The following is a 57,671-nucleotide window of genomic DNA, read 5'->3' as shown; positions in this document are numbered from 1 at the left end:
CTCGCGGTGCCATAAGTAAATTAACGAAGAAGCTCATAAAAAAAGGTCTTATCGAAAACTACCAGAAATCGGATAACAAGAAGGAAATCTATTTTAGGCTTACGGAACAAGGGAAAGTCATTTATAAAATCCACGAGGACCTGCACAAAGAGTTTCAAGAGCGGGATAAAGCCGTATTTGAGCAAGTAACCGAGGGGCAATTTGACAGTATGCTTAGCTTCGTGGATCAGTATAATAGGCATTTGGATGCAGAAATAAAGAAACAGGGTATACATATGAAGTCGGAATAAATTTGAATAGTGAAGATGAAACCACAAGCAGCCGGGCTCTATTGAGAACAGGCTGCATTTTTATTGTTGTTATTTTGTTGACAAGGAAACAAAGTTGCGATACGATAAATTTGTTTCCATGGAATCGAAATCACAACTTTTGAGGAGAGAATTTCAATGTCCATATTTAAATCTAGATCACATAATGAACAGGACACAGAACAAACCGTAAATAAACACGCTTTGCTATTCGGTCTTATCTCTGTGTTTCTTTGCGGAATAGGCTTCAGTATCATAACCCCTGTCGTCCCATACTTAGTGCAGCCTTATACAAGCAGTCCTGGAGAACAAGCTATAGTTGTTACGCTGCTGACCTCTGTTTATGCATTCTGCGTGTTTTTTGCGGCTCCGGTACTTGGAGCTTTGAGCGACAAATATGGCCGTCGTCCACTGCTTTTAGTATGTCTTTTGGGTTCGGCCATCGGATACTTTGTTTTTGGCATAGGAGGAGCTCTATGGGTACTATTCGCGGGGCGCATAATAGAGGGGATAACCGGCGGGAGCATAGGCACTATTTTCGCCTATTTTGCAGACATCATTCCTCCGCAGCAGAGAACCAAATACTTTGGATGGGTGAGCGCGGTTGTAGGTGTAGGCACCGTCATTGGCCCAACGCTAGGCGGATTACTTGCTAAGTTTGGCTATTCTGTACCTATGTATTTCGGAGCAGTGATCACTTTATTGAATGTTGTTTATGGATACTTTTTTATGCCTGAGAGCCTTGCCAAGAGTAATAGGCTGAAAGATATTACCTTTGTAAGACTGAATCCATTTACACAGCTTGCAAACCTGCTTTCCATGAAAAACTTAAATAGGCTGCTTGTCTCAGCGTTTTTGCTTTGGATACCCAATGGATCTTTACAGGCCGTTTTTTCACAATTTACAATGGATACTTTCAGTTGGAAGCCTGCACTAATCGGACTTATGTTTTCAATAATGGGCGTCCAAGACATCCTTTCACAAGGTTTCATCATGCCAAAGCTTTTGAAAAAACGAAGTGATAAACAGATAGCCATACTTGGAATGGTTTCGGAGATTATAGGCTACAGTCTTATTGCGTTATCTTCATTGTTCTCCTTCTATCCACTTTTAATAGCTGGAATGTTTATATTTGGTTTTGGTGATTCGATCTTTGGGCCTTCATTCAATGGCATGCTCTCCAAGTCAGTAGATTCCAGTGAACAAGGAAGGATTCAAGGAGGAAGCCAATCGATTCAGGCTTTAGCAAGAATGATCGGGCCTATTATTGGAGGTCAAATCTATGTATCACTTGGTCATGCCGCACCTGCTTTTCTGGGTATGATCCTTATAGCAGCGGCAATACCAGTTCTATATAAGAGAACGCAGGTAGTAAATATGTAGATCCTGACTGTACATTGAATGACAATGCCAGGCTTGTTTGTCCGCTGATCGCGGGATTTCTTTCGTGCCGCATATTTAGGCAAGCCATTCCTCATACTAGTAGGGTAATCATTTCACTTACAGGAGGATTCAGCAGCCATGAGCAAGAAAAAAAATATGACAGAGAAAAATCAAAGTGCGATCGACAACTCCAAGCAAGCTGCTCAAGTTCAGTCCAATTTAACCTCAACCGAACCTGGGAATCATCAACCCAATCGGCCTTCCGTTTAAGGCATACGCTTGCACAATTAAATACATGAAGCTCGCCTCAGCCTCCTGGTTGGGGCTTTTTTCCTTGTATGAATGTGGACATTGGGTTAAGATGGTTGTTGAGCTCGGACGAGCTCCGACAAATTCATAACGGGAATAGGTGCTTACTTCTTGCATGTGCAAGTGCAGGGATAAGCTTAAAAGGGAAGATCGGTTCAAAGCCGACGCGGTCCCGCCACTGTAACAGAGGAGTCAATGTCTGAATGCCACTGATCGAATTCGATTGGGAAGGTTGACGTTTGATGAGGATACTGAAGCCAGGAGACCTGCCTATTTCTACAGCACAGTTAGGTACCTACGGGAGATAGGGAGGTGTTAGATGAGCTATTCGCATACCATCGATAGGCGTCTTTCCCTTTTTTTACAAAGAGGGGAGGCGCCTTTTTTAATTGACAAAAGCAGCAAAGTTAGGAATAATGTTTAATTGTAATAATTACGATTAAAACAAAACTAGATAATTCTCGGGAGGTTCATTTGGCTATGCTTAAAAGTAATAAACGTAAATATCGGAAGATTGCCTCATTCCTTATATTAATTGTGATTTTCGTTCTATCTGCCTGTTCCAAACCAACTGGAACGTCGAATGTATCGACAAATCCACCAACCTCATCGACGGCTGCAGTGCCTGCCAAAGAGCAAGTGCTCAAATATGTAACGCTCAATATGCCGCGATCCCTTGATCCTGTACATATTGATGCTCAGCGGATTACGTCGGATGGAATTGCCGAACCGCTTGTCTATCAGAATGATGACGGCTCTATTCGTCCTTGGTTAGCCAAATCATGGAAAAACATAGAACCAACATTGTGGGAAGTAGAACTGCAGCCGAACGTTAAATTCTGGAGCGGGGCGGTGATGGATGCGGCCGCTGTGAAAGCTGCTCTGGAACGTCATCAGAAGCTGAACAAGCGTGGTCCTTCCCAACTCGGCGGCGTGCAGTTCCTTGTGAAGGATGCCACACATTTGCAGATCCAAACGCCAAAGCCAGATCCTTCCTTCATTTTTAAATTAGCGGCTTTTGCTATTCATAACGCGGCTCAAGCGGATTTAATCGGTGATAAATTCAATAAAGAGCCTGATTTAACCGGATTTATGAAGCCTATTCAGTTCACGCCAGGTGAATTGCTGATTGCAGAAGCTTTCCCGGGGTACTGGGGCGATAAGCCAAAGCTTCAGCGTTTGGAGTCCAGATTAGGTACAGATGGTCAAGCCCGCTTGCTTGCGCTTAAGAATGGCGATGCGGACGGCGATATGAATGTGGAAGTAGATCAACGGGTTTCCTATGAGAAGGACAGCAAGTTCCAAACGTACTTCCCTGTCGGCAGCACCTCAAATCTATGGTTGAATATTAAAAAAGTACCTTCCCTGCAAGATCCAAAGGTGCGTCAAGCGATCAATCTGGCTGTGAATCGCAAGGAGCTTATTGACGGTGTGAACCGCGGGTTCGCATCCAAAGCGACCGGGCACTTCCCGGCGGGTCTTCCTTATGCCATTGAAACAAGTTCAGATATGGATAAAGCCAAATCCGTCCAATTGCTGGATGAAGCAGGCTGGAAAGCCGGTTCTGACGGTATTCGGGCAAAAGAGGGCCAAAAGCTGCAATACAAGCTTCTGACGTACTCCGTCTTCCAGCCTTTAGCCGTAGCTCTGCAATCGCAGCTCAAAGAAGTGGGGATTTCCATTGAACTAAATGTTGTAGAAACGACAGCTTCTAATCAAATGATGCTGGACGGCAATTTTGAGCTTGCCACCTATTGTTCCTGCGGCAGTGCGACAGGTGATATCGGAGGGCAGCTCAACTCCTATTACCATACGGGAATTGCGTCCAACTACGGCGGTTACACAAACCCTGAGGTTGATAAACTGCTGGATGTATTAGTTTCCGAGTTTGATGGCAAGAAACAAGCGGAGCTGGCCAAACAAATTCAAACCAAAGTGCAGCAGGACGTTCCGATTGTCTATTTGTACAATAGTACGCGTTGGGGCGCTGCCTACAACAAAAAGGTGCAGGGCGTAGATGACAACCTCAAGACAAGAATTACACCGGCCATGTATATCGCTCAATGAAATTAGCTCGTTATCTTTGTATCCGATTGGCGTTGACGGTTCCGGTACTTCTTGGCGTAACCCTGCTAGTATTTGCGCTTGTGCGATTTATTCCCGGGGACCCAGCCCGGACAATGCTGCTCAGCATGTTTGATCCAGGTGCGAATCTTTCTGATTTAGAAAAAGATGCGAGTGTACTGAACAAAAGCCTAGGGCTGGATCAGCCCTTCTGGATTCAGTACGGACATTGGCTGGTACAGATTGCTGGAGGCAATCTGGGTGTCTCCTTTCGAAGCAAAACGCCAATTTGGGATGAGTTCATGAACCGGTTTCCGGCAACGCTCGAACTATCCGTGGCTGCGCTTGTGGTTATGGTCCTAATTTCAGTGCCCTCCGGCATGGCAGGAGCCGTGTTTCACCGCAAGGGACTGGATCATCTAAGCCGTTTTATTGCTTTGATCGGTATTTCTGTGCCGTCCTTCTTCTTGGGTCTTGTCTTTATGTATACCTTCTCCGTGAAATTCGGCTGGCTGCCGACAATGGGGCGAGGGGACTTCAAGCATCTCATTCTTCCGGCGTTGACACTGGGTATTGGACTTTCGTCCATTACGGCTCGCTTATTGCGAACTAGCATGCTGCAAGCTTTCTCTCAGCGCTATATGCTGCTGGCTGAAGCCAAAGGTCTTTCGCGATTCCAAATGATAGGCAAGCATGCGCTTCCGAATGCGCTTTTGCCTGTTTTGACTTCATTTGGCGTCGTACTTGGAGGATTAATTGGCGGTTCTGTCATCGTCGAAACGATTTATGCTTGGCCTGGGATAGGCCGATATGCCGTTGATGCGATAACTGGCCGCGATTATCCGGTTATTCAAGCTTTCGTGCTCTTCATGGCAGTTGTATATATTTCATTAAATCTACTTGTCGATTTGGCTTATCGTTGGTTGGATCCCCGGGTCAGAGTCGAGCAGGAGGGACAGCGTGGATAATCGTTTTCGCCAAAGATTAGTGGCTGCGCTGAGAAAAGACCCGCTAGCGCTCGCACTGCTTGCGCTCCTTGCGGGGATCGTGGTCTTCTCTCTGGGCGCTCCTTGGTTTGCTGTCCATGATCCACTCAAAGTGAATTATGCGACATCGCTCCTCCCTCCATCCGGTGAACACTGGCTTGGAACAGACAATTATGGGAGAGATGTATGGACAAGATTGATGTACGGAGGGCTGCATTCTATTGGTGCCTCTGTTCTCGCGGTAGGTATCGTCATATCCTTGAGCCTGTTGATTGGACTTGCTGCCGGGTATTTCGGCGGGTGGGTGGACACTGTCATGACCCGTATCATGGATGTGCTTTTTTCCTTTCCGCAAATGGTGCTGGCCATAACGCTTGCTACTTTGCTTGGAGCAGGGTTGCCAAGCCTGCTTATTGCTGTGGCTGCTGTATCTTGGCCTTCTTATGCTCGTATGATTCGCAGCTACGTGCTAGCGATAAGGGGCGATGGTTATGTCCTGGCAGCAAGAGCTATGGGGATTCCAGCGTGGAAAATTATCGGGACACACATTCTCGGAGCCTTGGCAGGTCCTATACTTGTCCTCGTGACGCTGGATATGGGCAGCATCATGCTCAGTATTGCTTCTATGTCGTTCTTAGGCTTAGGTATCAGGCCACCGCAGCCTGAATGGGGGGCAATGCTGAATGAAGGCAGAGCCTATTTGGAAGAAGCGCCTTGGTTGTTCCTTGCGCCAGGGATGGCGATCCTTCTTACCGTTCTGGCAGCTAACTATTTGGGAGATACGCTGAAGGATGCGCTTGAACCTCGAAAACCAAGCGTTCCGCTGCTGTTTGGTCGATCACGGCTTCCGAAGACATTCGCTCATGAGCAGAAGTCCGCTGTCCCGGAAGTCGGGGAGTCTGATGGAGCTATCCTTGAAGTGCGAGAGCTTAGCATTTCGGTTCGAGAGAAGGGAGATCGTTCCAGTAGACCTATTCTCCAAAATGTGAACCTCCGTCTTTACCCAGGCGAATGTCTGGGACTTGTTGGAGAGAGCGGGTCGGGGAAAAGTACGCTGGCTCTTGCCGCGCTTGGCCTGCTGCGACATCCGTTTCATCAGCAAGACGGGGCCCTTCATCTGTTTGGCGAAGATACGACCGCTTATGCATGGAAAGATTGGCGCCGCGTACGCGGTCGACGAATCGCTTATATTACACAGGATCCGATGGATTCTTTGAATCCTGTCTTGCGCATCGGGGAGCAGCTGCGCGAATGTTTGCTTACAAGCGGAAGCCCATGGACGAGGGCGGCAGCCAAAGAGCGAGCCTTGCAGCTTCTGGAGCAAATGGGCTTATCCGCTGAAACATATGCCTGCTACCCGCACGAGTTAAGTGGAGGGATGCGTCAGCGTGTAGTCATTGCCATGGCCATGATGCATCAGCCGGATATCATCGTGGCTGATGAGCCCACAACCGCGCTTGATGTGAGTACACAAGCGAGAATCATGGAGCTGCTTCAGGAGCAGCGAAAGAAGCATAAGGCTGCACTGATCTTTATTTCTCATGACTTGCGCCTTGTAGCTCAAGTAGCAGACCGGCTATGTGTCATGCGCGGCGGCCAAGTTGTGGAGAGCGGGGGCGTTCAGCAGATTTTCACGAACCCTGCCCATGCGTATACCCAGCAATTGCTGGCTGCTATTCCGAAGCTGCCGTCCTCCTCTGCTTGGTCTGAGGAGACGGACAAACGCATCGCAGAAAGCCGAGGTGCTGTTCATGCTGGTCATTGATCGCATCTCAAAAACGTATGCGAAGAAAAAAGTGCTGCAGCAGATTTCTTTTACCATTTTACCTGGTGAAAGTGTTGGTTTAATCGGGATGTCAGGATCGGGGAAAAGCACATTAGCTCGATGTGTGATGGATTTAGAACGGCCGGATGCGGGGGAAATGCTGTGGCAAGGCGCTTCTCTAGCGAATAAGAACGTTCGGCGAGCTTCCAGAAAATCGATTCAAATCGTATTTCAAGATCCGCGGAACAGTTTGAATCCCGCTTGGACGATGAAGAAGAGCCTAAAGGAAGCCTACTTGCAGTTTCATAGGCTGCCTATCCAGCAAGAGGACGTGGATCGGCAGCTTGGAGAGCTGCTTCAGGCCGTTGGGTTAAGTGGAGAGTATCTTAGCCGTTATCCGCATGAACTCAGCACTGGACAATGTCAGCGGGTTTGCATAGCTAGAGCGCTTGTCGCAAGCCCCGAGCTTATCATTCTGGATGAATGCCTATCTGCGCTTGATGTCTCGGTTCAAGCTCAAGTGATCGAGCTGCTCCGAGATTTGCGCAAGCAGCGTCAAGTTGGCTATTTATTTATATCTCATGATATTGCTGTTGTGACTGCACTGTGCGATCGTCTGCTTGTGCTGCATGAAGGCATTGTGGTGGAACAAGGCAGAACGGAAGATGTTATTGCCAATCCACAGCACGCCTATACCCGATCACTGTTGGCTGATGTGCCCCAATATCCGTATTTTACTGAATGAAAGGAGATTGTTATGAGTACTTGGGATTTATCTACCGTGAGACATCACGTTTTAATTTGTAATGGCGGTTCCTGCATGAAGAAATTAGGCGATGAGACGACTTTGGCTATCCGTGATGAAATTGCCCAGCACAAAGCGGAGGGTCTCATTCACACGACACGAACAAGATGCAACGGCCGCTGTGAGGACGCCTGTGTGGTCACCGTGTATCCGCAAGGGATTTGGTACAAAGAGATGACACCGGAGCTGGGAAGAAGACTTGTGCGCGAGCATTTGCTCGAGGGCAAGCCTTTGGAAGATCAGATGATTTACAGCTATGAGACGAGCTTTGTTCCGACTGGAAAAGGCCGCGCAGGCGTAAGTCGGATCAAGCAGTAAGGCGGAGAGAGAGCTGATTTGTTCTGCCCTGCGTCTTTTGGGAGCGTTGGTTTCCACCGGGCGAGGGAAGGGAAGGCGAGACGCGGCAAGGCGAGGCACGGAACGGCACGACAAAGCGAGGCGAGGCAAGACAAGATAAGACAAGACAAGACAAGATAAGACAAGGCAAGGCAAGGCAAGACAAGACAAGACAAGACAAGACAAGACAAGACAAGACAAGATAAGGAAAGGCAAGGCAAGGCAAGGCAAGGCACGGCACGGCACGAGGCGAGGCGATGCAAAGCAAAGGCAAGGCGAGGCGGCGGACGGAGTGGCTCACGGAGTCAAAAACCTGCGAAAATGCAGGCTTTTTCAGCCGAATTGTCCGAAAAAAGGGAATTCCTGCGATTATGCAGGAATTTCCGACTTTTTCATCCAGAAAGCCGAAATAGGCCGCAAAAGCATGTATAATTGCAGGAATTTATCAATTTCCGGCTAAACCAAGCCCCAAAAGATGCATAATTGCAGGTTTATAATACAACAACCGCACCTTCACGGATGTCCGCATCTTTGCCAGCGGTTTAGTGATCCAAGCCTTCTGAAATACAAAGGAGCTTTCCACAAGTTTTTGCTACTTGTAGGAAAGCTCCTTTGCTGCATTCATCCCATTTCAAGGAGTGAATTATTTCCCCTTTGCCCCTTGTTTTCATTTCTGCAATTTGGTTGATCCGGAACTGCTTCGGCTCAAGCACCCTCCGTACGCATTCGAACCATTTTTATGCCAAGCATTCTTGCAACAGAATTTTAAAATCCTCTACATTCCTCGGCGCAGTTCTACCTTGGCGGCTTGTCTCAGGCAAAGCTTCCCACAGATCCAGCAGCATGGGCTTATCCAAGCCAAGAGACTGGATCGCTTGCGTGTTGCTGAAAATCTCGGCAGGCGTACCTGCCATCACACATTGTCCTTGGTCGAGGACAAGAATCCAATCTGCCCAAGCATAGGCCAGATTCATGTCATGCGTTGCCATCACGAGCGTGATCCCTCGGCGATGGATGCGATCAAGCTCTTCGATAAGCTGCTGCTCGGAAATACGATCCAAATAAGCTGTAGGCTCATCCAGGAGCAGAAGCTTAGGCTCAAGTACGAGCACACCTGCCAGAGCGACGCGTTTCTTCTGGCCAAGGCTCAGATGATGAATCGGAGTATGCGCCAAGTGTTCAATCCGCATTGTGCGCAAGATCGCTTCTGCACGGAGCTTGATCTCAGGCTCTGGAATCCCTGCATTCCGCAGCCCATAGGTAACATCTTCATACGGGGTATTTAAGATAAGCTGCTGCTCGGGATCTTGAAAAACAAGTCCAATATCCTGACGCAATTGCTTGAGTTCTTTGCGATTGTACGTCAGCGGCGTGTTGTTCCATAGAACCTGGCCGGAGGCAGGCGAATGAATGCCGATCGCGTGCAGGAATAAAGTTGATTTGCCGGAGCCGTTGTGACCGCATAGGGCCGTTCTTTTTCCTTCCGGGATCGCGAGCTTTAGTTTGTTTAAGGCGTTGGCCTTTGTTCCGGGATAGCTGAAGCTGATATCTAAGGTTTCCAAAATCGAATTCATAGGGCGATCCTCCAATGCAGCCAAATTTCCAAGAGCAGCAGCAGTATGAAGCCTGCGATGCTTTCCGCTTTATACCGAACAGGTACGGGTTTAGCTTGGTAGGGGGCCATGTGAATGTCCTCGGTGAAGCCTCTGGAGACAAGTCCATTGGACATGGATCTATATTGCTGCATCGTTTTGACAAACATTTGAACAATAAGGGTAGCTGTATCCTTTAATCGGTTCTGGAAACCGCTTTGGCCGCCCCTTGCTTGCTGAGCAACATACATATCTTGGGCCGTTTCAAAAAGAATAAATAATATCCGGTACATAATCAGCATAATTTCGAGGACGAGCATCGGGACCCGTATTTTCTTCAAGACTTGAAGCAGTTCCGCAAAAGGGGTGCTGCAAATGATAAAGGCCATACAAGAAAGACAGGCGACAATGCGCACAAAAAGCTTCCCGACGAGCAAGAGACCTGATGAAGTAACGAAAAAATGCCAGTTCATAAAGGTGAAGCCTGCCGCTTCATGAAGTGCGGGAGAGGTTGCTTGCCAAGGGCGAATTTCAACGATTAAGGCAGGTATGCTTCCAATGAAGAACAAGCAAGCGATGGCAATTAGCGATAAGTAGAAGCGAATCGGAATACGCGCATAACCCACAGTCCATATAGTTAACCAAATGGCTAGAAGGAACTGAACGGCTGGGTGAGCGACGTAGGTGAACAACAGCATAATCGTAGCAAATGCACATTTCCACATAGGAGAAAGATCGCGTAAGCCATTGCCGTAAGCAAGTGTATCAATCCGTTTAATCATTGGGATTTGGATTTAGAAGCTTTTCCTTTGAATAGTCCAAAAGCATACCCGATAAAGCCCGCACCAAGTGCCGCTTGGAGGGCAAATAGCATGCTTTCTGTCTCCGCAGGCAGTTCAAAGAAAGAAGAGAACCAAGGTTGATAGGAAGGTTGAATACTTTGAATTAATTTTTCAGCTGCATCATCAGCTCCGCCAAATTCACCTTTGACGAAGATTAAGGGCAATACGGCTAATAAGACGATGGCAACCAGCATGAGAATATTTGTTGTGCGATTTTTCATTGTTCAGATGCTCCTTTCATCTTATGTTGCAGGATTGTCAATTCTTTGGGGCTATAAGCTTGCAGCCAATTCCAAATTAATACGGTTAAAATACCTTCGCTAATCGCGAGCGGGATTTGGGTAATGGCAAAAATGCCTCCAAATTTCAAGAAGGAAGCGATAAACCCGCCTTGTTCAGCCGGGAAGGCAAGCGCTAACTGAATCGAAGTTACGACATAGGTGGATAAGTCGGCCAAAGCGGCAGCTAGGAAGATGGACCATTTCTGTTTTCCGGTCGTTTTCATCATGAACCGATAGATCAAATAGCCGACGACGGGTCCGGATAGCGCCATGGAGAACGCGTTAGCACCGAGCGTCGTAAGTCCGCCATGGGCGAGCAGCACCGCTTGGAACAACAGAACAATAGAGCCAAGGACGCTCATGGGCAGAGGACCGAACATGACAGCTCCGAGGCCTGTGCCAGTTGGATGCGAGCTGCTGCCCGTCACTGATGGAATTTTCAGTGCGGAGAGCACGAAGGTGAACGCTCCGGCAAGTCCGAGCATGATTTTGAGCTCGGGGTTTTCTTTTGTGATTTTAATCAATGAGCGCAGACCAAGGAAGAAGAAGGGCAGAAAAGCAACCCACCAGAAGATAGCCCATCCCACCGGGAGGAATCCCTCCATAATATGCATGGCATGAGCAGACTGGGGTTCATTGATAAATAAATATAAGGCAAACCCCAGCACAAGCAGCAGAAAGCTCGAAAGTTTTTTCTTAATCGTGAACATGTTGGTTGTAAATCTCCTTTACTCTTAAAATGAGGTACAAAAAAAGACCAATCCTCTTGGATCGGTCGTGGGTACGTACGAATAAACGACAATTGAAAGGCATTGTCGAATGACTTGACGTACGCCGCTCCTTTCCGCGAAGGTGTGTGGGTACATAGATGAAGGTAGGTCTCCTGGCTCTCGGATCGTCGTTTTCTTTCGGCCTTCCCTGATGACGTATCAAGTGACATTAATAGAAAGAAACTCCCCGAATACAGTGGCGGGACCGCTCGGGATTTGCACCCGATTCCCTGTTACCCCTTGCTGCATGCAAGGGCACCTCATCTATTCGAATTATGTAATTGAGATGATTATAGCACAAAATGAAAGATTCGTAGCAAGAAAGAGATGGCGGCAGCAGGAGGCTGTAACCAAACGATTGAAGATGCGTATAGTCATTTGAATCGTCCATGTCGAATTTTGCGACAATCGATTTCTTCAAGCCAATGCCAGCTTGACCGAACTCATTAATACGACGGCGATTATGGTGCAGCGCGATATAGACAAAAATGAACTAAAGGCATTGAGCGAAGGCAACAAAAAGTTAAAGCAAGCATCTGAACAAGTGATTGCTCTGACAGGAACGAATGTGACCGCAGCGGTTGGGCTCGCAAATTCGGAGCTGATTCCGGTTGGACGAGAAATGGAAGCCTTGGCGAACAAAATCGCCGAAGGCCAAAAGCAGCTGGTGGATGAAAGCAGCGCCTACAATTCAGAGATGATTGAATCCACCAAGCGAGATGTTTTGCTCATAAGCATCATTGCTTTGGTGTCTGCGATTGTCGTAGGGGTTGTTATTTCCAGGCTGATCTCCAAGCCTATTATTCTTGTTGCAGCAGCAGCCAAACGCGTGGCTTCTGGTGATCTTACCCACAATGACATTAATGTAAGGAACCGGGATGAGGTTGGTGAATTGGCCGATTCTTTTAATCAGATGGTTCATCATCTTCGTGAGTTAATCCTGCAAGTGAAGACGGGCGCTGATCAAGTGACATCCTCCTCCGAAGAATTGACAGCCAGCGCTCAACAGACCAATTGGGCGACGGAACAAATTGCTTTGGCTATCCAGGAAGTAGCGGCAGGAACAGAGAAGCAAGTTGAAATTGTGATGGAGAGTGTGCAGGCGGTCAATGAAATGTCAACGGGGGCCGAGCAAATCGCTGTTAACGCTCAAAGTGTGTCCTCATCCGTTTCCGTTGCTGCTGACAAGTCTTTGGAAGGTAAACATGCGATTCAACAAGTCGTTGCACAAATGAATTCTATACATACAATCATTCAAGATCTGTCCGTTGTCATTCAAGGGCTGCGGAAGCGTTCTACGGATATTGGAGAAATTACAGGCATCATTACCGCGATTGCCTCGCAGACGAATTTGCTCGCTTTGAATGCCTCTATTGAAGCGGCGCGAGCAGGAGAACAGGGGAGGGGCTTTGCGGTGGTTGCAAGCGAAATTCGCAAACTAGCCGAGCAGTCGTCCGAATCCTCTGGGCAAATTATTGATTTGATTTCGACGATTCAACAAGAAACGCATCATGCAGCTCAATGTATGGATTTAGGAATAAAAGAAGTAAATGAAGGCATTCATATCGTCCATATGGCCGGTACATCGTTCCAGCATATTGAACAATCTGTCCTTACTGTAGTATCTCAGATTCAAGAGGTTGCAGCGGCTGCTGAGCAAATGTCTGCCAGCACGGATCAGGTTGGCAGCTCAATGACAACTATTTCGAACATCGTTGAGCAATCCGCATCGAGGGTCCAACTGGTGTCGGCTTCTACCGAAGAACAGCTGGCATCTATGGAGGAAGTGTCCTCATCCGCTTCCGCCTTGTCCAAGTTGGCTGAGGGCTTGCAAGATCAAATGGTTAGATTTAAGTTGTGAGTACTGCAAGATGTGAAGTTTAATCTCTGAAATAGGGTTTTATGGAAAAAAATATTGAATATTAGTGACGGGAGTGCTACTATAGACCTACTTTTTTATAAAGATGGGGTGCTAAAATGGATGTTTCACTTCCGCAAAGTTTTGATAAAGAAGACATATACCGCTTCATTTCGGAGATTTTAGATGAGAATAATGAGCCGAAAGATAAAGAATTTGTCTTTGATTTTTACTCATTGCAGTTTATTCGTCCTGTTGGGGTCACAGTATTAAGCAATCTAATTGGGAAGCTTCATAAGCATGGTGCTTCAGTAAGTTTTAGATGCCCTGTGCCTAACCGCCTAAATAAATGGTGTCCAATTTCTTTTTTAGACGATTCTATGTTTTTCAAACATTATTTAAATGAAACACTTGATAGTTTTGCCTCTTTAAGGCCAACAACTCTTTCACTAGAAAATGTAACTTATTCAAGAAGTATTGAATATCTTTCTAAAGCGATGCAGTGGCTGGCAGGGAAGCTAAATCTAACAAAGAGGTCGCTTTCTGAAATCGAGACATGCTTAAAAGAAGTTTTTAATAACATAAATGATCATTCTTCCGAAAAAATAGGCAGCATATTCATTCAGCAATACCCGAAGGAAAATAGAGTAATGGTGGCCATTTCTGATTTTGGAGTCGGAATACCGCATAATATTCAACGCGTTAAACCGTCGCTAACTGATTCAGAAGCGTTAAGACTTGCTGTAAAAGAGGGATTTACTACTAAAACCACGCCTAAAAATAGGGGGGCGGGACTCGACATTTTACTACATAATGTCGTTAAGAATAATAAAGGATATGTTTACATACATTCAAACCGTGGTATACTAAATTGTGAAGAAGATGGATTTGGTGGTATTATTTTTACTGAAAACAATGTATCTGGATTTTATCCTGGTACACTTTTAGAAATCAATTTCAGAACTGATACCATTGAAAATGAAGAGGAGGAATTTTTATGGTTATGATTAAAGTAATTGATCATGTCAATCAATGTTACTCCAACTCCGATGGTGATGTCATTCGTGTCTTAATAGCTGAATATTTAGGAAAAGGGCAGAAAGTTTCCGTATCGTTTGATAAAATTGATAGTGTGTCAACATCCTTTGTCAATTCTGCCTTTATTGACTTATTGGAAGTATATACTTTCGATATGATCCGTCAACTGTTGGGTTTCACTGATTCAAGCAAATCAATTAATGATCTCATAAAAAAACGATTTTCTTTCGAAGTAAATGAAAGAAATACACTATTGAATGTTTGAACTATAACATAACTAAAAAAAGCCCCAAGGGAAATCCCTTTGGGCTTTTTTTAGTGTATTGTTCCTTATATTTCTCTCACGTGTTTGGGAAATAAAATATTACTTGATTGTTCGCTTTTTGTTCGTATATAATTAATACAAACATATGTTCGAATGGTGGAAAAGTAATATGCAAAACGCATTAGAGGAGGAATTTTTATGATTATGATTAAAGTGAACGATCATGTCAATCAATGCTACAGCAACTCCGATGGTGATGTCATTCGTGTTTTAATAGCTGACCATTTAGGAAAAGGGCAGAAAGTTTCCGTATCGTTTGACAAAATTGATAGTATATCAGCATCCTTTGTCAATTCTGCCTTTATTGACTTATTGGAAATGTATACTTTCGATACAATCCGTCAATTGTTGGGTTTCGCTGATTCAAGTAAATCAATTAATAATCTCATAAAAAAACGTTTTTCTTTCGAAGTAAATGAAAGAAGTTATAAAAAAAGCCCCAAGGGTATGATGTTGCAACCAAATTAAATGATTTCGTTGTATCGTTATCTATGATATTTAATACAAACGTATATATCAATAAAAGCCCGAAAAGCCAAGAAGATCAAGGCGTTTCGAGCTTTTATGTCTTACAATAAACTTAATGACGTCCCAGGAGGGATTCGAACCCCCGACCGCACGCTTAGAAGGCGTGTGCTCTATCCAGCTGAGCTACTGAGACATAAACCTCTTCTTACCTAGCGGAATGAATCCGTTTAGCGAAGCGAGAGTTAATATATCATATCGTTTTATAGGAAGTCAACCCTTTGTTTCATAATTATTTTGCAATCACTCTGACAATCAAGTAAACTGTCACCAGCGAGACCATGATTTCTGAGGTGAATCCCATAACGGACCGATCCATGAACAATCTATTTCTTTTTCCGAAAACAGAACAGTATTATGAAGATGAGTTGACACGTTTCCTGCGGACAGAGCAGTATACGGATGCCCTGCAGTTGTTAACTTTTCTACTGCAATTTCCGAATGTGGACGAAAGTAAAACGGAACAGTGGGAAGCGCTGCGTCATTGGCTCTATACGATGTTTCCAGAGACGCTGTTTCCGACGACAACGCAGCAGGAAGAGGATGAAGAAGAGGAAAAGGACTTACTAAGACAATACATAAGAGAAAAGACGACGGACGAAGGCTATGCCCTTAAATTGCTGAACCTGTTGAAAGAAGGGACCTTGGAGGAGCAGGTCAGCGCGCTGGAGCAGCTTGGTTTCCTTGATCAACCAGGCCTGGGCCAATCGGTGAGGGAATGGCTCAGTGAAAGGCCCCGGCATCCGCACATTCAGTTTAAAGCGCTGCAAGCGCTCAAGCACATGGGGGAGAACGGGATTGCTGAGTTTCCCAAGAATGGGAAGAAGATCGCTGTCGATATTGAAGAGACTCCGCTGTGTCCCGAAGAATTTCCATTGCGAATTCGTGATATGATTCGCAGAGTTGGGGACATTAGTGAAACAAGCCAGCCTGATTTTGTTTATTTTGCCAGACAAACGTGGCAGGAGTTTCTGGCCTACGCCTACGGCACATCCATCTACACGGATCTCCTTAACGCCGAAGAAGGGGCGGTAGATGTATGGGCTTCTGCGCTGCATGCGATTCTGCAAGAGAAATTATTTGGCACGGTAAACCGTGAAGAAATACTAGATAACTATGGGATTGTGGATTCAATGACGCTGCAATGGAAGCGGGCACACCTAGTGCTGCAAGCGTTTGTGCAGCAGTTTAGTCCCGATCCGTCGTAGCTTCTAAAGGTCGCCTTGAAATGAAATTGTTATATGTTATAATAGAATGGTTATAATGAGCGTACGTGAAAATATGTCATCGTACATTTTTGGAGGGGAAAGCATAAAATGAAAGCAAGTTGGGAAAAAATAGAGAAGAACGTAGGCGTTCTTGAAGTGGAAGTTGGCGCAGAGCGCGTCGCAGATGCTTTGGATAAAGCATTTAAAAAGGTATCAGCGAAAGTAAATGTTCCAGGATTCCGTAAAGGGAAAGTTCCACGTTCTATCTTTGAAGCTAAATTCGGTGTTGAAAGCTTGTATCAAGATGCTTTAGATATCATTTTGCCTGAAGTCTATGTGGAAGCGATTGAAGAGGTCAAAATCGAGCCTGTTGATCGTCCAGAAGTAGACGTTGAGCAATTCGGTAAAGGCCAAGTCTTGAAATTCAAAGCGAAAGTAACTGTTAAGCCTGAAGTTGCGCTTGGCGATTACAAAGGCATTGAAGTTGAAGCGGTTAGTGCAGCAGTAACAGAAGAAGAACTGAACGAAGAGCTTGTACGCTTGCAGCAACGTCACGCTGAATTGGTTGTTCTTGAAGAAGGACAAGCAGCTAACGGCGACGTCGTTGTCCTTGATTTCGAAGGATTCGTTGATGGTGAAGCTTTCGAAGGCGGCAAAGCGGAGAAGTATTCCCTTGAGCTTGGATCGAACTCTTTCATCCCAGGATTCGAAGAGCAGCTTGTTGGTCTTGGCAAAGGTGAAGAAAAGGACGTTAACGTTAACTTCCCAGAAAACTACCACTCCGAAGACCTTAAAGGTAAAGCAGCTGTGTTTAAAGTGTTGATTCACGACATCAAACGCAAAAACTTGCCAGAGCTTGACGATGAATTCGCGAAAGATGTTAGCGAGTACGATACACTTGTCGAGTACAAAGAAGAATTGCAAAAACGTCTTCAAGAGCGCAAGGAAAAAGATGCAGAGGCTGCTCTTGAAACAGCAGTTGTGGAAAAAGCAGCAGCAAATGCTGATGTTGAAATTCCAGCTTCCATGGTAGAAGCAGAGCTTGATGTTATGGTGAAAGAATTCGAAAGACGTCTTCGTTCCCAAGGCATGACGCTTGAAATTTACTTCCAGTTCTCCGGTCAAAACGAGAGCGTGCTGAAAGATCAAATGAGAGAAGATGCTGAGAAGCGTGTTCGCAACAACCTTGTTCTTGAAGCTATTGCAGCTGCAGAAAAAATCGAAGTTTCCGACGAAGAAGTTGACGCGGAACTTGGTAAATATGCAGATTCCTACCAAAAAACAACTGCTGAACTTCGTGAGCTGTTTGCTTCCAACGGCAGCCTTGAAGGTTTGAGCAATGATCTTGTTATGAGAAAAACGGTAGACTTCTTGCTTGAAAATAGCAAGCATGTTTCCGCAGCAGTATAAATAAGGTTAGTAAAGGCACGTACGTAAGCAACGTGCCTTTCTTTTACCCTATTTTAGCTCCAAACTGCCCAATAACATAAGAAATGCCCACTTACATAGCAGTTCTCTGAAAAAATGACTTTGCCGCTCAAACGTGTTAAACTGTTACTGAATCCCAATTTGGAGAATATGGCTATGGCCGTAAAAGGAGTTGGTACAATGAGTCTTATTCCTATGGTTGTTGAACAAGAGGCTCGTGGGGAACGTTCTTACGATATCTACTCGCGTCTGCTTAAGGACCGCATTATATTCATCGGGACCGCAATTGATGACGATGTGGCTAATTTGGTCATTGCCCAGCTGCTCTTTTTATCCGCACAGGACCCTGATAAGGATATCCACTTATACATCAACTCACCAGGTGGGTCTGTAACGGCAGGTATGGGTATTTTTGATACCATGCAATTCATTAAACCTGATGTATCTACGATTTGCGTAGGTATGGCTGCAAGTATGGGCTCTTTGCTGTTAACGGCAGGTGCCAAAGGCAAGCGATACGCGCTGCCGAATGCAGAAGTTATGATTCACCAACCGCTCGGCGGTGTTAGAGGTCAAGCGACCGATATCAAGATTCACGCGGATTGGATTATCAAGACGAAACAAAAACTCAACCAGATTTATGTGGACCGTACGGGACAGCCGCTTGATAAGATCGAAAGAGACACCGACCGGGATAACTTTATGAGCGCTGATGAAGCGAAGGCATACGGGTTAATCGACGAGGTTATCACTCGAAACGACTTGAAATAAAGGAGTGATCCCATGTTTAAATTTAACGATGAAAAAGGCCAACTCAAATGTTCCTTTTGTGGAAAATCCCAGGATCAAGTTCGCAAACTTGTTGCAGGTCCGGGAGTTTACATTTGTGATGAATGTATAGAGCTTTGCACGGAGATTGTGGAAGAAGAATTAGGTCATGAAGAAGAACTTGATCTGAAGGATGTTCCGAAGCCAAAGGAAATTCGCAACATTTTGGATCAGTATGTCATTGGGCAAGAACAAGCGAAAAAATCGTTGGCTGTAGCGGTTTACAATCACTACAAACGTATCAATTCGCAAAACAAATTGGAAGATGTTGAGCTTCAAAAAAGTAACATCGTCCTTCTAGGGCCAACAGGTAGCGGTAAAACGTTGCTGGCGCAAACACTAGCCAAAATTCTGAACGTGCCTTTCGCGATCGCAGATGCCACTTCATTGACAGAAGCGGGATATGTAGGGGAAGACGTTGAGAACATTTTGCTCAAATTGATTCAAGCTGCTGATTATGATGTAGAGAAGGCCGAGCGCGGCATTATCTACATTGATGAGATTGATAAAGTTGCACGCAAATCCGAGAACCCATCGATCACAAGAGATGTTTCCGGTGAAGGCGTACAGCAAGCTTTATTGAAAATTCTTGAAGGTACGGTTGCGTCCGTTCCTCCGCAAGGTGGACGTAAGCATCCGCATCAAGAATTCATTCAAATCGATACGACGAATATTTTGTTTATTTGCGGCGGAGCTTTTGACGGTCTTGAGCAAATTATCAAACGTAGAATCGGTAAAAAAGTAATTGGCTTTAGCACAGACGGTGCTAAAGTTGATTTGAAACCAGGCGAGTACCTGTCCATGGTACTTCCAGAGGATCTTTTGAGATTCGGGTTAATCCCGGAATTCGTAGGTCGTCTGCCAGTTATCTCCACACTAGAGCCGCTGGATGAAGCAGCCCTTGTACGCATTCTTTCCGAGCCTAAGAATGCGCTCGTGAAACAATACCAGAAGATGCTGGAAATGGATAACGTTTCACTCGAATTCGATGCTGAGGCGCTAGACGCCATTGCCAAAGAAGCGATTAAACGGAATACAGGCGCGCGTGGATTGAGAGCGATCATCGAGAGCATTATGCTTGATGTGATGTTCGAGGTGCCTTCGAGAACCGATGTATCCACTTGTGTGGTGTCCAAGGAAACGGTCCAGAACAAGATTACTCCTGTTTTGACGACCAAAGAGGGCGCTCCTGCCTCAGGTAAGAAAAAAGAGGAAAGTGCGTAACCCATAATTTCATAAACGAACACACAGCCTCCAATCCGATTTCCTTCAAGGAAATTGGAGCGGAGGATGTTTGGTGTCATGGGGAGAGAAACCATAATGTTCCATAGAAGAGATACGCGTGCCGTCCGAGTAGGCGATTTGACCATCGGTGGCAGTAATGAAGTCATCATGCAAAGCATGTGCACAACGAAAACGGCGGATGTGAAAGCGACCGTTGCCGAAATTCTTCGCTTGGAAGAGGCAGGCTGTCAACTCGTTCGTGTCACGGTTAACAATAAGGAAGCAGCAGAGGCCATTAAAGAAATTAAGAAGCAAATTCATATTCCGCTGGTTTCTGATATTCATTTTGACCATCGTTTGGCGCTTGCTGCCATTGAGAATGGGATTGACAAAGTACGGATTAATCCAGGCAATATCGGTCGCCGCGAGAAAGTGGAAGCGGTCGTTAAAGCTTGTAAGGAACGTGGGATTCCGATTCGGATCGGTGTAAATGCGGGCTCATTGGAGAATCATCTCCTTGAGAAGTATGGATACCCAACCCCGGAAGCCATGGTAGAGAGTGCTTTGTTTCACATCAATATTCTGGAAGAGCTTGATTTCCAAGATATTATCGTGTCCCTCAAAGCTTCTGATGTGCCTATGGCTATAGCTGCCTATTCGCAAGCTGCCAAAGCCTTTAATTACCCTCTTCACCTCGGAATTACAGAGGCTGGTACTTTGTTTACAGGGGCTGTAAAAAGCGCAGCAGGGATTGGTACGCTTCTCAACATGGGAATCGGGAACACGCTTCGCATTTCGCTTAGCGCAGACCCGGTTGAAGAAATTAAGGTAGCTCGTGAGCTGCTCAAGACATTTGGCTTAATTACGAATGCGGCAACGCTCGTATCCTGCCCGACCTGCGGTCGCTTGGATATTGATCTATTCTCGATTGCTAACGAGGTGGAAGAGTACATCTCCAAAATCAAGGTGCCAATCAAGGTATCTGTGTTGGGCTGTGCGGTTAACGGTCCAGGAGAAGCGCGCGAAGCTGATATCGGGATCGCAGGCGCTCGCGGCGAAGGCATGTTGTTCCGTTACGGAGAAATGATTCGTAAAGTGCCTGAAGCAGAACTGCTTGCTGAACTCAAAAAAGAAATTGATATCATTGTGGATTCATATGAAAAGACAGGTGTCATTCCTGGCCGCAAACACTAATCGCCATCATGACAAGGCGATATTAGACCATCAGGGTAAATTCTGATGGTCTTTGTGTTTTTGTCTCCGAGAATCGACTTTCTGAGAATAAGGAACTAATACTCAAACAGGAACCCGCAGGATACTAACTGCGTAGGTTCCTTTTGCTTTTTATAGACCTGAGAGCGCATATTTGTGGCCCAAGAGAAGCATAATGAGTGAAACTGGAAAGCTTGCTCAATTTACTTAAGTTTTACTAACGAGGAGAATGACTATGAATGTGAAAAGCAAATATGCATCTATGCGAGTAATTGCCCTGACAAGTGTCATTGGAGTTGGCCTGCTTATGCTGCCTATACAGATAGGAGCATCGGATGGGAAGAAGCCGGCTAAGCCTGCTGCCGAAATGACAATGAAGAAGGTTGCCATCGTCATTGATGATTTTGGCAACAATATGGAGGGAACCAAGGAGATGTTGGAACTCCCTATCCCTTTTACCGTCGCTGTTATGCCATTTCTGCCATCAAGCAAACAAGATGCGCAGTTAGCGCACGATAAGGGTCATGAAGTCATCCTGCACCTTCCTATGGAGCCAGTGAGGGGCAAGAAGAGCTGGCTGGGACCTGGAGCCATTACAACGGATCTAAGCGACGAAGAGGTTCACAAGCGGATTGTAGCGGCCATTGAGGATATTCCTTATGTGATAGGAATCAATAATCATATGGGTTCTAAGGTGACGGCTGATGAAAGAATCATGAAAATTCTCGTTGATATTTGCAAAGAAAGGAACCTCGTGCTTCTGGACAGCCGCACAACGCCCAAAAGTGTCATCGGGAAGCTGGCAGGACCGAAGGGAGTCCCTTTCTCCGAAAATCAGCTGTTCTTCGATGATTTATATACGTACAGCCATATCAGCAAACAAATGACCAGGCTCAAAAAAATGATCCAGGAGAGAGATATGGTTATTGCTATCGGTCATGTGGGGCCACCGGGCAAAAAAACCGCGCAAGTGATCAAAGAGGCAATCCCGTCCATTCAAAAGGAAGCCACCTTTGTTTCGATTTCGCAAACAATGAAACGCAGCACTAATTAGGCTTAGGCTGTGTCATGGCAAAATATCGTTCCACGGCCTGCGTGATCGCCTCAGCAAGCTTTGCTTGATGATGTGCGGAAGTCAGCAGCTTGCGATCCGTCTTGTTGGATAGGAAGCCGAGCTCAACAATGACCGTGGGACATTTTGTGTTTTTAAGGACGTAGTACTTCTTACCGAGAATAGGCAATTCTTCCATCCCATACACACGGTTGAGCGATTCTTGCAGGAGCTGAGCAATGAGAATACTTTCGGATTGATTCTGATAAATGACGATGGGCCCTCGGCTATTGGGCTTTCTAGACCAATTGATATGAAGACTTAACATCATTTTGGGCTTGACTGTGTTGGCGATGCCAGAGCGTTGAGCTAGATCTTTGCGATGTCTCCCGCCGTATGACCATTTGTTGTCTTCGCTCAATGCGTAGTCCTTGGTTCGGTTGATGACGACACGATAACCTTTTTTAGTAAGAAGCTTATATGTTTTTTTTGAGATTGCTAAGTTCAGGTCTTTCTCTTCATATTTGCCAACTAATGTTCCGCTGTCGATCCCGCCATGCCCTACGTCAATGAGAACGTCAGCGCTTGGCATAAGTGGATCACTCGCAGAAGCGTATGCCTCTAGGTTTGCCGTACAAAGGCAAAGGGAAAGTAGAATAAGCAACATTTGCTTCAAGACGCCACATCCTTTTGCATGAATATCTACTCTTATCCTTCTTCCGCAAGGGGGGGATCATACATCCTGCAAAAGTTTGCATGGATTGGATTAACCTTCTTTTACACGGGAATAATGGATGTTATCGTAGGACCGTTTTGTCGAAGCAAATCTCTAAGGAGGGTAAAAAAATGAGTTTAAGTATCATTCTAATGGTAATTCAAGTGTTTTTTGCTGTTGTTATCGGGTTGTATTTCTGGAATTTGCTGCGCAATCAACAGACGAACCGTTCTGCTGTCGATAGAGAATCCAGAAAAGAATTGGAGAAGCTGAGAAAGCTGAGATCCATTTCCTTAACGAAGCCGTTATCGGAGAAAACAAGACCTTCCTCGATGCAGGACATCGTAGGTCAGGTTGAAGGACTGAAAGCTCTGAAAGCTGCCTTGTGCGGTCCAAATCCGCAGCATGTGATCATTTATGGCCCTCCGGGTGTAGGGAAAACCGCTGCTGCTCGTGTCGTCTTGGAAGAGGCGAAGAGGAACCAGGAATCGCCTTTCAGGCCGGATTCGAAGTTCACTGAAATTGATGCAACAACGGCCCGATTTGATGAAAGAGGCATTGCTGATCCATTGATCGGTTCTGTTCATGATCCGATTTATCAGGGGGCAGGCGCGATGGGCGTCGCTGGAATTCCCCAGCCTAAACCGGGGGCAGTGACGAAAGCGCATGGCGGTATTTTGTTTATCGATGAGATCGGTGAATTGCATCCCACCCAAATGAACAAATTATTAAAAGTGCTGGAGGATCGCAAAGTCTTTCTGGAGAGTGCCTACTATAGCTCCGAAGATACGAATATTCCAGGCTATATTCACGATATATTTCAGAATGGACTTCCAGCGGACTTCCGTTTGGTCGGGGCTACGACTCGCACGCCTAGCGAGATTCCTCCCGCCATTCGTTCGCGTTGTTTGGAAATCTTTTTCCGTCCCCTTCTTCCCAGCGAGGTGGGTGAGATTGCGCGGAAGGCGCTCGACAAGATTGGATTTAAGAAATGTGAGGCAGCCATTCAAGTTGTCATGAAATATGCAACCAATGGGCGTGAAGCTGTGAATGTTATTCAGCTGGCCGCGGGAATTGCCTTGACGGATAAGCGGGATGAGATTACTGCGGCAGACATTGAATGGGTTGTCAATTCTTCGCAAATTCCGCCAAGACCCGAGCGCAAAGTGCCTGCCCAGCCTCAAATTGGATTCGTGAACGGGTTGGCGGTGTATGGCCCCAATTTGGGTACCCTGCTTGAGATTGAAGTGACAGCCATTCCTGTTGCTGCAGCGGGAACAGGCAAGTTTAATATTACCGGTGTTGTGGATGAAGAGGAGATGGGGGGAGGCTCGCGTACAATCCGCCGGAAAAGTATGGCCCGTGGGTCAGTGGAGAACGTGTTGACCGTCCTTCGCAAGCTTGGATTCAACACATCGGATTATGATCTGCATATTAATTTCCCTGGCGGCGTGCCGATCGACGGTCCATCTGCCGGTGTTTCGATGGCAACGGCGATTGCGTCTGCGCTACATAAAATCCCTGTTGATAATAAACTGGCGATGACGGGAGAAATGAGCATCCACGGAAAGGTGAAACCGGTTGGCGGTGTTGTAGCCAAGGTGGAAGCAGCTTTCCAAGCCGGGGCAACGAAAGTCATCATTCCTAAGGAAAATTGGCAGGAGCTATTCGCCGATTTGCCTGGAGTAGAGGTTATTGCGGCAGACTCCATAGAAGAAGTGCTGAGTGTTGCGCTTGGTATCGAGCTTCATGACAATGTCATCCCGCTGCCATTCGCAACGGAGAGAGGCGTTTCCGCTGCATCGCTGCCGATCCTGCATGCTAATTCCCAGCATACGATTGATTCTTAAAAAGGATATTCGAAATACCTTACACCATGCGTTAGGTGCTGATTGGTGTTTTGTTTGCAGTTTTGTTAAAATGTAAAGGGCAACAAAGGGATACAAAAAATGAGAGACTTTGATCTTGGAATCAAAGATCCATATATATGGAGGTGCAGAGGATGGGACCCGGAAAAATCAAGGTGCGCAGATTGCCGCTATTGCCTCTAAGGGGACTGCTGGTTTACCCGAGCATGGTTCTACATCTGGATGTAGGGCGGGAAAAGTCGGTTAAAGCACTCGAACGGGCAATGGTGGATGACAGCATGATTCTCCTCTGCTCTCAATCTGAGATCAACATCGAAGAACCTTCCAAAGAGGATATTTATCGCATCGGAACCATTGCCAAGGTGCGACAGATGCTGAAGCTGCCAAATGGAACAATCCGTGTGTTAGTGGAAGGCGTGTTGCGTGCTGAGATTGTAGAGTACCTTGCGAATGATGAATATTACGAAGTCACTGCCAAAGAATTGCCAGAGCAGGAAATTACAGATCCAGAGATCGATGCGCTCATGCGAACGGTGCTGAACCAATTTGAGAATTACATTAATTTATCGAAAAAGGTTACACCAGAAACGCTGGCCGCGGTTTCAGATATTGATGAACCAGGGCGTTTAGCCGATGTCATATGCAGTCATTTGTCGCTCAAAATTAAAGATAAGCAAGATATTCTGGAGACTGTCGATGTACGAGAGCGTCTCGAGAAAATGCTCAATATCTTGAATAATGAGCGAGAAGTGCTGGAATTGGAACGCAAGATCAGTCAGCGTGTGAAGAAACAGATGGAGAAGACTCAGAAGGAATACTACCTTCGTGAGCAAATGAAAGCCATCCAGAAGGAGCTTGGCGATAAGGAAGGCCGGGCTGGCGAAGTTGACGAGCTTCGCAGCCAGCTTACCGAAGCTGCATTGCCGGATAAGGTTCGCGAGAAGGTTGAGAAGGAAATCGACCGTCTGGAGAAAATGCCTGCGACATCTGCGGAAGGCGGCGTTATTCGCAACTATATCGATTGGCTGCTGGCACTTCCTTGGAGCAAGCAAACGGACGATGATTTGGATCTGATCAAAGCGGAAGAAATCTTGAACGAGGACCATTTTGGCCTTGAGAAGCCCAAAGAACGCGTGCTGGAATATTTGGCGGTTCAGAAGCTGGTCAAAAAGCTGAAAGGGCCAATCCTTTGTCTGGTAGGGCCTCCGGGGGTTGGGAAAACCTCCATAGCCCGCTCTATCGCAAGATCCATGGGCCGTCAGTTTATCCGTATCTCGCTTGGCGGGGTTCGAGATGAAGCTGAGATTCGCGGCCATCGCCGCACGTATGTGGGAGCCATGCCTGGGCGGATCATCCAAGGAATGAAAAATGCAGGAGCCAACAATCCGGTATTTTTGCTGGATGAGATCGATAAAATGGCGATGGATTTCCGCGGCGATCCGGCATCGGCCTTGTTGGAAGTTCTTGATCCCGAGCAGAACAGCACTTTTAGTGATCATTTCATTGAAGTTCCATTTGACTTGTCCAATGTTATGTTCGTGACGACGGCGAATGCTGTGCACAACATTCCACGCCCTCTTTTAGATCGGATGGAGGTTCTCTATATTCCCGGCTATACGGAAATTGAGAAGCTGCAGATTGCGAAGAAGTACCTATTGCCGAAGCAGAAGCGCGACCATGGACTTGAAGAAGAGCAACTGGTTGTGGATGAAGCGGCATTAATGAAAATTGTACGCGAGTATACGCGTGAGGCTGGTGTTCGCAACCTGGAACAACAAGTCGCTGGCGTGAATCGCAAAGCAGCGAAGAAGATCGTATCAGACCCTGCAACACCTGTTCACGTTACGGAAGAGAACCTGAAGGACTATCTTGGTCCTATGAAGTTCCGTTACAGCGTCGCGGAGGAGAAAGACCAGATTGGTTCTGTAACGGGCCTTGCTTGGACAGAAGTCGGCGGAGAGACCTTGGTCATCGAGGTTACGGTGATGCCTGGAACAGGCAAATTGACTTTGACAGGCAAACTCGGTGATGTGATGAAGGAATCCGCGCAAGCTGCTTTCAGTTACACTCGCTCACGTTCCGATGTTCTGGGCATCGCGCCTGATTTCCATGAGAAAAACGATATTCATATTCATATCCCGGAAGGCGCCATTCCTAAGGATGGTCCATCCGCCGGTATTACGATGGCTACGGCTTTGATTTCGGCGTTGACGAATATTCCGGTTTCGCGCATAGTGGCGATGACTGGTGAGATTACGCTTCGCGGCCGCGTGCTGCCGATTGGCGGCTTGAAAGAAAAGGCGCTCGCCGCACATCGGGCCGGTATTCGTACGATCCTGCTGCCGCAGGATAATGAGAAAGATATTATAGAAATTCCAGAAAGTGTCCGCGCAGAGATGACCTTCATTCCAGTAAGTCATATGGATCAAGTGCTGGAACATGCGCTTGTCAAGAACAGGCCCCCTGCTCACGTTGGATAACCATAGAAAGTAGCTGAACATTCATGAAAGTCAATCAAGCTGAGTTTATTATCAGCGCGGTTGGACCTAGCCAATATCCAGAGGATGCCTTGCCAGAGCTTGCTCTGGCAGGGCGTTCTAATGTCGGGAAATCCTCACTCATTAACTGCATGATCTCCCGCAAGAATTTGGCTAGAACCAGCTCGCAGCCCGGTAAAACCCAAACGTTAAATTATTATAAAATTAATCAGGACTTATACTTTGTCGATCTTCCCGGTTATGGTTATGCCAAAGTATCCAAAACGAAGCGGGAACAGTGGGGCAAATTCATTGAAAGCTATTTGATGAATCGGGAAACTCTGCGCCTAGTCATGCAATTAGTGGACTTGCGTCACCCTCCTTCCAAAGATGATCAGGCGATGTATGAATGGCTGCGGCATAATGATGTTCCTGTCATAGTCATTGCAACCAAAGCGGACAAGATTCCTAAGAGCAGATGGTCTAAGCACATCAAGATCGTGCGCGAGACACTGGGAATGGATAAAGGCGTCCAGCCTTTGATGTTCTCCTCGGAGCTTGGGCTTGGCAAAGACGAGCTATGGGGCATTTTGGAACAAGCTATCGCATATGGCGAGCCCACGGCTGAAGAAGAAGTAATTGAAATCGCAAACGAAGAACAACCGTCCTGATTCAGAGGGCGGTTTTTTGTGTAAGGAGGAGTATGACGTTAAAAGAGTGAGAAAATCTAGAAGAAGTTCGCGGGATAGTGAGGTTTTCTGGTGAAAATTTGCTGGCATTCCGTATTTCCTTGGTTTTTTCAGAATATTTGGCTGATTATCATGAATTGCACGCAGGAATATTAAGTGCGCATGTAGTATAATAATAAGCAAGGTAAGAGTTAATGGCTTGAAAACAAAGAATCGAGGGATTTTTATGGCACAAAGGTTAGCGACTGAATATGTCAAAACCTGCCTCCAGTTAACAGAAGCCGAGATGTTCAGGTTTTTTCAAATGTTCGTGGATCATCAAGTGACACTGCAAGTGAAAGTTTTGGAAAATGGCAACCAAGAGGTTGTTTTTCAAGATGGAGCAGGTCAAGAAATCATCCTTTCATTTGAAAAGAAATCGGGCCTATATGAATGTACAGGATCCTGCAGATTAAGCAATACTCTAATGGCTAATTTAATGCGCAAAGCGGTTTCTGAGTTCAAAGGGAGCGCCACAGTAAACCGGATTTATCCAAGTTATACGATGGTTTATTACTATGAACGTGGAACAGTCGTCAAGATTGAGGAAGTCAAAGGACAATTAGTAACGGTCATTTATGAGTACAGAGACACAATTGGTCTTATGCAGCAAATGTTTCAGAAGAGAGAAGTTGAGCAAGAGATCGAGATGATTTATGATCAAATCAACCATCTTCTTGATATGCGCAATACGCTGCAGGAGCCTGAAGAACATCAGCAGATTGATACTCGCCTCAATGAACTGACACATCGTTTGTTTATCCTGGAGGCTTAACCACACATATACTCTAAATCTTAAAGACCCAAGCTTGGGTCTTTTTTGTTTGGGCGAACCGGAAGGGCCTTTTCGACATACATTAGATGTGGCATCCATTCGAAAGAAAGGCACTGGCAAAAAAAACTATTGCATTTCTCGTCGATAGATGTTATTTTTATTCTCGTTGAAAACAATATAGGAACCAGGATTCACTCAGGACATTGAATGTTGCGAGAGATAATACCCTCGGGAAGTGAATGACGTAGGTCCTAGCGGATGAAATTTTTTTTCAGACATTTTATTCCTAGGAAGGGGGAACCGAAAGATGGAAACAGAATACTCAACTTTCGGAAGACACGTTGCTGTAGATACTTGGGGGGTAGATTTCGAACTTCTGAACAATGCAGATTGGCTGCAAGCTCAGATGGTAGAAGCTGCCGAGGTATGCGGAGCAACCGTACTATCTGTACAATCCAAGCAATTTGAACCACAAGGAGCAACTGTACTTGTTATGTTGTCCGAGAGTCATCTCTCCATTCATACTTATCCTGAGAGAGGTTTTGCCGCGCTTGACTGTTATACTTGCGGTGAGACAGTGGACCCTCAATTAGCAATTGATTTCATGGTATCCGTATTGAAACCAGAAACATTCTATGCGAAGAAACTAGTTCGCGGAATGGGTGAATTGAAAGTAGAAACTCCTGAAATTAAGCAAGCAGAGCTTGTTAAATAAGAGTCTGCACATAACAATAACGATAACCACGGAGAAATCCGTGGTTATTTGTTTGTCCTCCTGCCCATACACTGTTATTGCGACACATGTCTAAGTAACAGGGAAGCGGGGGATTGGATTGAAACCGAGAATAATTAGGAAGACGGTGATCTACAGCATCGTGCTTTTTCTCATTATTTGGCCTTTGTATCAACTTGTACATACGCTGGGTTCTCACAAAGAGGAGCACGATGCCACGCATCTGCTATATCAAGTATCATTATTTCAGATGGAGCTTCTGAAGAGTTATGTGGAGGAAGCGGGTCAAAGCAAAACAACAAATGGCTTGGAGGCAAGCAAGCAGGCCTTGTATTCGGCTGGCTATACGCATGAACGCCTTGTACTGGCAGCAGGCGGCAATGACTATTTGACTCCACTCGATAGCATGATTCAGCTCACACAGTACCTGCAGCGACTTCAGGTGGGCGGGGAGCGGGCGTTTAAGCCGGACGAATTGCAGACGTTGAAGGAAGTTGGACAGAAATACAAGAGCATGTATGAGATTTATGAAAAGCTGATGGCCTCCAATGGGGATATCATTTCCTCGCAAAATACGAAGCTGGCCGAGCTGGATCGTGATTTAACCCAATTTTTGCGTAAGAAAATGCTGCAATAAACAGGTTATTAATCCTGTGAAGGTATATAGGAGACGAATGCTGTGAAAACTAACGAGCAGAAAGAAGCATTCATAAATTATACAAAAAATTTGTCGGAATGCCGGTTTTGCTGTGCTATAATGGTTCATAGAAATAGATCGAAAGGCAGGTGGTACCTTTGCATATCATCGCAGTCGGCTTGAATTATCGGACAGCCCCAGTGGAAATTCGGGAGAAATTCGCTTTCTCCGAATCCGATTTACCGAATGCAATAGCAGAATTGAAAGAAACGAAAAGCATCTTGGAATGTGTAATTGTCGCCACCTGCAATCGTACTGAAATCTATGCTGTCGTGGATCGACCGCAGTTGTGCAGTCACTATTTGACACATTTCATTTCAAGATGGTTCCAAGTCGAAAAGGATCAGTTCCAAAAACATTTATATACGTACGAAAATGAGAAGGCCATCGATCATTTGTTCCGAGTCACAAGCGGGTTGGATTCCATGGTTATCGGCGAGACCCAAATCCTCGGACAGGTCAGAGATGCTTTTTTATCATCTCAAAAAATGAAAGCTACCGGCGCTTATTTCAATACTTTATTTAAGCAATCGGTAACTCTCGCCAAAAAAGCGCATTCCGAAACAGGAATCAGCAATAACCCAGTTTCCGTCAGCTATGCTGCGGTAGAGCTGGGCAAACGGATATTTGGCTCTTATGTGAACAAAACGGTTATGATTATTGGCGCCGGCAAAATGAGCGAGCTGACCGTGAAGCATCTGTATGCGAACGGGGCGAACAAAGTCATCGTTGTCAATCGGACATTCGAACGAGCTGTGGAATTAGCGCAGAAGTTCAACGGCATTCCATGTACCGTGGATAATATGCTGGGACATTTACCGGAAGTCGATATTATTATCAGCTCAACGGGAGCACCGGGCTATGTATTGACCAAAAATGACCTTCAATCCCATGTGCAAAAGAGAAAATCGCGTCCGCTCTTCATGATGGACATTGCGGTGCCGCGGGATTTGGATCCGCAAATCAGCGATTTGCCAAACGTGTTCCTCTATGACATTGATGATCTGGAGCACATTGTTGACAAACATTTGCAAGAAAGAAGAAAAGAAGCAGCGAAGATTGAAACGATGATCGAAACGGAAATTGGTGTTTTTGAACAATGGACCAAAACGTTAGGCGTCAGCCCGGTGATCAATGCGCTGCAAGCCAAAGCAAGTCTGATTCATGAAGAGACCATGGACAGCATGCTCAAGAAGCTGCCTGAGCTGGACGAACGTGAAATTAAAGTCATTCGCAAATTAACGAAAAGCATCGTTAATCAAGTGCTGCGCGATCCGATTCTCCGCATTAAGGAAATGGCCGGGGAACGTCATGGTGATGAAGCGCTGGAGCTATTCACGAAATTGTTCGCCCTCGAAGAGACACTTGAACAGCAAGAGCAAGCCAATCAGTTAGCAGAAGAGCGAGAAGCTGGGCAAAAAGCGCTGGAAGCCAAGCAGCAGCTGGAAGAGAAGTTGTCCGTGCGCGGCCTGCAAACCGCAGATGTTCTAGCACAATCTTGAGAAAAAAGGCGCTAATCGCCTAGGAGAGGTGCCATGGTCACACGTAGCTGGTTGTTTGATGCGATGATTTATATGTATGCCCTGAGCCTATTGTTTTACTTTTCGGACTTCGCCAATGCGAACCGAAGTGCAAAACGGATGGGGACGGGGCTGCTTTTGTTTGTATGGGTTCTACAGACCGCCTATTTAGCGATTAACTTATACGGGCATTTGACCGAGTGGGCGTTCGCCCGAACCGATGTCCTTTTTATGTTCTCATGGTTGATTGTCACCATTTCGTTGTTGATCAATCGATTTTTCCGCATTGAATTGTTTGTATTTTTTGTCAATGTGCTCGGCTTTGCCATTTTAGCTTTAAATGTATTTGGAAATCCGCATGTAACGCCAATTCGTGCCAGCTGGGACATTAACGATGAGCTATTATTTATACATATCACCCTGGCTATTGGCAGTTACGCCGCTTTTTCAATTGCCGCCATTTTCTCAGGCATGTACGTTTTTCTCCATAAGATGTTGAAAGCTAAGAAGTTTTCCCAAACGGTAATGAGATTGCCGTCGCTGGAGAAAATTGATCATTATGCCTACTTTTCCGTTATTATTGGGGCCCCATTACTGCTTCTGGCGTTAAGTCTTGGTGTCGTCTGGGTAGTTCTGCAAGGGAATCAGAGCTTGCTGTATGATCCCAAAGTGATTAATTCTTTTTTTGTACTTGCTGCCTATGCCTTCTATTTATTCCAGCGGAAGTCCATGCGTATTTCGGGTTACAAGCTGGCAGCATGGAACCTTGCGGCTTTCCTGATCGTTGTGCTGAATTTCGTCGTTTCGAACTTCTTCTCGGGCTTCCACGACTGGATATGGAGCTGAGTCGATGAATCATCCGTATCCGATTATGGTTAATTTGTCCGCTCGTCAGTGTCTGGTAATCGGAGGAGGTCCTATTGCGGAACGCAAAGCGCATGCTTTGCTGCAAGCAGGGGCTATAGTGACAGTGGTCAGTCCGGAATTCACCGAGGGTCTTGCGGAGCTGGATAACCACCTCAACGTAGTTCTGCTCAGGCAGACGTTCGCTGAAGAACTGATCAAGGGCGAAGCTGCTAGGAAATCATGTTATACCTTGGTCGTGGCGGCAACGAATGATGCTGCGGTCAATGCTCAAATAGGCGAGCTGGCGTCACGAGAAGGGAAGCTGGTTAATGTTGTGGATCAGCCTCGCTTAAGCTCTTTCATCGTGCCTTCTGTCGTTCGCAGAGGCAAGCTGGTTATCGCTGTTTCAACCGGTGGAGCTAGCCCATCGGCAGCGCGGAAAATTGTCCGGGAGTTAGATGAGCTATATGGCGAGGAATATGAGACTTATTTGGAATTTCTGAGCGACTTGCGCCTGTTCATTCAAAGCAGGGTGCCGGACAAGCAAGCTAGACAACGCATGTTTAAAGACATGCTGGAATGGAACGTGCTGGACAAAATTCGCGAGGGTACATTCGCGTCTTGGAAGGAAGCGCTCTATACGGCCTTGGAGAATGCTGCATGGCCGAATGGACGAACAGGCGAAGCTGGGATTGACTTAGCTGCTTGGTCAGCAATCAAGATTTTCGATAGAGAGTAACAGGGAGGGCGGATAGAGATGAGAACTATCATTGTAGGAACAAGACAAAGCGCACTGGCTCTAACGCAAACAGGACAAGTTGTGGAGCTTTTGAAACAGCTTGCGGCTGAACATGGGATCGCTTGTGAATTCGAGATTAAGAAAATAGTGACCAAAGGCGATCGGATCTTGGATGTGACGTTATCCAAGGTAGGCGGCAAGGGATTGTTCGTGAAGGAAATCGAACAGGCGCTTACAGACGGCGATATTGACATGGCTGTCCACAGCATGAAAGATATGCCCTTCGAGCTTCCCGAAGGGCTGGTTGTAGGAGCGATACCGAAGCGAGAAGATGCGCGCGACGCGCTCATTACTCGCGGATTTAGCTCCCTGGACGAGCTGCCGCAAGGCGCGCTCGTCGGAACAAGCTCGCTGCGCCGCGCCAGCCAGCTGCAGCACTACCGCCCGGACCTGCGCATCGAGTCGGTCCGCGGAAATATTGATTCGAGGCTGCGCAAGCTCGAAGAAGAGAACTTCGATGCGATTATGCTGGCCGCTGCCGGTTTGCACCGGGTCGGCTGGCAGGATCGCATCAGCGCGTACTTGCCGCCCGAGATCTGCCTCCCTGCCGTAGGGCAGGGGGCGCTGTGCATCGAGTGCCGGGGCGGCGACGCCTTCATACTGGACTTGCTGGGCAAGTTCCAGCATGAGCCTACTGCGCTCGCGGTGCGAGCAGAGCGGGCTTTCCTCGGCAGACTCAATGGAGGCTGCCAGGTGCCGCTCGGCGCCTACGCGAGCGTAAGCGAAGAGAGCAGCGGGTCAGAAGGACCGCTGCTCACGCTAACGGGCATGGTCGGGACGCCGGATGGCGTGACCATGCTGAAGGAATCCGCTTCCGGGCATGACCCGGAAGCGCTCGGCAAGCTGATCGCGGATAAGCTGATCGCGCAAGGAGCTGAAACTATCCTCGCTGAGGTAAGGGAGTGACCCCTATGGGCAAAGGCAGAGTCTTTCTCGTTGGCGCCGGTCCTGGCGACCCTAAATTGATTTCGATTCGCGGTATGGAAGCTATTCAGAAAGCGGATGTCATCGTCTATGATAGATTGGCGAACCCTCGGCTGCTCAAGCATCGCAGAGAGGACGCTGAGCTGATCTTCGTTGGCAAGCTGCCGGATAAACATATATTAAAACAAGAAGAAATCAATCAATTGCTCGTAGATTTGGCGCTGCAAGGGAAAATCGTCACACGGCTCAAGGGTGGCGATCCCAGTGTCTTCGGAAGGGTTGGCGAAGAAGCTGAACTGCTGGCGGACAACGGGGTGACTTTCGATATTATCCCGGGGATTACTTCCTCGATTGCGGTACCGGCCTATGCGGGCATTCCGGTTACACATCGTGACTTTACTTCATCTTTTGCCATTATTACGGGGCATGAATATCCGAACAAAACATACTCCAGCTTGGATTGGGAGCATCTTGCCAAAGCGATTGGCACCATGGTTTTCTTGATGGGGGTAGCGAATCTGGAGCAAATTTGCCGCGAATTGATTCGCTGCGGGAAGCCGCCTGAGATGCCTGTTGCCTTAGTTCGCTGGGGCACATGGGCAGATCAAGCGACCATTACCGGAACATTGGCTGACATTACCGAGAAAGTCAGAGAGGCCAATTTCAAATCACCGGCGGTCATTATCGTCGGTGAGGTTGTCAAGCTTCGCGAGAAGCTGGCTTGGGTAGAGAAGAAGCCGCTGTTTGGACGCCGAGTGCTGGTCACGAGAGCTAGAAGCCAAGCCAGCGAGCTTGTGGATTTAATTGACGATCTGGGAGGCGAAGCCGTCGAGTTTCCAGTCATTCGCTTGCAGTCGCCAAGCCGCCCTGAGGCGCTGGATGCGCTGGATCAAGCGCTGGACAGGCTGCAGCAGTTCGACTGGATTGTTCTGACCAGCGTCAATGGGGTTGAGTATTTCTTCAAGAGACTCCGCGAGAAACGGATAGATATTCGCAAGATGGGGAATGCTCGCATTGCTGCGGTTGGTCCTAAGACCGCAGAAGCGCTTGCAGAGCGAGGCATCTTGGCTGACGTACTTCCAGCCAAATTTCATGGTGAAGGCATCTTAGAAGCCATTCAACCCGATCTGAAAGCCGGTCAGCACGTTTTGCTGCCAACCGCAGATCTGGCGCGCGATTATTTGCCTGCGAAGCTCAAAGAGTTAGGACTCCAGGTCACAGAGGTCGATGTGTACGAGAATGTACTGACGGCCGATGATGGCGACGAAATCATTCATCTTTTGCAGAATCAAAGTATTCATATTATTACTTTTACGAGCTCATCTACTGTAACCAATTTAATTGAGGCTTTGCGCAAGCTTGGTGCGGAAGATCCTCTAGCCTTGCTGCAAGGCGTTGAAATCGCCTGTATCGGGCCCAAGACGGCCCAAACGGTACGTCAATACGGTCTTCCGATTACGTATATGGCTGAAGAGGCGACCGTTGCTTCACTTGTTCAAAGTATAACTGGTCCTTAAGAAGGAGGCGGAATTTCATCATGAGTTTTCCAATTGTTCGCAACCGCCGTTTGCGCGGCAACGCTGCTATTCGTAATTTGGTTCGTGAAAACCAAGTGACGGTGAATGACATTGTACAACCTATTTTTGTCACCCATGGGACGAACGTCAAATCAGAGATTGCTTCTATGCCAGGCGTGTACCATTTTTCATTGGACAGAGTTCATGAAGAAATTGAAGAAATTACGAAGCTGGGCATCCAAGCCATCCTGCTGTTCGGTATTCCGGATTTCAAGGACCCAACAGGGACCTCGGCTTTTATGGATGAGGGGATTGTTCAGCAGGCGGCTCGTCTTATTAAAGAATTAAACCCGAATTTGCTTATTATTGCCGATACGTGTTTATGTCAGTTCACTGATACGGGTCATTGCGGTGTGATTCATCATCACCCTCTGACGGGAGCTGCTGATGTTGCCAATGACCCTTCGCTGGAACTCTTGGTACGCACAGCGGTCTCGCAAGCCAAAGCGGGAGCGGACATCATCGCGCCATCGAACATGATGGACGGTTATGTACATGCTATTCGCGCAGGTCTGGATGAAGCAGGTTTCGAAAATACGCCAATTATGGCCTATTCCGTGAAATATGCTTCAGCTTATTATGGGCCTTTCCGAGATGCTGCGGATTCAACGCCGCAATTCGGAGATCGGAAGACATATCAAATGGATCCTGCGAATGGGCGCGAAGCGCTGCGGGAAGCTGAAAGCGACGTCGCTGAAGGCGCCGATTTCCTGATGGTGAAGCCTGCGCTAGCTTACATGGATGTTATTCGCATGTTGAAAGATAATTTCGATCTGCCCGTGGTTGCCTACAACGTGAGTGCGGAATACGCCATGGTTAAAGCGGCTGCACAGCAAGGATGGGTCAATGAAGAGGCGATCGTTATGGAAACGATGGTAAGCTTCAAACGCGCAGGTGCCGATATTATCCTGACGTACTTTGCCAAGGACATTGCCCGCTATTTGTCAAATAAGTAATCCTAGGATTCGAACCATTCACCCCAGAAGGTATAAGCGAGCAGTTTCTTCAGGAAATTGGCAAGCCTGCCGCTTAGGGGAGGGTGGTTCTTTTGTCATACTTTTGTCGCAAAACGCAAGCTTACCTCAGTTGTGACAGGGGTATAATTAGGGCATAATGAATGAGAATAGATGGAAACCTAAAGTTTCACGGAAAAAGAGGAAGGTGCCTCATGAGCTACAACGACAATTTTATTAAAGCATGCCGCAAGGAACAGGTGGATACGCTGCCTGTTTGGTATATGCGCCAAGCTGGACGCTATGACCCGGATTATCGCAAAATCAAAGAAAAATATTCACTGCTCGAAATTTGTCAGCAACCGGAACTTGCTGCTGAAGTGACGATGATGCCCATTAAGAAGCTGGGTGTGGATGCAGCCATTTTATATTCCGATATTATGAATCCTGTTGCCTCACTCGGAATCGATTTTGACATTGTGAAAGATGTAGGTCCCGTTATTCATACTCCGGTCCGCACCGCACAAGATGTGGAGCGACTTCGTCCGATTGATGTGGAGAAAGATTTATCGCATATTATCCAGACGATTCGTATTTTGGACAAGGAGCTTGAGGTTCCTTTGATCTCATTTGCTGGAGCGCCATTCACGATTGCCAGCTACTTGATAGAAGGCAGGCCGTCCAAAAGCTATATCCGTACGAAGCAGCTCATGTACTCGGAACCGGCTGTTTGGTTTGCCCTGATGGATAAGCTTGGGGATATGGTAATCACCTATTTGCGTGCGCATATTGCTGCCGGCGCCAAAGCCGTTCAGGTATTTGACAGCTGGGTTGGCGCGCTTTCTCCTGCCGATTTTGAAGTGTATGTCTTGCCGACGATGAAGCGGATCTTCCAAGAGCTTTCTGATTTAAAAGAGCCTAAGATTTACTTCCCAGGTGTGAGCTCAGGTGAATTGCTTCCTTACCTCAGAGGGATTCAAGCGGATGTAATTGGTTTGGATTGGCGAGTTCCTATTTCGATAGGCAGAGAACGCGTAGGCGATCAATACGCTGTGCAAGGCAACTTGGATCCCTATATTTTAACAGCCCCAATGTCTGTCATTGAGAAGCAGGCGAAAGCGATTATCGATGAGGGAATTCAGAAGCCGGGTTATATTTTCAACTTGGGTCATGGGTTGTTCCCTGAAGCGTCGCTGGAGAAGTTGAAGGAGCTGACAACGTTCATTCATACGTATTCCCGTTCGGTCTTAACTCAGCAAGCAGAAAAGAGTGGTGTTTAAGATGACAAAACGTCGGATTGGTGTATTAGTGATGTCTTACGGTACGCCGGAAAGCTTAGATCAAGTAGAAGCATACTACACCCATATTAGACGCGGTCACCCGCCAACGCCTGAGCAGCTGCATGAATTAACAGCACGCTATGAGGCTATCGTGGGAGGGTTTTTCCCTTTGCGCGAAAATACGAATAAACAAGTCAAAGGACTTGAGGAAACACTGCGCAGCGAGCATCCTGAGGTGGAATTTGTGTGCTATCAGGGTCTGAAGCATGCTCAGCCATACGTAGAAGACGGCGTAGAACAAATGGTGAAAGACGGCATTACGGAAGCCATAGGGGTCGTTCTAGCTCCGCATTATTCAACGATGAGTGTCGGCGGATACGTGAAAAGAGCGAAGGACAAAGCTGATGCGCTTGGTCTAAAGATTGATTTCGTGCTGGACTATCATCTCCATGCCAAGCTTGTGGACGCGCTTAGCACACGCGTGAACAATGCGTTGGAGAAATTTAAGGATGTAGATCGGAATGAAGTGCGCGTTATTTTCACTGCACACAGCTTGCCGGAGAAAATCCTTGAATTAAAAGATCCTTACCCGGATCAACTGCTCGCTACCTCCAAAGTGATTGCGGAACGCGTCGGTCTCACGAATTGGCAGTTTGGCTGGCAAAGCGCTGGACAAACGGCGATGCCATGGCTTGGGCCAGACATCCTCGATGTCCTGCGTACGATCACGAAAGAAGAAGGCGTGAAGAACGTTCTGCTCTGTCCGATCGGATTTGTGTCGGATCATCTGGAAGTTCTTTACGATATTGATATCGAAGCACAGGCTTTGGCCAAAGAGCTGGGGCTGCATTTGGAGCGAACGGAATCTCTGAATACAGATCCCCTTTACATGGAAACATTGAGTGATGTTGTTTATACCAAATGGGAAGAGGCTGCGAAATGAGTACCGACATTCCTCACTACATGATTGTTGGCGGGGGGATCACGGGGCTAAGCGCTGCTTTTTATCTAAAGAAACGGTTGGAATCAGAGGGGCGAGCGTTTCGCCTTTCTGTCGTTGAAAAGGGTGCAGCCTTCGGAGGAAAAATCTCTACGATTGAACGAGACGGCTTCGTCATTGAGAAGGGACCGGACTCTTTCCTCGCGCGCAAACGTCCAATTATTGATTTGGCCTATGATCTTGGACTTGAGCATGAACTGACCGGAACGAACCCAGCAGCCAAGAAAACGTATATCGTTCGTCAAGGGAAGCTGCATCGCATGCCGCCCGGCTTAGTGCTGGGCATCCCGACGCAAATGACGCCATTCATGAAAACTGGACTCATTTCTCCAGTCGGCAAGGTAAGAGCTGCAATGGATTTGATGCTGCCAAAGCGTGAGGTGACATCAGATGAATCGCTTGGACATTTTCTGCAGCGGCGGTTGGGGAAAGAAGTGTTGGAACGCATTGTAGAACCGCTGTTAGCGGGGATTTATGCGGGCGACACGTTTAAACTGAGTCTCAAAGCGACATTTCCTCAATTTCGATCCATGGAACAGAACCATCGAAGCTTAATTCTAGGAATGATGGCGAGTCGGAAAAATGTAGCAGAGGAGAGCGCTCATCTGCCTTCAGCCGTGCGCAATTCTGTTTTCGTGACGTTCAAGAAAGGGCTTCAAACGCTTGTATCAGGTTTAGTGGAAGCGCTGGAATCTATTGATTTACGCAGTGGGGTCGGCGTAGCGAAGCTTAAGCAAAGAGGCCAGCGAACCGAGGTTATTTTCGAGGATGGACACAAGGAACTTGTTGACGGCGTCATTCTGACAACGCCTACCTATCAAGCTGCTCCCCTGTTGGCTGATTTGCCGGCAGCAAGTGAGCTTAAGAAGATTGACTACATTTCGGTTGCGAATGTAATTATGGCCTTTGATCGCAAGGATATTCCTTTTGAGCTTGATGCATCGGGCTTTCTGGTGCCTAGGAGCGAGGGATTGACGATTACCGCCTGTACCCTAACCTCCGCTAAGTGGCTGCATACGGCTCCGGAAGGGAAAGTGGTGCTGCGTTGTTATATCGGCCGATCCGGCGAGCAATCGTGGCCAAGCTGGTCAGATGAGGAGCTCGTGAGCAAAGCGCGTCACGATCTTCGTGAGCTGCTTGGGTTAACGGCAGAGCCGCTTTTTACGGAAGTCACGCGCCTTCTAAACTCGATGCCGCAGTACCCAGTTGGTCACTTGGAGCAGGTTGCTCAGTTTCGTGAGGAGCTTGCGGCCTTCATGCCAAACGTGTTCATAACAGGGGCAGGATTCCACGGCGTTGGTCTGCCAGACTGCATCCGGCAAGGGAAGGAAGCTGCTTGGCAGCTTGCTGACTTCACGGGGAACGAGCTTAAAAAAGTGGCTGCAGCTGCCCGCTGATCTAACGAAGCTTGGCTAAATCCAGCTTGAATTCAGAAGGTGAGATCGTCAGGATTGCTTTTTCTTCCAGATCACGAATGACTTGCATGAGAGCAGCCTTTTGCACGCCGGCTAATTGAGAGATTTCGTCAAAGTTCAGCATGAGCTTAATCGTGATCATCGTTCCGCTGCGCAAGCCATGCTTATTGGCTAACGTAATCAAGCTTTTGATGACGCGGGTTCTTGCATCCAAGAAGGTTAAGTCATGCACATGTTGATTCGTATCGCGAAGCCGGCTGCTGAGTTCTTGCATAATGCCAAGCGCAATGTCAAAATGGCTGCGCAGCAGTTCAAGGAAATTATGGGTTGTCAGGCTGAGCAGAAGGCAGTCTTCGAGGGTTTGGGCAGAAGCGGAGCGCGGCTTGCCGTCAATCAGAGATAGCTCGCCGAAGCTTTCGCCTGCTTTGCAGATGGACAGTATTTTCTCTTCGCCGGTATGACTGGCAGTATAGATTTTGACAGAGCCGCTAAGCACCATATAAAAGACAGAGCCGGCGTCTTTTTCAGCAAACAGAATCGTGTTTCCCTTATAGGAGCGCCTGGTACATATCTGGGCAAGGGCATTCAGCTGATCCGCATTTAATTGGGAAAATAAAGGTACTTTTTGGATGGTTTCCAGCATGAGGGGGACCGCCTTTATCAGGAATGATTTCAACTCATTTTAACATAGAACGCTTAACGGGGGTATGAAATTATGGAAAATTCGAGCAGAATCGACACGCGCTCATCGGCAGCTTTTCAAGAAGCCAAGAAGGTGATTCCAGGCGGCGTAAATAGTCCCGTGCGGGCCTTTAAATCGGTCGGCTTAACGCCAATGTTTATGGAAAAAGGATCAGGTTCTCGTGTCACCGATATTGATGGCAATACATTTATTGACTACGTCGGGTCATGGGGGCCATTAATTGTGGGTCACTCCCATCCGGTTGTGCTGGAAGCAATTAAAGCTACAGCAGAGAAGGGGACAAGCTTCGGCGCACCGACGCTTCTGGAAACAGAGATGGCTAAGCTGGTCATTGAACGCGTCCCATCCATTGATATGGTTCGGATGGTGAACTCGGGCACGGAAGCGACGATGAGCGCTCTGCGATTAGCCCGCGGCTATACGAAGCGCGATAAGATTGTGAAGTTCGAAGGAAGCTACCACGGACATGCGGATGCCTTATTGATCAAAGCAGGCTCTGGCGTGGCTACGCTGGGCTTGCCTGATTCTCCAGGTGTACCGGCTAGTGTGGCATCTAATACGATAACTGTTCCTTATAATGATTTGGCTTCTGTACAGCTGGTGTTCGAGAAATTCGGCGAAGAAATCGCTGCTCTGATCGTTGAACCGATTGCCGGGAATATGGGCGTCGTGCCTCCTGCGGCAGGTTTCCTTGAGGGCTTGCGAGCTATTACCCTTAAGTACGGCTCATTGCTCATTTTTGATGAGGTGATGACGGGTTTCCGGGTGCATAAGAATTGTGCGCAGGGCTTATATGGGGTTACACCGGATTTAACTTGTTTGGGCAAAGTCATCGGTGGAGGGCTTCCTGTCGGCGCCTACGGCGGTCGACTGGACATTATGGAACATATGGCGCCTGCTGGTCCCATTTATCAAGCAGGAACCTTATCAGGCAATCCTCTTGCCATGGCAGCGGGGTACGCGACATTATCCTTGCTTGGAGAACCCAATGTGTATGAGGAACTGGAACGCAAATCAGCGAAGCTAGAAGCGGGCTTTGTCCGCAATGCCTCGGAGCTGGGTGTAGCAAGCACGATCAATCGTGTAGGTTCGATGATTTGTCCATTCTTCACAGAGCAGAAGGTTACGAACTATGAGACGGCCAAAACGTCGGATCTCGCGAAGTTTAATGCCTATTTTGGCCATTTGCTGGACCTTGGAGTTTCTGTAGCTCCTTCACAATTTGAAGGCATGTTTGTTTCTACGGTCCACTCGGACGAAGATATTGAGGCAACGATCGAAGCACAACGCACTGCCTTGCAGCGTTTATAAAAACAAAAGACCTGGCCGCTATACGCTGGCCAGGTCTTTTGCTATGTAAAGATTAGTTAGTTTTTACTGGTGTTGAAGGTGTGGGTGATGGTGTAGGCGCTGTATTGCCTGAGCTTGCAGGTGGTACGGGTGCCATGCTCGGAATAGGTGTCGCGCTTGGCTTAGCAGTTGGGGAAGCTCCTGCTGAGGAGCCTCCTGTACCTGCTGTATTGCCTCCGCCGGCCCCGGGACTTGGCGTCGGGCTGATGGAAGCGGAAGGAGACGTTTCCGGCTTCGCAGACGTGCCTGGTTTACCGGTGCCTGCATCCGTTCCCTCAGGACTTGGCACTGTGCCATTCTTGCCTGGCTCGCCGCTGGATTCAGGCTTGTGTGACCCCGTTGGCGTTGGCGTAGTCGTTGTTGTAGGCTTCGGTGTTGTTTTCGGCGGATTGGCTTTCTTCTCTGCCTGTTCCTTCAAGAAATCAGGGTGGTCATAGGCGCCACCTGGATCAATCGTCTTAAGGCCTTCCCATACATTCTTGACCTTTACTTCATCAGGATGATCGAAAACCAAGAAAGCAGAAGGCAGACGACGTTCGCCGTAACGGCTGGATGGCTTCGTAATCAATTCATCGTTGTAAACCATTTCGGAGGAAGCTCCTCCGTCGAGGAAGCCGGCATTAATAACGCCGTCCTCTAAGAAAATATCTTGGACTTCTTTCAGGGTTGCCCCCACACTGCTGGTTTGTCGGCCATCGATCACGATGAAGATAACCGTTCCATCGGCCTTTTGTCCAACTGCTGTACGAGGGGCGCGTCCCCAGCCTCCGTCACCGCTGGTAATGAGCGGCTTGCCGTTGGCAATAACACGAGGATAGAAAGACACGGCGTCCGAAACACCAAGCCTCAGCAGTTCATTAATCGTATATTTCCCGATGATCAGTGTGCCTTCTTTGGTAAATCCGACAATCTGCTGCGCGATGCTGCCTTCTTGGTCGGTATACAGAATTTCGCCGCCGGACATAATAACACCAATTGGCGCAAACCCGTTTCCAAGTCCGTCAGGATCATTAAATCCGCCGCCGTTAACGCCCGCAACTGCTCCGGTACGCTGAACCATCGCCGTAATTCGCTCGCCTTCTCCTTGCTTGGCGGGAACGACGACACGAATCGTACGTGGATCATACACATACATTTTCTTGCCTTTCCAGAATTGTCCGGATATATCTTCTACTTTCACTAGACTTTCTAGTGGACGATTAGTGTTGAATTGAACAGCCTTCAAATCTTGCTTTTCAACAGAGTTGACCTCGGTTAAATTTTGCATTTCAAGCACCATTTGATCTCTTCGCTGAGCACCTACGAAAATCCAAGCCCAATCACGATGCTGCGTAGTAATGACTGTTTTGGCCAGATATTCACGAATATACTCGCCTGGCGGTGTTAGAAATAAAAAGCTTGAACTAAGAAACGTACAGACGGCAATAATAAGAAGAATGCGCTTCAGCCAACTATAATTGCGGAAATGATCTAATATTGAACTACTCAAAGATGTTCCTCTCCTGCTCTATTAATCTATTTTGAAGTATAAATGTCGAAAAAAATCAATACTAGATATATATTATCATATTTTCACATGCAATTGTTATTGGTAATTGTTAAAATAAAGTGTACATAATACCTATTCGTGTAAGGAGTTTTTCAAACGATGAAACGCTATTATTTTTTTGATTTTCCAATAGATCTTATGGCCGTTGTTTTTGTGTTTCTGCTTTTGCTTCTGGTTATCCTTCTGGCTTTTCGCAAAGGGACACGCTCATGATGGTGGGGAAACGCAGCGGTGAATGGCTGGAGCTGCCGTTGCCTAATGCCATGTGGAAGCCGCTTAAGCCAGGGGCCATCGAAGAATTGGCTGTTTTCCTGCCGGTTCCGCGCAAGTTTTTTCTGCGACTAGCGTCGCAGGGGCTTATTCGCGTTCAAGAGGAGAGCATCCGAATACGCCTATTCCCTTCCGAAGAACCCTCCTATAAACCAGAGCGCTTGGCGATCGAAATTCTTTATGAGGATGATTACTGTCTGGTCGTGAACAAACCTGCGGGCATGTCTGTGCACCCCGCAGAAGCTGGGCAGGGCGGCACGTTGGCCTCAGCTGTGGCCTATTACTATAGCTCGACAGGCCAAGCTTGTGCGATTCGGCATATACACCGTCTAGATCAAGATACGACCGGCGCTGTCCTTTATGCCAAAAATGAGTGGGCCCATGTCCTGCTCGATGAGGCGATGCGGGATAAACGGATTGATCGACGTTATGTCGCCGTAGCCGAGGGGGTATTTCGTTCGAAGCAAGGAACGATTGATGAAGCTATTGGCAAGGATCGCCACCAATCTGGTAAACGCAGAGTGACGCCTAGCGGGGATCAAGCGGTCACGCACTTTAAGGTGCTTCAACAGATGAAGAAAGCTGCATTGGTTGAATTGGAACTGGATACGGGCAGAACTCACCAAATTCGTGTCCATCTCAGTCATCTGGGTCATCCGCTGATGGGAGATGCCTTATACGGCGGTTCGTCTCGTTTCTTTCATCGCCAAGCCCTGCATGGAGAGCGGCTTTTATTCGATCACCCGATCACTCAGAAGCAGATTGAAGTTCATGCGCCGCTGCCGCAAGATTTGCAGCAGCTGATCACAGAAGTGACGTAGCTCAAAAATGTAGTCATGCCTGGCCCTTCCCATCCATATACTTTTAGAGACAAACAAGTAAATGGCCAAACAATCCGTCTGTGTGTCCAGCAGCGGGTTAGATGGAAGGGAGGATTCGTTCGGTGTCTGAACAACAACCAGGTTTAAGATTCGATATCTATGAACGCGTTCATTTGCAGGAAGATTTGGCGGGGATCCAAGAGCTGAACGATGTGGAATTGCTGCCTCATATTCAAGTGCTTACGCTGGATGATCAGGCCATCCTGAAGGGGAATTTGCTGCTTACCGGCAATTATGCCAGTGAAGAGGGAGGAACGCCTCGATCCCTGGAGCACTTGATTCCGGTCGAAATCACGCTGCCCTTGAATCGTATTCATCGTGTAGAAGATATTCAGGTTGAGATTGAGAACTTTGATATTGATCTCTTGTCGGCCAGAAGCCTGAATGTGACCGGTGTTCTTTCGCTGCAGGGCGTCGAGATTGTATCGGTTCCGCTGGAAAGCTGGCGTGAAGAAGAGGAAGTAACATTCACCCATGAAGTTGGGATCCCGCGGAACGAGCCGCCAGCCCCTCCACAGGTCTATGAGGAGCCTGCTGTACAAGCGCCAATGTACGAAGAACCGCCCGCGGTTCAGCCTGTGCCTGAATTAGAGGATCTTGGGCCTATTGCATCCGTACCAACAATGCCTGCTATTCAGGAAGAGGAGCAGCAGGATGATGGTGAAACGGTCATTCAAATCGAACAAACAGAATTGAAGGTGACTCCCCATCCCGAGAGCACGGTGGTTACGGAAGAGAAGAAAGATCTCAAAGTCGCGTTTGGCAAAAAAGCGACTGAGGCGACCGATCTCAATCCTTACGGGATCAAATCGCTTCTTTCCAAAGCAGGCTCGTACCTTACGGATAAGCGAAAAGCGGAAGAAGAAGCGCAAGCTGCGCTTGCTGAGGAAGCGAGAATTGATGCGGTTGAATGGAGACGGCTGTTTCTTCAAAACCATACAAGCTCGCAAGAGTTCAGAAAGCTGAAAATGTGCATCGTTCAAAGGGAAGATACGCTGGAGTCGATTGCCAAGCGTTACCAGCTGAATCCGCGTGAGCTGCAGCTTTTGAATCGTCTGAATGATCAGGATATCTCCGTTGGCCAAGTTATTTATCTCCCCAGATAAATAACCGGATACATAGGCAAGAGCTTCTGGCTGCTTTCTGCGGCCGGAGGCTCTTTTTTTTCGTAACATCTTTCAAAACGGAGCATAATTTACTCATAAACGGCAATACTGGAATGATATATTGACTCTATTTCAAATGTTCGTTATCATATGATGTAAACCATTTTGAGTAATATTGGAAACGTTGATAGGGAGTAGTAGGCGGTAAGCCCTTCAGAGAGTGGAACTGGTAGCGCTGAAAGGTTCCATAGGAAGCAACCGAACGAAGTCGCCCTGGAGTTGTGAATGTGATGGCAGCTATCCGTCTATGCGGTATAACTGACTTAGCATTCGCCGGCCGCAGCCGTTATCTGTTTGAGAGCCACGCGCTTTATTTAGTTGAAGCTGCGCGGAATGAAGGTGGTACCACGGAAGCGCAAGCCTTTCGTCCTTTGCGGGCGGAGGGCTTTTTTTGTTTGAATTTAGCTGGTTTACAAGGTATGACAGGCGCTTAAAGCCTATCGAACAGAGATTCTAGTAATGGAGGTAGTCCGATGACTGAAGCTAATGAAACCAAAGAGCAATTACAAATGCCAACTACGTATGATCCCAAGGAAGCCGAGCGAAAGTGGTACGATTACTGGATTAAGAATGAGTTTTTTAAAGCGGGCAACCGTCCGGATGCTGAGACGTACACCATTGTTATCCCGCCTCCGAATGTTACAGGGATGCTGCATATCGGGCATGCGCTTGATTTCACCCTCCAAGATATCTTAGTGCGGACGAAGCGTATGCAAGGCTTTGACACGCTTTGGCTGCCTGGCTCTGACCATGCAGGCATTGCCACGCAAACAAAAGTGGAGCAGAAGCTTCGCGAAGATGGCCAAACCCGCTATGATCTCGGACGCGAGAAGTTTCTGGAGAAAGTGTGGGAGTGGAAGGATCAATACGCGAACACCATTCGTGAGCAATGGGCCAAAATGGGCTTCTCCCTCGATTATTCCCGCGAGCGCTTTACCTTGGATGAAGGTCTGTCGCAAGCAGTTCGCGAAGTCTTCGTAAGCTTGTATGAGAAAGGTCTTATCTACCGCGGCAATTATATTATTAACTGGGATCCCGCAGCACGTACTGCGCTTTCAGACATTGAAGTTGAATACAAAGAGGTGCAAGGCGCCCTCTATCATTTGTCATATCAAACGGCTGACGGGACAGATTCTATCGTTGTGGCGACGACGCGACCGGAAACGATGCTGGGCGATACCGCTGTTGCAGTTCATCCCAAAGATGAGCGCTATAAGCACCTGATCGGCAAAACGCTGCTGCTTCCGATTGTAAATCGCGAAATTCCGATCATTGCTGACGACTACGTAGAAAAAGAGTTCGGAAGCGGCGCTGTGAAAATCACGCCTGCGCATGATCCGAACGATTTCGAGGTAGGCAAACGCCATGATCTCCCGCAAATTCTCGTGATGGATGAAACCGGTACGATGAATGCGAATGCAGGCCCGTACCAAGGACTGGATCGTTTTGAATGCCGCAAGAGAATCGTTGCTGATTTGAAAGAGCAAGGTGTTCTGATTAAAATTGAAGAGCACGTTCACCAAGTAGGTCACAGTGAGCGCAGCGGTGCAGTCATTGAGCCGTACCTGTCGACCCAATGGTTCGTGAAAATGCAGCCGCTTGCTGAGAAAGCGATTGATGCGCAAAAATCAGGCAATGGCGTTAATTTTGTTCCGGATCGTTTCGAGAAAATTTATTTGAATTGGATCGAAAATGTACGTGATTGGTGTATTTCCCGCCAATTGTGGTGGGGACATCGGATTCCGGCTTGGCACTGCGCAGATTGCGGTCAAATCACCGTAACACGTGAAGATGCGACAGTTTGCTCGCACTGCCAAAGCACGAACCTCAATCAAGACAACGATGTGCTGGATACGTGGTTTAGTTCTGCTTTATGGCCGTTTTCAACGCTTGGCTGGCCGAACGAAGAAGCCGAGGATTTGAAACGCTTCTATCCGACGAATGTGCTCGTAACCGGCTATGATATCATCTATTTCTGGGTATCTCGCATGATCTTTACGGGACTTGAATTTACGAAGCAAAATCCGTTCAAAGATGTTTTGATGCATGGACTCGTTCGTGATTCTGAAGGCCGCAAAATGTCTAAATCCTTAGGCAATGGCGTGGATCCGTTAGAAGTGATCGAGAAATACGGCGCAGATGCTATGCGTTATATGATCTCAACTAGCAGCACGCCAGGTCAGGATCTTCGTTTCCGCTGGGAACGCGTTGAGCAGGCGCGGAATTTTGCCAATAAGATCTGGAATGCTTCCCGCTTTGCCCTTATGAATCTAGAAGGCGTTGCCGCCTCTGATATTGATTTGACAGGTCAGCTGGGTACGGCGGATCGCTGGATTCTGCACCGTCTGAACGAGACCGTTCGCGAAGTAACCCGTTTGATCGACAGCTACGAGTTCGGTGAAACCGGTCGAGTACTGTACAACTTCATTTGGGATGATCTATGCGACTGGTACATTGAATTCAGCAAACTGAGCTTGTACGGAGCAGACGCAGCGGCGAAGCAAAAGACGCAATCCGTTCTGGCGTATGTTCTCGATCAAACGCAGCGCTTGATTCACCCGTTCATGCCGTTTATCTCCGAAGAAATTTGGCAGCATTTGCCTCATGAGGGTGAAACGATTACGCTTGCTGCATGGCCGCAAGAGAACGCTGCTTTCGAATCACCGGATGCTGTGCGCGAGATGGAGCTTCTGATGGATGCGATTCGTTCTGTTCGCAATATCAGAGCAGAAGTGAACGTGCCTATGAGCAAAAAGGTTGAACTGCTGGTGAAGCCGGCGACCGCCGATACGCTGAGTATTCTTCGCAACAATGAGGAGTACCTCAAACGCTTCTGTAATACGTCCCTGCTCCAAATCGACGCCGATATGGCAGCGCCAGAGAAGGCAATGACGTCCATTATTACAGGCGCAGAGCTGTTCTTGCCTCTGGCAGGTTTAATTGACATCGCGCAGGAGCTTGCCCGCTTGGATAAAGAGCTGCAATCCTTGCATGGTGAAGTTGAGCGTATTGAGAAGAAGCTGGGCAATGAGGGCTTTGTGGCCAAGGCGCCTGCCAAGGTGATTGAGGAAGAAAAGGCTAAACTTGCTGATTATGCGGATAAACGGGATAAAGTGATTGCTCGATTAGCGGAATTAAAAGGATAATGCTGGTAAAATGGTTAGTTGCCTAGTTACACAGACAAGGTGATTCATATAGTAAATGAGGATGAGAACGATGAACGAATTAAAAGACACCCCTTCGGCTGAATTTCAAACAGCGCAAGAAGCGATTGCGTGGATTGTTGGCCGGATGGAGAAACTTGGCATCAAACCGGGACTTCAGCGAATGCAATTGCTGATGGAAAAGCTCGGTCATCCCGAACGCAGGTTGAAGTTCATCCATGTGGCGGGGACGAACGGCAAAGGCTCTACTTGTGCGTATTTATCTTCTGTCTTGCAGGCATGCGGCTACGATGTGGGGACGTTTACGTCTCCTTACTTGGAGAAGTATACCAATCGCATGCAGGTGAATGGTGCGGATATTGAGGATGAGGTTCTGCTGCGTCTAGTGAATGAGATGAAGCCCATCGTAGACGAAATTGCCGAGACGGAGCTTGGGGCTCCGTCAATGTTTGAAATCTCGACCGCACTGGCCATTATGTTTTTCGGCAAAGTTGCTTATCCGGATTATGTGGTATGGGAAACAGGACTAGGGGGAAGGCTGGATAGCACGAATATCGTGAATCCCGTTGTTACCGTCATTACGAATGTGGGTCATGATCACATGGATATTCTGGGAGATACGCTCGAACTGGTAGCTGCTGAGAAAGCTGGCATTATCAAAGCGGGCGTACCGGTCATTACTGCCGTGGGGCCTGAACAAGGATGGCATGTTATCGAAGAAACGGCCAAAGCGAAGAAGGCTACACTGTATTCGCTTGGACATCAATTTAATTATGCCAATGTATCAAGTAAGCTGGATCATCAATCCTTTGATTTCAGCGGGCCTTTTCGCCGAATCGAAGGCGTGCCGATCTCTTTGAATGGGGAGCATCAGCTGACGAATGCGGCGGTCGCTGTGATGACTTTGGAAGTGCTTCGTCAATATTATGCTTGCATCGTAGATGATGAGGATCTGTTCAAGGGGCTTCAGGGAACACGCTGGCCAGGGCGGCTTGAAATGATTTCGAACGAGCCGCGCATTCTGTTGGACGGCGCGCATAACCCGGAAGGAGCCGCTTCGCTGGCTGCCGCCCTTCAAAGTGTATATTCTTACCGCAAGCTGCATCTGATGATGGGAATGCTTTCGACAAAGAATCATACAGGCTATCTCAGGCATATACTACCATTGGTGGATACTCTTATTCTTACGGAACCTGATTTTCATAAAAAAGGTGATGCTTCCAAGCTTGCCGAGCTTGCCAGAGACCTGCTTCGGGATATGGATCGCACGGTAGAGATTGTCGTGGAGCACGATTGGAAGCAAGCATTAGAAGTCCTTACAAGCAGAACTGAGCAGGATGATCTGGCGGTCGTATCCGGCACGCTGTATTTAATCTCTGATGTTCGTTCTTGGATTACCTATCAAACCGATTCTGAAAAAGGATGGTGAGAACGGCGTGAGTCAAGCAGAACACGTACATTTTATTGGCATCGGCGGATACGGCATGAGTGCAATTGCCAAAGTCATGCTTGAAATGGGATACCGAATTTCCGGTTCCGATCTAGCACAGCAAGAACTAACAGAAAAGCTAATTGCTAAAGGCGCAAAGGTTTTCATAGGACATGAAGCGGGCAATGTCTCCGGCGCTGATTTGGTTGTGTACTCGACAGCTCTTTCCAAAGATAATGTGGAGATGCAGGCTGCGGAGGAATTGAATATTCCGGTCATTCATCGTTCACAGATGCTCGCAAGGCTTATGAACGAACGCAAGGGCATTGCGGTTGCAGGCGCTCATGGCAAAACAACAACATCGTCTATGATTGCGTTGGTCATGGAAATTTGCGGAGCGGACCCGACGTACATTATTGGCGGAGAAATCATGAATGTGGGCAGCAATGCCAAAGCAGGCAAGGGTGACTTTGTCGTCGCCGAAGCGGATGAGAGCGATGGGACATTCCTTCAATATCATCCAACTCTCGCATTGGTCAATAATATCGAAGCGGATCATTTGGAGAATTACAACGGTGATTTCGAGAATTTGAAAAAGGCGTACAAACAATTCCTCAGTCAAGTAAGACCTGGAGGGAAAGCAATTGTTTGCCAGGATGATACTTTCCTGCGGGAAATGATTCCAGCTATTCAAAGCGAAGTCATTACGTATGGCATAGATAGCGAGGCTGACTATGTAGCGCATGATATTACGCTGGGTGACCGTAAAGTTACTTTTGCCGTAAGGTTCAAGGGCGCAGATTTGGGCTTGGTGAGTTTATCCGTGCCAGGCAAGCATAACGTGTATAATGCGCTTGCGACGGTAATCACTTGTTTGGAAGCGGGATTGCCATTCGAGCAGATTGCAGATGCGATTCAAGAGTTTCGCGGGGCAAAACGTAGATTCCAAGTGTTAGGCGAGGTAGAGGACATCCTGGTCATCGATGACTATGCTCATCATCCTACGGAAATTCAGGCCACAATATCGGCTGCCAAAGCAACAGGGAAGCGAATTATTGCTGTTTTCCAACCGCAACGATACACGCGAACCTATTATTTGTTTGAGCAGTTCAGCCGCTCCTTCGATGAAGCTGACGAGGTGATCATCACCGATATCTACTCACCGGCAGGCGAACAGCGAATCGAAGGCGTGGATTCTGCCAAGCTGGTTGACCTGATCAGAAGCAACAGCAACCCGAATGTTCGGCATATTGCAACGAGGGAAGAGGTTCTATCCGATCTGATTCAGCGTGTACAACCTGGCGATCTCGTGCTAACGATGGGTGCGGGTGACATCTGGAAAGCGGCGGATGGACTAGCAAAGTCGCTGCGCAAGAAATACGAAACGAATACCTAGCTTAAAGATCGCTGCAAGCCAATTTGGCTGGAGGCGGTCTTTTTTTGCTGAAAGGAACATAATTCGATTCTCTCAATCATAATCTAGTAACAGAAGATTTGGACAAGACAACGTGGCGTCAAAGCCCGTTCCAAATACATTTATGAGGGAGTGAAGAGAATGAGCAAAGCTAGAATAACCTACCGTTTCGATCCAAAAGAACCCATAGAATCAACCCGCAAAGCCTCACGCGTACCTGATCAGGATGAGAAAGTCATCCCGCTCTATCAGGAAGAGTTCAAAGTAATCACGCATCCAAGTGAAGAACGTGCGCCGGACCCGATTACTTCCTATCAGCAGGCTGAGAGAGAGCAAGTCGAACAAATGTTTGAGCCGCACGCATTAAATACCTTTACAACTGATTTTGGGAATTGGAACAGTCAGATTGAAACAGAGAGCGACCGTGTGGAACGAATTATCCGCGAATCCCAGGAGGTCAGAGACCGCCAGGAAGACAGAGAATTGCCTCCGGAAAGACAGGGGGCGCAGGAGTCGATGCCGGAGCGAAATCGCGACGAGTGGTCAAGCTGGACCTCGAAGGGGCCCTATGTGGAGCCAGAGACAGGTACACGATATGCCAAACCATCGGGCGCGCCTTGGATTCGTATTGCAACGTCAGTGGCTGGTGCTGTTGTGACCGGGATCGCATTTGGTTTTTTCGTTCTTTCGATGTTCTCATCCAATAACGATGCCAACGACACTGCTGCGGCTAAAAATACAATTGCCTTGCCATCGCCTAAGGCGCAGGCAGCGGTTCCATCGAAAGCACCGACGGGAGCTGTCAAGACGACTCCGGAGCAGGCAACAGCTGCTGCTGCATCTGCATCGGTCGTTACACCGGTGCAAATTCCTGCCAAGTCGTATACGTTTCTGCAAAATGGGGTGTTCAGCAGCTTGCAGGGCGCTCAAGCCACGCAGGATACTTTGAAAAAGAAAGGCTTGGCATCCGCACTCGATTCTTTGGATAAGCTGACCGTATTTGTGGGTTTTGCCAAAACGAAGGATGATGCGCTCGCACTGCGTGAGAAGGTGCAGGCTGCGGATAAATCGATTGAAGTGTATATCAAAAGCTTAGATATCCCCGCAGCAACAGGCATCCGTTGGGGCGGACAAAAGCCGGATTCCGTTCCTTCTTTTCTGGCCGAAGGGGACAAATTGGTGAACGCAATAACAGGGCTCACCGTAGTGCATTTGGCGGAGACGAAACCAACCGCGCTGGCAGAAGCTTCCGTGCAGACGATCCATACTTCCCATCAACAGCTAACCACTTTGTCAACAGCGATGAACGAAGGGCTGACGGATGAATCGAAATTGGTCGTGCAAAAAATGACAGCAGCCATCAACAGCGCGGTCTTGTCGATGGACGAGTATAAGAAAAGTCCTTCCACAGCGATGTTGTGGCAAGCTCAGTCGTCGATGATGCAGTACATTATCGCCCAGAAAGAGCTGCTTAAGAAAATCAGCGTCCCTTCCTAAAAAAAGCGTGTCCGAACCTTTTAAGGGCTCAGACACGCTTTTTTTTCATTTGACATAATAACGATTCAACAAGGTCGCCATCTCGGCGCGGGTAATGGTTTGATCTGGCTTGAACGAGGTATCGGTGATGCCATTGATCAATCCTTTATATTGCAAAGCATAAATGGCTTTCGCGCTCCATAACGAGGAAGGCACATCGTCGAAGCTAGGCTGCGGTGCTGCCTGCTGCCTGCTATTTGCAGTGGCGGAAAGCTGCAGCAAATGGTCAAACAGATAAGCAACCTCGCCACGCGTAATCGCTTGGTTGGGACGGATGGTTCCATCCGAGTACCCCTGCAGCAGATTCAGTTTCTTGGCTTTGGCGAACACGGGGCTGGCCCAGTGAGACGTTGGCAGATCTTTGTAGCTTTGCTCAGCGTCATCAGCCTGGCAGCCATATACAAGCGATGTGACGGTTCCGCTTGGTTCACAGGACGCTTTCATTTCGCTGAAGGAGAAGACACGATCCATCAAGGTGAGGAATTCAGCTCTGGTCAGCGCACGATCGGGTTCATACCGATTGCCCATACCTTCAATGACCCCTTTATTTTGCATCCGTACGATCGCTTCTCGGGCCCAATGGGTAAGTGTGTCCGTGAACAAGGGAGGTGCGTAAGCGGCAATTCCATTCGCTATGCCTTTTGCCATCTTGGCTCGCACCGCATCGCTAGCGAGCAAAGCGGCATCGCTGCTTTGGCTGAGAAAGGCTGTTTCTACAAGAATGCTCGGAATGGTCCCCATTCGGGCGACATACACAGCACTTGGGACGAGTCCTAAGTTTTTGGTTCCCACCGCTGCGACCAGAGAATCCAAAACGTGCTGAGCAAGGTCTTTGCTGTAGGGAGTCAATTGCTTCATCGTTTCACTGGCAGGGTAATCCTCTTGCGGATAGGCATTGTCATAGTAAAGCACCATGGAGCCGTTGGTTTTGCCATCAGGGTGAGCATTCGCATGAATAGATACGAATAAATCCGCTTGCTGCGCATTCGTGAATTCGACTCGCTGTGCAAGCGCCCAGTAGGAATCATCTTTTCTGGTCAAAACAACCTCATAACCGAGCGCTTTCAGCTCGTCTCTTACTTTTTGGGTGATGTCCCAGTTGACATCTTTTTCACGGAGGCCATTGACGCCGATAGCTCCGGGATCGCTTCCACCGTGTCCGGCGTCCAGCACGATTTTGTAAGCAAAGGCTTGATACGGAAAGGCTAGGGTTAATAGAAAAGTGAATAGGACAAGTCTTTTTAGTAGAGTCATAGTTGAAATACCTCCGGTAACTATCTTACTAGGATCAGCTGGGGATGTAAGCAGGTAACAATCACCATGCGATCACATTTTTCATGGAAAAAAGAGGAGTGTGCCAGTATAATAGGGCTTGTACATAGAAGAGAGGATGACAGGCATGAAAAAAGGCACCTTCGCATTAATCGTATTTTTAATCGTCGGTTTGATTACCGGGATTATTGTTGGCCAGCTGCTGGCGCCGGTCCCTGCTCTTGCTTTTTTGACCAAATCAGCCCAGATCTCCTGGGAGCCTAAAGCTGATCTGCAGGTTGTGAAATATGAGTTCCATCTTTTGGTGAAACTAAACTTATGCAGTATTCTTGGATTAGTGGGGGCCTACCTCCTGTATCGCAAGTTGTAAAAAAAGCAGTCTCGCCTATGTGTGAATTCGATTATTACTTTGAACGGAGTTGTTTCTTATGAGTACCAATACCAATCACCATCAACGACTTATTCTGGCATCGTCATCGCCGCGCAGACAAGAGCTTATCCAAACATTAGGTCTACCCTATATCATTCGAGTGAGTGACGCAGATGAGACCGTCGAAGAAAAAATCACGCCAGCTCAGCTGGTGGAATTGCTTTCTTTGCGCAAAGCATCCATGGTGCGCGAAATGCTGGAAGCTGAAGAGAAGCATGGTATTATTATCGGCTCGGATACGGTCGTTGTTTACCACAATGAAGTTTTGGGCAAACCGGCGGACGAACAAGACGCTTTCCGGATGCTGCAAGCACTGCAAGGCAATACGCATCAGGTTTATAGCGGGATCGCGTGTATCGATGCAGCTACGGGCAAACAAGCCGTTTCGCACAGTGTCACAGATGTCAAGATGAAACCAATGACCGACAGCCAAATTCTTCGTTATATTGCGACAGGAGAACCTAAGGACAAGGCCGGCTCTTACGCCATTCAAGGGATCGGAGCTACGATTGTGCATGCCATCGAAGGCGACTATTTCACCGTTGTTGGCTTGCCGCTGTCTCTGCTAAGCGATCTGCTGCTTCAGTTTGACATCGAAGTTCTCTAAACGTTCACCGTTCTGCCTCCCAAAAGGTGCTCATCCATTGACTGTATAATCTGTAACGGGTACAATGACAGTAAGCGACACAACATCGCATTCTTCAGGGGGGACCAACCATGAACAGCGAATTTACGATAGCCGTCCACAGTCTTGTATTTCTTGCTAATTTGCCCGATCATATGGCAACAAGCGAAGAAATTGCTGTGAATGTGTCTACACATTCTGCTCGTATTCGCAAAGTGATGGGCTTTCTTCGAAAAGCAGGCTACGTTTCAACGAAAGAAGGTATCGGCGGCGGTTTCATCCTCAGCCGAAACCCGGATGAAGTGACACTCGGTGAAATTTATCGATTGACGTGCCAAGGCTCCTTGAAGCCAAGCTGGTGCTCTGGGGATGAGAATAAACCCTGTTTGATTTCATCCAAGATGGATAAATTAATGGGAGATGTGTTCGCAGACGCCGAGAAGCAGATGGAATTGTACTTCAATGGACATACCATCGGCAGTATGTTGGAACGAATCAGAGCTTTCGAATGCCCACAATCGAATAATGAGTTATTGTCCTAGAAGCCCTCGGATCTTATGAATCCGGGGGTTTTATGTCGTTTTTTGAGCATATTTCGGCATGAATGGGATAGAGGGAAGTAACACAACCTACAAGATGAAAGAGGGGAATTCATGGAAGCCACAAGCTTGATGCTGCGAGAAGTGCCAAATGAAGAAAGACCGAGAGAGCGAATGCTCCAGTATGGAGCCGGAGCCCTAAGTCATGTGGAGCTTTTGGCTATTTTGCTTCGAACAGGGACCGTATCTGAATCAGCTGTGCGTTTGGCGACACGAATATTGAACGAAAGTGGGGGCTTGCGCAGTCTAGTAGATATGAGTAAAGATCAGCTGACGCAGATCAAAGGGATTGGCGATGCGAAAGCTCTGCAAATTATGGCTGGCATTGAGCTTGGACGCAGACTCGCCAAAAGCAGCCATGCCGAGCGGGTGACGATTCGTTCGCCCAAAGATATCGCCAATTTGATGAGCGAAGATCTTCGTTATTTACAAAAGGAGCATTTTGTTTGTTTATTTCTGAATACGAAGAATCATTTGCTGGCGCAGGAAACTTTGTCTATGGGCAGCTTGAATGCATCCATCGTACATCCCCGAGAAGTGTTTCGCGCGGCGATCAAACGCAGCAGTGCTTCAATCGTTTGTGTACATAATCATCCCAGCGGCGACCCCACACCAAGCCCTGAGGATATTCAATTAACGCACCGTTTAGTGGAAGCGGGAACTATCATTGGTATTGAAGTACTGGATCATGTTATCATTGGTGATCAGCGATTCATTAGTTTGAAGGAACAAGGCTTTATGTAATATAATAGATTGGCAACAGGAAAGGAGCATTGCCATGTTTGGCGGTTTAACGAAGGATTTAGGGATTGATTTGGGTACAGCGAACACACTGGTT

53 protein-coding genes, 1 tRNA gene, 2 riboswitches and 1 other annotated feature (2 of these 57 running past the window's edge) are annotated in these 57,671 nt (G+C 47.5%); of the genes, 45 read left to right on the top strand and 9 right to left on the bottom strand.

Features of this window, described 5'->3' with window-relative positions:
• The 8 genes from BC351_RS33335 to BC351_RS33305 all read left to right on the top strand — a co-directional run.
• Window positions 1–290, top strand: the 3' portion of a protein-coding gene (locus BC351_RS33335) for a MarR family transcriptional regulator (RefSeq protein WP_079419168.1). The gene continues 184 nt to the left of window position 1, outside the view; the window shows 290 of its 474 coding nt (coding positions 185–474); its start codon lies off the left edge, out of view; its stop codon occupies window positions 288–290.
• A 156-nt stretch (window positions 291–446) separates the two neighbouring features.
• Window positions 447–1,691 (top strand): MFS transporter, encoded by a 1,245-nt coding sequence (locus BC351_RS33330; protein WP_425270956.1) that lies wholly within the window; start codon window positions 447–449, stop codon window positions 1,689–1,691.
• Window positions 1,692–1,829: 138 nt separating this feature from the next.
• Window positions 1,830–1,961, top strand: a complete 132-nt coding sequence (locus tag BC351_RS44020; protein ID WP_279628385.1) for a hypothetical protein — start codon at window positions 1,830–1,832, stop codon at window positions 1,959–1,961.
• Between the two features lie 120 nt (window positions 1,962–2,081).
• Window positions 2,082–2,288, top strand: a riboswitch (cobalamin riboswitch).
• Between the two features lie 192 nt (window positions 2,289–2,480).
• The gene (locus tag BC351_RS33325; protein ID WP_079419166.1) at window positions 2,481–4,067 is read left to right on the top strand and encodes an ABC transporter substrate-binding protein; all 1,587 of its coding nucleotides are present in this window, start codon (window positions 2,481–2,483) and stop codon (window positions 4,065–4,067) included.
• Entirely contained in the window at window positions 4,064–5,032 is a 969-nt protein-coding gene (nikB, locus tag BC351_RS33320; protein ID WP_079419164.1) for a nickel ABC transporter permease, read from the top strand. Before BC351_RS33325 ends, nikB begins: the two co-directional genes overlap by 4 nt.
• Complete coding sequence (locus BC351_RS33315; RefSeq protein WP_079419162.1) at window positions 5,025–6,815, top strand: dipeptide/oligopeptide/nickel ABC transporter permease/ATP-binding protein; 1,791 nt, start codon at window positions 5,025–5,027, stop codon at window positions 6,813–6,815. The genes nikB and BC351_RS33315 overlap by 8 nt, the downstream gene beginning before the upstream one ends.
• Complete coding sequence (locus BC351_RS33310; RefSeq protein ID WP_158082314.1) at window positions 6,802–7,560, top strand: ABC transporter ATP-binding protein; 759 nt, start codon at window positions 6,802–6,804, stop codon at window positions 7,558–7,560. Before BC351_RS33315 ends, BC351_RS33310 begins: the two co-directional genes overlap by 14 nt.
• A gap of 12 nt (window positions 7,561–7,572) precedes the next feature.
• A complete protein-coding gene (locus BC351_RS33305) occupies window positions 7,573–7,938 on the top strand; it encodes a (2Fe-2S) ferredoxin domain-containing protein (protein WP_079419158.1) in 366 nt (121 codons plus the stop codon).
• A gap of 755 nt (window positions 7,939–8,693) precedes the next feature.
• Here BC351_RS33305 and BC351_RS33295 read toward each other — a convergent pair.
• Genes BC351_RS33295 through BC351_RS33280 form a run of 4 tightly spaced genes read right to left on the bottom strand, consistent with a single transcriptional unit; the run spans window position 8,694 to window position 11,381 of the window.
• Window positions 8,694–9,530 (bottom strand): energy-coupling factor ABC transporter ATP-binding protein, encoded by an 837-nt coding sequence (locus BC351_RS33295; protein WP_079419154.1) that lies wholly within the window; start codon window positions 9,528–9,530, stop codon window positions 8,694–8,696.
• Window positions 9,527–10,330 carry a cobalt ECF transporter T component CbiQ gene (gene cbiQ / locus BC351_RS33290; protein ID WP_079419152.1) on the bottom strand — a complete coding sequence of 268 codons (804 nt, stop codon included), beginning with the start codon at window positions 10,328–10,330 and terminating at the stop codon, window positions 9,527–9,529. Before cbiQ ends, BC351_RS33295 begins: the two co-directional genes overlap by 4 nt.
• Window positions 10,327–10,611, bottom strand: a complete 285-nt coding sequence (locus BC351_RS33285) for an energy-coupling factor ABC transporter substrate-binding protein (RefSeq protein ID WP_079419150.1) — start codon at window positions 10,609–10,611, stop codon at window positions 10,327–10,329. Before BC351_RS33285 ends, cbiQ begins: the two co-directional genes overlap by 4 nt.
• Window positions 10,608–11,381: an energy-coupling factor ABC transporter permease gene (locus tag BC351_RS33280; RefSeq protein ID WP_079419148.1), complete on the bottom strand. Its 774-nt coding sequence runs from the start codon at window positions 11,379–11,381 to the stop codon at window positions 10,608–10,610. The genes BC351_RS33285 and BC351_RS33280 overlap by 4 nt, the downstream gene beginning before the upstream one ends.
• 146 nt (window positions 11,382–11,527) lie before the next feature.
• Window positions 11,528–11,718: riboswitch (cobalamin riboswitch) on the bottom strand.
• 156 nt (window positions 11,719–11,874) lie between these two features.
• Between BC351_RS33280 and BC351_RS33275 the strand changes: the two genes are divergently transcribed.
• The 4 genes from BC351_RS33275 (at window position 11,875) to BC351_RS33260 (ending at window position 15,130) form a co-directional block, all read left to right on the top strand.
• A complete protein-coding gene (locus BC351_RS33275; RefSeq protein ID WP_144028601.1) occupies window positions 11,875–13,302 on the top strand; it encodes a methyl-accepting chemotaxis protein in 1,428 nt (475 codons plus the stop codon).
• A gap of 116 nt (window positions 13,303–13,418) precedes the next feature.
• A complete protein-coding gene (locus BC351_RS33270; RefSeq protein ID WP_079419144.1) occupies window positions 13,419–14,306 on the top strand; it encodes an ATP-binding protein in 888 nt (295 codons plus the stop codon).
• Entirely contained in the window at window positions 14,297–14,602 is a 306-nt protein-coding gene (locus tag BC351_RS33265) for an STAS-like domain-containing protein (protein ID WP_079419142.1), read from the top strand. Before BC351_RS33270 ends, BC351_RS33265 begins: the two co-directional genes overlap by 10 nt.
• A gap of 198 nt (window positions 14,603–14,800) precedes the next feature.
• Entirely contained in the window at window positions 14,801–15,130 is a 330-nt protein-coding gene (locus tag BC351_RS33260; protein WP_079419140.1) for an STAS-like domain-containing protein, read from the top strand.
• Window positions 15,131–15,249: 119 nt separating this feature from the next.
• Here the strand turns inward: BC351_RS33260 and BC351_RS33255 are convergent.
• Window positions 15,250–15,323: transfer RNA gene (locus tag BC351_RS33255), tRNA-Arg, on the bottom strand.
• A gap of 181 nt (window positions 15,324–15,504) precedes the next feature.
• On the opposite strand from BC351_RS33255, the gene BC351_RS33250 reads away from it, so the two are divergent.
• The 6 genes from BC351_RS33250 (at window position 15,505) to BC351_RS33225 (ending at window position 22,141) form a co-directional block, all read left to right on the top strand.
• Window positions 15,505–16,395, top strand: coding sequence for a hypothetical protein (locus tag BC351_RS33250; RefSeq protein ID WP_079419138.1), 891 nt, complete (start codon window positions 15,505–15,507; stop codon window positions 16,393–16,395).
• Between the two features lie 108 nt (window positions 16,396–16,503).
• On the top strand, window positions 16,504–17,805 hold the full coding sequence (gene tig / locus BC351_RS33245) for a trigger factor (RefSeq protein ID WP_079419136.1): 1,302 nt from the start codon (window positions 16,504–16,506) through the stop codon (window positions 17,803–17,805).
• Window positions 17,806–18,003: 198 nt separating this feature from the next.
• The gene (clpP, locus tag BC351_RS33240) at window positions 18,004–18,594 is read left to right on the top strand and encodes an ATP-dependent Clp endopeptidase proteolytic subunit ClpP (protein WP_079419350.1); all 591 of its coding nucleotides are present in this window, start codon (window positions 18,004–18,006) and stop codon (window positions 18,592–18,594) included.
• A gap of 12 nt (window positions 18,595–18,606) precedes the next feature.
• Window positions 18,607–19,875 carry an ATP-dependent protease ATP-binding subunit ClpX gene (clpX, locus tag BC351_RS33235; RefSeq protein WP_079419134.1) on the top strand — a complete coding sequence of 423 codons (1,269 nt, stop codon included), beginning with the start codon at window positions 18,607–18,609 and terminating at the stop codon, window positions 19,873–19,875.
• A 96-nt stretch (window positions 19,876–19,971) separates the two neighbouring features.
• The gene (gene ispG / locus BC351_RS33230; RefSeq protein WP_079419132.1) at window positions 19,972–21,069 is read left to right on the top strand and encodes a flavodoxin-dependent (E)-4-hydroxy-3-methylbut-2-enyl-diphosphate synthase; all 1,098 of its coding nucleotides are present in this window, start codon (window positions 19,972–19,974) and stop codon (window positions 21,067–21,069) included.
• Window positions 21,070–21,322: 253 nt separating this feature from the next.
• Entirely contained in the window at window positions 21,323–22,141 is an 819-nt protein-coding gene (locus tag BC351_RS33225) for a divergent polysaccharide deacetylase family protein (protein ID WP_244209256.1), read from the top strand.
• Here the strand turns inward: BC351_RS33225 and BC351_RS33220 are convergent.
• Window positions 22,134–22,805, bottom strand: a complete 672-nt coding sequence (locus tag BC351_RS33220; RefSeq protein WP_244209262.1) for an N-acetylmuramoyl-L-alanine amidase family protein — start codon at window positions 22,803–22,805, stop codon at window positions 22,134–22,136. The two genes, BC351_RS33225 and BC351_RS33220, sit on opposite strands and share 8 nt — an antisense overlap.
• A gap of 179 nt (window positions 22,806–22,984) precedes the next feature.
• On the opposite strand from BC351_RS33220, the gene lonB reads away from it, so the two are divergent.
• The 15 genes from lonB (at window position 22,985) to hemG (ending at window position 40,427) form a co-directional block, all read left to right on the top strand.
• A complete protein-coding gene (lonB, locus tag BC351_RS33215) occupies window positions 22,985–24,703 on the top strand; it encodes an ATP-dependent protease LonB (RefSeq protein ID WP_079419128.1) in 1,719 nt (572 codons plus the stop codon).
• A 152-nt stretch (window positions 24,704–24,855) separates the two neighbouring features.
• Complete coding sequence (gene lon, locus BC351_RS33210; RefSeq protein ID WP_079419126.1) at window positions 24,856–27,201, top strand: endopeptidase La; 2,346 nt, start codon at window positions 24,856–24,858, stop codon at window positions 27,199–27,201.
• 23 nt (window positions 27,202–27,224) lie between these two features.
• Window positions 27,225–27,869 carry a ribosome biogenesis GTP-binding protein YihA/YsxC gene (gene yihA / locus BC351_RS33205; RefSeq protein WP_079419124.1) on the top strand — a complete coding sequence of 215 codons (645 nt, stop codon included), beginning with the start codon at window positions 27,225–27,227 and terminating at the stop codon, window positions 27,867–27,869.
• Between the two features lie 244 nt (window positions 27,870–28,113).
• Window positions 28,114–28,701 carry a non-ribosomal peptide synthetase module gene (locus BC351_RS33200; RefSeq protein WP_079419346.1) on the top strand — a complete coding sequence of 196 codons (588 nt, stop codon included), beginning with the start codon at window positions 28,114–28,116 and terminating at the stop codon, window positions 28,699–28,701.
• Between the two features lie 307 nt (window positions 28,702–29,008).
• On the top strand, window positions 29,009–29,416 hold the full coding sequence (gene speD, locus BC351_RS33195) for an adenosylmethionine decarboxylase (protein ID WP_079419122.1): 408 nt from the start codon (window positions 29,009–29,011) through the stop codon (window positions 29,414–29,416).
• 118 nt (window positions 29,417–29,534) lie between these two features.
• A complete protein-coding gene (locus tag BC351_RS33190) occupies window positions 29,535–30,071 on the top strand; it encodes an S-adenosylmethionine decarboxylase (protein ID WP_144028600.1) in 537 nt (178 codons plus the stop codon).
• A gap of 158 nt (window positions 30,072–30,229) precedes the next feature.
• Window positions 30,230–31,633, top strand: a complete 1,404-nt coding sequence (gene hemA / locus BC351_RS33185) for a glutamyl-tRNA reductase (RefSeq protein WP_079419117.1) — start codon at window positions 30,230–30,232, stop codon at window positions 31,631–31,633.
• 33 nt (window positions 31,634–31,666) lie between these two features.
• Window positions 31,667–32,497, top strand: coding sequence for a cytochrome C assembly family protein (locus BC351_RS33180; protein ID WP_079419115.1), 831 nt, complete (start codon window positions 31,667–31,669; stop codon window positions 32,495–32,497).
• A 4-nt stretch (window positions 32,498–32,501) separates the two neighbouring features.
• A complete protein-coding gene (locus tag BC351_RS33175) occupies window positions 32,502–33,236 on the top strand; it encodes a precorrin-2 dehydrogenase/sirohydrochlorin ferrochelatase family protein (protein WP_079419113.1) in 735 nt (244 codons plus the stop codon).
• An 18-nt stretch (window positions 33,237–33,254) separates the two neighbouring features.
• Window positions 33,255–34,202, top strand: coding sequence for a hydroxymethylbilane synthase (gene hemC / locus BC351_RS33170; RefSeq protein ID WP_079419111.1), 948 nt, complete (start codon window positions 33,255–33,257; stop codon window positions 34,200–34,202).
• Between the two features lie 5 nt (window positions 34,203–34,207).
• Complete coding sequence (gene cobA, locus BC351_RS33165; protein WP_079419109.1) at window positions 34,208–35,737, top strand: uroporphyrinogen-III C-methyltransferase; 1,530 nt, start codon at window positions 34,208–34,210, stop codon at window positions 35,735–35,737.
• Between the two features lie 20 nt (window positions 35,738–35,757).
• Complete coding sequence (gene hemB, locus BC351_RS33160; RefSeq protein WP_079419107.1) at window positions 35,758–36,753, top strand: porphobilinogen synthase; 996 nt, start codon at window positions 35,758–35,760, stop codon at window positions 36,751–36,753.
• A 212-nt stretch (window positions 36,754–36,965) separates the two neighbouring features.
• The gene (gene hemE, locus BC351_RS33155) at window positions 36,966–38,030 is read left to right on the top strand and encodes a uroporphyrinogen decarboxylase (RefSeq protein ID WP_079419105.1); all 1,065 of its coding nucleotides are present in this window, start codon (window positions 36,966–36,968) and stop codon (window positions 38,028–38,030) included.
• Window position 38,031: 1 nt separating this feature from the next.
• The gene (gene hemH, locus BC351_RS33150; protein WP_079419103.1) at window positions 38,032–38,973 is read left to right on the top strand and encodes a ferrochelatase; all 942 of its coding nucleotides are present in this window, start codon (window positions 38,032–38,034) and stop codon (window positions 38,971–38,973) included.
• Entirely contained in the window at window positions 38,970–40,427 is a 1,458-nt protein-coding gene (hemG, locus tag BC351_RS33145; protein ID WP_079419101.1) for a protoporphyrinogen oxidase, read from the top strand. The genes hemH and hemG overlap by 4 nt, the downstream gene beginning before the upstream one ends.
• 1 nt (window position 40,428) lies before the next feature.
• On the opposite strand, the gene BC351_RS33140 is transcribed toward hemG, so the two are convergent.
• The gene (locus BC351_RS33140; RefSeq protein WP_079419099.1) at window positions 40,429–41,088 is read right to left on the bottom strand and encodes a Crp/Fnr family transcriptional regulator; all 660 of its coding nucleotides are present in this window, start codon (window positions 41,086–41,088) and stop codon (window positions 40,429–40,431) included.
• A 72-nt stretch (window positions 41,089–41,160) separates the two neighbouring features.
• On the opposite strand from BC351_RS33140, the gene hemL reads away from it, so the two are divergent.
• A complete protein-coding gene (hemL, locus tag BC351_RS33135; protein ID WP_079419097.1) occupies window positions 41,161–42,459 on the top strand; it encodes a glutamate-1-semialdehyde 2,1-aminomutase in 1,299 nt (432 codons plus the stop codon).
• A gap of 52 nt (window positions 42,460–42,511) precedes the next feature.
• Here hemL and BC351_RS33130 read toward each other — a convergent pair whose 3' ends face one another.
• Window positions 42,512–43,987 carry a phosphodiester glycosidase family protein gene (locus BC351_RS33130; RefSeq protein WP_079419095.1) on the bottom strand — a complete coding sequence of 492 codons (1,476 nt, stop codon included), beginning with the start codon at window positions 43,985–43,987 and terminating at the stop codon, window positions 42,512–42,514.
• A gap of 269 nt (window positions 43,988–44,256) precedes the next feature.
• Between BC351_RS33130 and BC351_RS33125 the strand changes: the two genes are divergently transcribed.
• The 6 genes from BC351_RS33125 (at window position 44,257) to BC351_RS33095 (ending at window position 53,868) form a co-directional block, all read left to right on the top strand.
• Window positions 44,257–45,138 carry an RluA family pseudouridine synthase gene (locus tag BC351_RS33125; protein WP_208629878.1) on the top strand — a complete coding sequence of 294 codons (882 nt, stop codon included), beginning with the start codon at window positions 44,257–44,259 and terminating at the stop codon, window positions 45,136–45,138.
• Between the two features lie 122 nt (window positions 45,139–45,260).
• Window positions 45,261–46,304, top strand: coding sequence for a LysM peptidoglycan-binding domain-containing protein (locus BC351_RS33120; RefSeq protein ID WP_167388050.1), 1,044 nt, complete (start codon window positions 45,261–45,263; stop codon window positions 46,302–46,304).
• 175 nt (window positions 46,305–46,479) lie between these two features.
• Window positions 46,480–46,739 (top strand) — a binding site (T-box leader).
• 98 nt (window positions 46,740–46,837) lie between these two features.
• Window positions 46,838–49,510, top strand: coding sequence for a valine--tRNA ligase (locus BC351_RS33110; RefSeq protein ID WP_079419089.1), 2,673 nt, complete (start codon window positions 46,838–46,840; stop codon window positions 49,508–49,510).
• Window positions 49,511–49,571: 61 nt separating this feature from the next.
• Window positions 49,572–50,957 (top strand): bifunctional folylpolyglutamate synthase/dihydrofolate synthase, encoded by a 1,386-nt coding sequence (locus tag BC351_RS33105; RefSeq protein ID WP_079419342.1) that lies wholly within the window; start codon window positions 49,572–49,574, stop codon window positions 50,955–50,957.
• A 7-nt stretch (window positions 50,958–50,964) separates the two neighbouring features.
• Complete coding sequence (gene murC, locus BC351_RS33100) at window positions 50,965–52,353, top strand: UDP-N-acetylmuramate--L-alanine ligase (protein WP_079419340.1); 1,389 nt, start codon at window positions 50,965–50,967, stop codon at window positions 52,351–52,353.
• A 159-nt stretch (window positions 52,354–52,512) separates the two neighbouring features.
• Entirely contained in the window at window positions 52,513–53,868 is a 1,356-nt protein-coding gene (locus BC351_RS33095) for an SPOR domain-containing protein (protein WP_079419087.1), read from the top strand.
• Between the two features lie 45 nt (window positions 53,869–53,913).
• Here BC351_RS33095 and BC351_RS33090 read toward each other — a convergent pair whose 3' ends face one another.
• Complete coding sequence (locus tag BC351_RS33090; protein ID WP_079419085.1) at window positions 53,914–55,161, bottom strand: N-acetylmuramoyl-L-alanine amidase; 1,248 nt, start codon at window positions 55,159–55,161, stop codon at window positions 53,914–53,916.
• A 145-nt stretch (window positions 55,162–55,306) separates the two neighbouring features.
• On the opposite strand from BC351_RS33090, the gene BC351_RS33085 reads away from it, so the two are divergent.
• The 5 genes from BC351_RS33085 to BC351_RS33065 form a co-directional block, all read left to right on the top strand.
• Window positions 55,307–55,549, top strand: coding sequence for a DUF4321 domain-containing protein (locus BC351_RS33085; RefSeq protein ID WP_079419083.1), 243 nt, complete (start codon window positions 55,307–55,309; stop codon window positions 55,547–55,549).
• A gap of 58 nt (window positions 55,550–55,607) precedes the next feature.
• Window positions 55,608–56,216 (top strand): Maf family protein, encoded by a 609-nt coding sequence (locus tag BC351_RS33080; protein WP_079419081.1) that lies wholly within the window; start codon window positions 55,608–55,610, stop codon window positions 56,214–56,216.
• A 110-nt stretch (window positions 56,217–56,326) separates the two neighbouring features.
• Window positions 56,327–56,776: an RrF2 family transcriptional regulator gene (locus tag BC351_RS33075; protein ID WP_079419079.1), complete on the top strand. Its 450-nt coding sequence runs from the start codon at window positions 56,327–56,329 to the stop codon at window positions 56,774–56,776.
• Between the two features lie 111 nt (window positions 56,777–56,887).
• Window positions 56,888–57,577: a RadC family protein gene (radC, locus tag BC351_RS33070; protein ID WP_079419077.1), complete on the top strand. Its 690-nt coding sequence runs from the start codon at window positions 56,888–56,890 to the stop codon at window positions 57,575–57,577.
• A gap of 34 nt (window positions 57,578–57,611) precedes the next feature.
• A protein-coding gene (locus BC351_RS33065; protein WP_079419076.1) for a rod shape-determining protein crosses the window boundary here: on the top strand, window positions 57,612–57,671 show its 5' portion. The gene runs 978 nt beyond the window's last position; 60 of the gene's 1,038 nt are visible here — the first part of the coding sequence; the start codon lies at window positions 57,612–57,614; its stop codon lies beyond the right edge, outside the window.

The organism is Paenibacillus ferrarius, from assembly GCF_002027705.1.
Lineage (GTDB): Bacteria > Bacillota > Bacilli > Paenibacillales > NBRC-103111 > Paenibacillus_E > Paenibacillus_E ferrarius.
This window is presented reverse-complemented; position numbering and strand designations above follow the sequence as displayed.

Bases quoted from the DNA above. Each gene is read 5' to 3' on its own strand.
- BC351_RS33330 (WP_425270956.1), top strand. From the start codon at position 447: ATGTCCATATTTAAATCTAGATCACATAATGAACAGGACACAGAACAA.
- BC351_RS44020 (WP_279628385.1), top strand. From the start codon at position 1,830: ATGAGCAAGAAAAAAAATATGACAGAGAAAAATCAAAGTGCGATCGAC.
- BC351_RS33325 (WP_079419166.1), top strand. From the start codon at position 2,481: ATGCTTAAAAGTAATAAACGTAAATATCGGAAGATTGCCTCATTCCTT.
- nikB (WP_079419164.1), top strand. From the start codon at position 4,064: ATGAAATTAGCTCGTTATCTTTGTATCCGATTGGCGTTGACGGTTCCG.
- BC351_RS33310 (WP_158082314.1), top strand. From the start codon at position 6,802: ATGCTGGTCATTGATCGCATCTCAAAAACGTATGCGAAGAAAAAAGTG.
- BC351_RS33305 (WP_079419158.1), top strand. From the start codon at position 7,573: ATGAGTACTTGGGATTTATCTACCGTGAGACATCACGTTTTAATTTGT.
- BC351_RS33295 (WP_079419154.1), bottom strand. From the start codon at position 9,530: ATGAATTCGATTTTGGAAACCTTAGATATCAGCTTCAGCTATCCCGGA.
- cbiQ (WP_079419152.1), bottom strand. From the start codon at position 10,330: ATGATTAAACGGATTGATACACTTGCTTACGGCAATGGCTTACGCGAT.
- BC351_RS33285 (WP_079419150.1), bottom strand. From the start codon at position 10,611: ATGAAAAATCGCACAACAAATATTCTCATGCTGGTTGCCATCGTCTTA.
- BC351_RS33280 (WP_079419148.1), bottom strand. From the start codon at position 11,381: ATGTTCACGATTAAGAAAAAACTTTCGAGCTTTCTGCTGCTTGTGCTG.
- BC351_RS33270 (WP_079419144.1), top strand. From the start codon at position 13,419: ATGGATGTTTCACTTCCGCAAAGTTTTGATAAAGAAGACATATACCGC.
- BC351_RS33265 (WP_079419142.1), top strand. From the start codon at position 14,297: ATGGTTATGATTAAAGTAATTGATCATGTCAATCAATGTTACTCCAAC.
- BC351_RS33260 (WP_079419140.1), top strand. From the start codon at position 14,801: ATGATTATGATTAAAGTGAACGATCATGTCAATCAATGCTACAGCAAC.
- BC351_RS33250 (WP_079419138.1), top strand. From the start codon at position 15,505: ATGAACAATCTATTTCTTTTTCCGAAAACAGAACAGTATTATGAAGAT.
- tig (WP_079419136.1), top strand. From the start codon at position 16,504: ATGAAAGCAAGTTGGGAAAAAATAGAGAAGAACGTAGGCGTTCTTGAA.
- clpP (WP_079419350.1), top strand. From the start codon at position 18,004: ATGAGTCTTATTCCTATGGTTGTTGAACAAGAGGCTCGTGGGGAACGT.
- clpX (WP_079419134.1), top strand. From the start codon at position 18,607: ATGTTTAAATTTAACGATGAAAAAGGCCAACTCAAATGTTCCTTTTGT.
- ispG (WP_079419132.1), top strand. From the start codon at position 19,972: ATGTTCCATAGAAGAGATACGCGTGCCGTCCGAGTAGGCGATTTGACC.
- BC351_RS33225 (WP_244209256.1), top strand. From the start codon at position 21,323: ATGAATGTGAAAAGCAAATATGCATCTATGCGAGTAATTGCCCTGACA.
- BC351_RS33220 (WP_244209262.1), bottom strand. From the start codon at position 22,805: ATGTTGCTTATTCTACTTTCCCTTTGCCTTTGTACGGCAAACCTAGAG.
- lonB (WP_079419128.1), top strand. From the start codon at position 22,985: ATGAGTTTAAGTATCATTCTAATGGTAATTCAAGTGTTTTTTGCTGTT.
- lon (WP_079419126.1), top strand. From the start codon at position 24,856: ATGGGACCCGGAAAAATCAAGGTGCGCAGATTGCCGCTATTGCCTCTA.
- yihA (WP_079419124.1), top strand. From the start codon at position 27,225: ATGAAAGTCAATCAAGCTGAGTTTATTATCAGCGCGGTTGGACCTAGC.
- BC351_RS33200 (WP_079419346.1), top strand. From the start codon at position 28,114: ATGGCACAAAGGTTAGCGACTGAATATGTCAAAACCTGCCTCCAGTTA.
- speD (WP_079419122.1), top strand. From the start codon at position 29,009: ATGGAAACAGAATACTCAACTTTCGGAAGACACGTTGCTGTAGATACT.
- BC351_RS33180 (WP_079419115.1), top strand. From the start codon at position 31,667: ATGGTCACACGTAGCTGGTTGTTTGATGCGATGATTTATATGTATGCC.
- BC351_RS33175 (WP_079419113.1), top strand. From the start codon at position 32,502: ATGAATCATCCGTATCCGATTATGGTTAATTTGTCCGCTCGTCAGTGT.
- hemC (WP_079419111.1), top strand. From the start codon at position 33,255: ATGAGAACTATCATTGTAGGAACAAGACAAAGCGCACTGGCTCTAACG.
- cobA (WP_079419109.1), top strand. From the start codon at position 34,208: ATGGGCAAAGGCAGAGTCTTTCTCGTTGGCGCCGGTCCTGGCGACCCT.
- hemB (WP_079419107.1), top strand. From the start codon at position 35,758: ATGAGTTTTCCAATTGTTCGCAACCGCCGTTTGCGCGGCAACGCTGCT.
- hemE (WP_079419105.1), top strand. From the start codon at position 36,966: ATGAGCTACAACGACAATTTTATTAAAGCATGCCGCAAGGAACAGGTG.
- hemH (WP_079419103.1), top strand. From the start codon at position 38,032: ATGACAAAACGTCGGATTGGTGTATTAGTGATGTCTTACGGTACGCCG.
- hemG (WP_079419101.1), top strand. From the start codon at position 38,970: ATGAGTACCGACATTCCTCACTACATGATTGTTGGCGGGGGGATCACG.
- BC351_RS33140 (WP_079419099.1), bottom strand. From the start codon at position 41,088: ATGCTGGAAACCATCCAAAAAGTACCTTTATTTTCCCAATTAAATGCG.
- hemL (WP_079419097.1), top strand. From the start codon at position 41,161: ATGGAAAATTCGAGCAGAATCGACACGCGCTCATCGGCAGCTTTTCAA.
- BC351_RS33125 (WP_208629878.1), top strand. From the start codon at position 44,257: ATGATGGTGGGGAAACGCAGCGGTGAATGGCTGGAGCTGCCGTTGCCT.
- BC351_RS33110 (WP_079419089.1), top strand. From the start codon at position 46,838: ATGACTGAAGCTAATGAAACCAAAGAGCAATTACAAATGCCAACTACG.
- BC351_RS33105 (WP_079419342.1), top strand. From the start codon at position 49,572: ATGAGAACGATGAACGAATTAAAAGACACCCCTTCGGCTGAATTTCAA.
- BC351_RS33095 (WP_079419087.1), top strand. From the start codon at position 52,513: ATGAGCAAAGCTAGAATAACCTACCGTTTCGATCCAAAAGAACCCATA.
- BC351_RS33090 (WP_079419085.1), bottom strand. From the start codon at position 55,161: ATGACTCTACTAAAAAGACTTGTCCTATTCACTTTTCTATTAACCCTA.
- BC351_RS33085 (WP_079419083.1), top strand. From the start codon at position 55,307: ATGAAAAAAGGCACCTTCGCATTAATCGTATTTTTAATCGTCGGTTTG.
- BC351_RS33080 (WP_079419081.1), top strand. From the start codon at position 55,608: ATGAGTACCAATACCAATCACCATCAACGACTTATTCTGGCATCGTCA.
- BC351_RS33075 (WP_079419079.1), top strand. From the start codon at position 56,327: ATGAACAGCGAATTTACGATAGCCGTCCACAGTCTTGTATTTCTTGCT.
- radC (WP_079419077.1), top strand. From the start codon at position 56,888: ATGGAAGCCACAAGCTTGATGCTGCGAGAAGTGCCAAATGAAGAAAGA.